Origin of the sequence: Leucobacter celer subsp. astrifaciens (assembly GCF_001273835.1) — a bacterium.
GTDB classification, from domain to species: Bacteria; Actinomycetota; Actinomycetes; order Actinomycetales; family Microbacteriaceae; genus Leucobacter; species Leucobacter celer.
Map to the genome: position 1 here is coordinate 54,197 of NZ_JHEI01000143.1, position 57,671 is coordinate 111,867.

Annotated in this window: 49 protein-coding genes, 1 tRNA gene and 1 pseudogene (2 of these 51 running past the window's edge); 30 read left to right on the top strand and 21 right to left on the bottom strand. The window is 68.1% G+C overall.

The features are described from left to right. The 4 genes in view from AMS65_RS14525 to AMS65_RS14540 are tightly spaced (at most 32 nt apart) and all read left to right on the top strand, a layout consistent with a single transcriptional unit that may run on beyond the window. Positions 1–40, top strand: partial view of an ABC transporter ATP-binding protein gene (locus AMS65_RS14525; RefSeq protein ID WP_053384899.1) — the 3' end only. The gene continues 782 nt to the left of window position 1, outside the view; only the last 40 of its 822 coding nucleotides appear in the window; its start codon lies beyond the left edge, outside the window; its stop codon occupies positions 38–40. After that, a complete protein-coding gene (locus tag AMS65_RS14530; RefSeq protein ID WP_053384900.1) occupies positions 40–825 on the top strand; it encodes an ABC transporter ATP-binding protein in 786 nt (261 codons plus the stop codon). The genes AMS65_RS14525 and AMS65_RS14530 overlap by 1 nt, the downstream gene beginning before the upstream one ends. Continuing rightward, complete coding sequence (locus AMS65_RS14535) at positions 822–1,889, top strand: endo-type 6-aminohexanoate oligomer hydrolase (RefSeq protein WP_053384901.1); 1,068 nt, start codon at positions 822–824, stop codon at positions 1,887–1,889. Before AMS65_RS14530 ends, AMS65_RS14535 begins: the two co-directional genes overlap by 4 nt. Before the next feature lie 32 nt (positions 1,890–1,921). Continuing rightward, entirely contained in the window at positions 1,922–3,019 is a 1,098-nt protein-coding gene (locus tag AMS65_RS14540; protein ID WP_053384902.1) for a C45 family autoproteolytic acyltransferase/hydolase, read from the top strand. Positions 3,020–3,140: 121 nt separating this feature from the next. Here the strand turns inward: AMS65_RS14540 and AMS65_RS14545 are convergent, their stop codons facing one another. Further along, positions 3,141–4,265, bottom strand: a complete 1,125-nt coding sequence (locus tag AMS65_RS14545) for an LLM class flavin-dependent oxidoreductase (protein WP_083451731.1) — start codon at positions 4,263–4,265, stop codon at positions 3,141–3,143. A 158-nt stretch (positions 4,266–4,423) separates the two neighbouring features. Here AMS65_RS14545 and AMS65_RS14550 point away from each other — a divergent pair, with 158 nt between their 5' ends. The 8 genes from AMS65_RS14550 to AMS65_RS14590 all read left to right on the top strand — a co-directional run bounded on the left by AMS65_RS14550 (position 4,424) and on the right by AMS65_RS14590 (position 15,702). Continuing rightward, entirely contained in the window at positions 4,424–4,789 is a 366-nt protein-coding gene (locus tag AMS65_RS14550) for a GntR family transcriptional regulator (RefSeq protein WP_053384903.1), read from the top strand. Positions 4,790–4,853: 64 nt separating this feature from the next. Beyond that, positions 4,854–4,930: transfer RNA gene (locus AMS65_RS14555), tRNA-Pro, on the top strand. Positions 4,931–5,107: 177 nt separating this feature from the next. Further along, on the top strand, positions 5,108–5,341 hold the full coding sequence (locus AMS65_RS14560) for a helix-turn-helix transcriptional regulator (protein ID WP_053384904.1): 234 nt from the start codon (positions 5,108–5,110) through the stop codon (positions 5,339–5,341). A gap of 4 nt (positions 5,342–5,345) precedes the next feature. Then, positions 5,346–6,524, top strand: coding sequence for a tyrosine-type recombinase/integrase (locus AMS65_RS14565; protein WP_053384905.1), 1,179 nt, complete (start codon positions 5,346–5,348; stop codon positions 6,522–6,524). A 753-nt stretch (positions 6,525–7,277) separates the two neighbouring features. After that, complete coding sequence (locus AMS65_RS14570) at positions 7,278–8,513, top strand: sigma-70 family RNA polymerase sigma factor (protein WP_162231772.1); 1,236 nt, start codon at positions 7,278–7,280, stop codon at positions 8,511–8,513. 329 nt (positions 8,514–8,842) lie between these two features. Next, positions 8,843–13,810, top strand: a complete 4,968-nt coding sequence (locus AMS65_RS19130; protein WP_157502315.1) for an SdrD B-like domain-containing protein — start codon at positions 8,843–8,845, stop codon at positions 13,808–13,810. 885 nt (positions 13,811–14,695) lie between these two features. After that, entirely contained in the window at positions 14,696–15,454 is a 759-nt protein-coding gene (locus AMS65_RS19825; protein ID WP_162231773.1) for an AraC family transcriptional regulator, read from the top strand. Positions 15,455–15,456: 2 nt separating this feature from the next. After that, positions 15,457–15,702 carry a hypothetical protein gene (locus AMS65_RS14590; protein WP_157502317.1) on the top strand — a complete coding sequence of 82 codons (246 nt, stop codon included), beginning with the start codon at positions 15,457–15,459 and terminating at the stop codon, positions 15,700–15,702. A 41-nt stretch (positions 15,703–15,743) separates the two neighbouring features. Here AMS65_RS14590 and AMS65_RS14595 read toward each other — a convergent pair whose 3' ends face one another. After that, positions 15,744–16,901, bottom strand: coding sequence for a DNA cytosine methyltransferase (locus tag AMS65_RS14595; RefSeq protein WP_053384911.1), 1,158 nt, complete (start codon positions 16,899–16,901; stop codon positions 15,744–15,746). 423 nt (positions 16,902–17,324) lie between these two features. Here AMS65_RS14595 and AMS65_RS19505 point away from each other — a divergent pair, with 423 nt between their 5' ends. The 4 genes from AMS65_RS19505 (at position 17,325) to AMS65_RS19520 (ending at position 21,659) form a co-directional block, all read left to right on the top strand. Further along, positions 17,325–18,341: a hypothetical protein gene (locus AMS65_RS19505; RefSeq protein ID WP_157502319.1), complete on the top strand. Its 1,017-nt coding sequence runs from the start codon at positions 17,325–17,327 to the stop codon at positions 18,339–18,341. After that, complete coding sequence (locus AMS65_RS19510; protein WP_306455231.1) at positions 18,310–18,876, top strand: ABC-three component system middle component 2; 567 nt, start codon at positions 18,310–18,312, stop codon at positions 18,874–18,876. The genes AMS65_RS19505 and AMS65_RS19510 overlap by 32 nt, the downstream gene beginning before the upstream one ends. Continuing rightward, positions 18,873–20,837, top strand: a complete 1,965-nt coding sequence (locus tag AMS65_RS19515) for a coiled-coil domain-containing protein (protein WP_157502323.1) — start codon at positions 18,873–18,875, stop codon at positions 20,835–20,837. The genes AMS65_RS19510 and AMS65_RS19515 overlap by 4 nt, the downstream gene beginning before the upstream one ends. Positions 20,838–21,467: 630 nt before the next feature. Continuing rightward, the gene (locus AMS65_RS19520) at positions 21,468–21,659 is read left to right on the top strand and encodes a hypothetical protein (protein ID WP_157502325.1); all 192 of its coding nucleotides are present in this window, start codon (positions 21,468–21,470) and stop codon (positions 21,657–21,659) included. A gap of 70 nt (positions 21,660–21,729) precedes the next feature. Here the strand turns inward: AMS65_RS19520 and AMS65_RS14605 are convergent, their stop codons facing one another. The 5 genes from AMS65_RS14605 to AMS65_RS14625 all read right to left on the bottom strand — a co-directional run bounded on the left by AMS65_RS14605 (position 21,730) and on the right by AMS65_RS14625 (position 26,852). Beyond that, positions 21,730–22,749 carry a restriction endonuclease gene (locus AMS65_RS14605; protein ID WP_053384913.1) on the bottom strand — a complete coding sequence of 340 codons (1,020 nt, stop codon included), beginning with the start codon at positions 22,747–22,749 and terminating at the stop codon, positions 21,730–21,732. A gap of 227 nt (positions 22,750–22,976) precedes the next feature. Then, positions 22,977–23,603 carry a TspO/MBR family protein gene (locus AMS65_RS14610; protein ID WP_241489466.1) on the bottom strand — a complete coding sequence of 209 codons (627 nt, stop codon included), beginning with the start codon at positions 23,601–23,603 and terminating at the stop codon, positions 22,977–22,979. Between the two features lie 54 nt (positions 23,604–23,657). Continuing rightward, positions 23,658–24,044, bottom strand: coding sequence for a DoxX family protein (locus AMS65_RS14615; protein ID WP_053384915.1), 387 nt, complete (start codon positions 24,042–24,044; stop codon positions 23,658–23,660). A 190-nt stretch (positions 24,045–24,234) separates the two neighbouring features. Further along, complete coding sequence (locus AMS65_RS14620) at positions 24,235–24,576, bottom strand: metal-sensitive transcriptional regulator (protein WP_053384916.1); 342 nt, start codon at positions 24,574–24,576, stop codon at positions 24,235–24,237. Continuing rightward, entirely contained in the window at positions 24,573–26,852 is a 2,280-nt protein-coding gene (locus tag AMS65_RS14625) for a heavy metal translocating P-type ATPase (RefSeq protein WP_206541999.1), read from the bottom strand. Before AMS65_RS14625 ends, AMS65_RS14620 begins: the two co-directional genes overlap by 4 nt. Positions 26,853–27,246: 394 nt before the next feature. On the opposite strand from AMS65_RS14625, the gene AMS65_RS14630 reads away from it, so the two are divergent. Together AMS65_RS14630 and AMS65_RS14635 are read left to right on the top strand one after the other, a co-directional pair. Then, positions 27,247–28,662 (top strand): hemolysin family protein, encoded by a 1,416-nt coding sequence (locus tag AMS65_RS14630; protein WP_053384917.1) that lies wholly within the window; start codon positions 27,247–27,249, stop codon positions 28,660–28,662. Then, positions 28,659–29,684 carry a CNNM domain-containing protein gene (locus tag AMS65_RS14635; protein ID WP_053384918.1) on the top strand — a complete coding sequence of 342 codons (1,026 nt, stop codon included), beginning with the start codon at positions 28,659–28,661 and terminating at the stop codon, positions 29,682–29,684. The genes AMS65_RS14630 and AMS65_RS14635 overlap by 4 nt, the downstream gene beginning before the upstream one ends. Before the next feature lie 53 nt (positions 29,685–29,737). Here AMS65_RS14635 and AMS65_RS14640 read toward each other — a convergent pair whose 3' ends face one another. Genes AMS65_RS14640 through AMS65_RS14650 form a run of 3 tightly spaced genes read right to left on the bottom strand, consistent with a single transcriptional unit; the run spans position 29,738 to position 31,970 of the window. Beyond that, positions 29,738–30,478 (bottom strand): alpha/beta fold hydrolase, encoded by a 741-nt coding sequence (locus AMS65_RS14640; protein ID WP_053384977.1) that lies wholly within the window; start codon positions 30,476–30,478, stop codon positions 29,738–29,740. 5 nt (positions 30,479–30,483) lie between these two features. Further along, entirely contained in the window at positions 30,484–31,089 is a 606-nt protein-coding gene (locus AMS65_RS14645; RefSeq protein WP_053384919.1) for a TetR/AcrR family transcriptional regulator, read from the bottom strand. Next, on the bottom strand, positions 31,089–31,970 hold the full coding sequence (locus AMS65_RS14650) for an alpha/beta fold hydrolase (RefSeq protein WP_053384920.1): 882 nt from the start codon (positions 31,968–31,970) through the stop codon (positions 31,089–31,091). The genes AMS65_RS14645 and AMS65_RS14650 overlap by 1 nt, the downstream gene beginning before the upstream one ends. Positions 31,971–32,113: 143 nt before the next feature. On the opposite strand from AMS65_RS14650, the gene AMS65_RS14655 reads away from it, so the two are divergent. The 5 genes from AMS65_RS14655 (at position 32,114) to AMS65_RS14675 (ending at position 37,629) form a co-directional block, all read left to right on the top strand. Next, positions 32,114–34,420: a bifunctional alpha,alpha-trehalose-phosphate synthase (UDP-forming)/trehalose-phosphatase gene (locus AMS65_RS14655; protein WP_075201024.1), complete on the top strand. Its 2,307-nt coding sequence runs from the start codon at positions 32,114–32,116 to the stop codon at positions 34,418–34,420. 281 nt (positions 34,421–34,701) lie between these two features. Then, complete coding sequence (locus AMS65_RS14660; RefSeq protein ID WP_053384922.1) at positions 34,702–35,175, top strand: SRPBCC family protein; 474 nt, start codon at positions 34,702–34,704, stop codon at positions 35,173–35,175. Between the two features lie 99 nt (positions 35,176–35,274). Then, positions 35,275–35,496, top strand: coding sequence for a hypothetical protein (locus AMS65_RS14665; RefSeq protein WP_053384923.1), 222 nt, complete (start codon positions 35,275–35,277; stop codon positions 35,494–35,496). Positions 35,497–35,498: 2 nt separating this feature from the next. Continuing rightward, positions 35,499–36,659 (top strand): carboxylate-amine ligase, encoded by a 1,161-nt coding sequence (locus AMS65_RS14670; RefSeq protein ID WP_053384924.1) that lies wholly within the window; start codon positions 35,499–35,501, stop codon positions 36,657–36,659. After that, complete coding sequence (locus AMS65_RS14675) at positions 36,622–37,629, top strand: DNA topoisomerase IB (protein ID WP_053384925.1); 1,008 nt, start codon at positions 36,622–36,624, stop codon at positions 37,627–37,629. Before AMS65_RS14670 ends, AMS65_RS14675 begins: the two co-directional genes overlap by 38 nt. A 59-nt stretch (positions 37,630–37,688) precedes the next feature. On the opposite strand, the gene AMS65_RS14680 is transcribed toward AMS65_RS14675, so the two are convergent. Then, positions 37,689–38,141, bottom strand: coding sequence for a DUF6098 family protein (locus AMS65_RS14680; RefSeq protein ID WP_053384978.1), 453 nt, complete (start codon positions 38,139–38,141; stop codon positions 37,689–37,691). Between the two features lie 20 nt (positions 38,142–38,161). After that, a pseudogene (locus AMS65_RS14685) lies at positions 38,162–38,722 on the bottom strand (DUF6766 family protein); the annotation flags it as partial. A 433-nt stretch (positions 38,723–39,155) separates the two neighbouring features. On the opposite strand from AMS65_RS14685, the gene AMS65_RS14690 reads away from it, so the two are divergent. Next, positions 39,156–39,422 (top strand): DUF7218 family protein, encoded by a 267-nt coding sequence (locus AMS65_RS14690; protein ID WP_053384926.1) that lies wholly within the window; start codon positions 39,156–39,158, stop codon positions 39,420–39,422. 16 nt (positions 39,423–39,438) lie between these two features. Here AMS65_RS14690 and AMS65_RS14695 read toward each other — a convergent pair whose 3' ends face one another. The 5 genes from AMS65_RS14695 to AMS65_RS14715 form a co-directional block, all read right to left on the bottom strand. Further along, positions 39,439–40,041, bottom strand: a complete 603-nt coding sequence (locus tag AMS65_RS14695; RefSeq protein ID WP_053384927.1) for a G protein-coupled receptor family protein — start codon at positions 40,039–40,041, stop codon at positions 39,439–39,441. A 118-nt stretch (positions 40,042–40,159) separates the two neighbouring features. After that, a complete protein-coding gene (locus AMS65_RS14700) occupies positions 40,160–41,725 on the bottom strand; it encodes an ATP-binding cassette domain-containing protein (protein ID WP_241489467.1) in 1,566 nt (521 codons plus the stop codon). 133 nt (positions 41,726–41,858) lie between these two features. Then, positions 41,859–42,680: an ABC transporter permease gene (locus AMS65_RS14705; RefSeq protein WP_053384928.1), complete on the bottom strand. Its 822-nt coding sequence runs from the start codon at positions 42,678–42,680 to the stop codon at positions 41,859–41,861. Continuing rightward, the gene (locus AMS65_RS14710) at positions 42,677–43,804 is read right to left on the bottom strand and encodes an ABC transporter permease (protein WP_083451736.1); all 1,128 of its coding nucleotides are present in this window, start codon (positions 43,802–43,804) and stop codon (positions 42,677–42,679) included. Before AMS65_RS14710 ends, AMS65_RS14705 begins: the two co-directional genes overlap by 4 nt. Before the next feature lie 10 nt (positions 43,805–43,814). Next, positions 43,815–45,479, bottom strand: coding sequence for an ABC transporter substrate-binding protein (locus tag AMS65_RS14715; RefSeq protein ID WP_053384929.1), 1,665 nt, complete (start codon positions 45,477–45,479; stop codon positions 43,815–43,817). 122 nt (positions 45,480–45,601) lie between these two features. Here AMS65_RS14715 and AMS65_RS14720 point away from each other — a divergent pair, with 122 nt between their 5' ends. Then, positions 45,602–46,165 (top strand): TetR/AcrR family transcriptional regulator, encoded by a 564-nt coding sequence (locus AMS65_RS14720; RefSeq protein WP_053384930.1) that lies wholly within the window; start codon positions 45,602–45,604, stop codon positions 46,163–46,165. A 24-nt stretch (positions 46,166–46,189) separates the two neighbouring features. Here AMS65_RS14720 and AMS65_RS14725 read toward each other — a convergent pair whose 3' ends face one another. The 4 genes from AMS65_RS14725 to AMS65_RS14740 all read right to left on the bottom strand — a co-directional run bounded on the left by AMS65_RS14725 (position 46,190) and on the right by AMS65_RS14740 (position 52,078). Continuing rightward, positions 46,190–47,632 (bottom strand): MFS transporter, encoded by a 1,443-nt coding sequence (locus tag AMS65_RS14725; protein WP_053384931.1) that lies wholly within the window; start codon positions 47,630–47,632, stop codon positions 46,190–46,192. Positions 47,633–47,911: 279 nt separating this feature from the next. Next, positions 47,912–49,264 (bottom strand): M20/M25/M40 family metallo-hydrolase, encoded by a 1,353-nt coding sequence (locus AMS65_RS14730; protein WP_053384932.1) that lies wholly within the window; start codon positions 49,262–49,264, stop codon positions 47,912–47,914. Positions 49,265–49,348: 84 nt separating this feature from the next. Beyond that, complete coding sequence (locus tag AMS65_RS14735) at positions 49,349–51,382, bottom strand: NADPH-dependent 2,4-dienoyl-CoA reductase (protein ID WP_053384933.1); 2,034 nt, start codon at positions 51,380–51,382, stop codon at positions 49,349–49,351. Positions 51,383–51,874: 492 nt separating this feature from the next. Continuing rightward, positions 51,875–52,078, bottom strand: a complete 204-nt coding sequence (locus tag AMS65_RS14740; protein ID WP_053384934.1) for a cold-shock protein — start codon at positions 52,076–52,078, stop codon at positions 51,875–51,877. A gap of 313 nt (positions 52,079–52,391) precedes the next feature. Between AMS65_RS14740 and AMS65_RS14745 the strand changes: the two genes are divergently transcribed. The 5 genes in view from AMS65_RS14745 to AMS65_RS14765 are tightly spaced (at most 46 nt apart) and all read left to right on the top strand, a layout consistent with a single transcriptional unit that may run on beyond the window. Next, positions 52,392–53,342 (top strand): NUDIX hydrolase, encoded by a 951-nt coding sequence (locus AMS65_RS14745; protein WP_075201026.1) that lies wholly within the window; start codon positions 52,392–52,394, stop codon positions 53,340–53,342. Continuing rightward, positions 53,339–54,670, top strand: coding sequence for a quinolinate synthase NadA (gene nadA, locus AMS65_RS14750; RefSeq protein WP_083451737.1), 1,332 nt, complete (start codon positions 53,339–53,341; stop codon positions 54,668–54,670). The genes AMS65_RS14745 and nadA overlap by 4 nt, the downstream gene beginning before the upstream one ends. Beyond that, positions 54,667–56,316: an L-aspartate oxidase gene (locus AMS65_RS14755; RefSeq protein ID WP_053384935.1), complete on the top strand. Its 1,650-nt coding sequence runs from the start codon at positions 54,667–54,669 to the stop codon at positions 56,314–56,316. The genes nadA and AMS65_RS14755 overlap by 4 nt, the downstream gene beginning before the upstream one ends. Then, positions 56,310–57,158, top strand: coding sequence for a carboxylating nicotinate-nucleotide diphosphorylase (gene nadC, locus AMS65_RS14760; RefSeq protein ID WP_053384936.1), 849 nt, complete (start codon positions 56,310–56,312; stop codon positions 57,156–57,158). The genes AMS65_RS14755 and nadC overlap by 7 nt, the downstream gene beginning before the upstream one ends. A 46-nt stretch (positions 57,159–57,204) precedes the next feature. Further along, a protein-coding gene (locus AMS65_RS14765; RefSeq protein WP_053384937.1) for a cysteine desulfurase family protein crosses the window boundary here: on the top strand, positions 57,205–57,671 show its start. The gene runs 754 nt beyond the window's last position; 467 of the gene's 1,221 nt are visible here — the first part of the coding sequence; it begins with the start codon at positions 57,205–57,207; its stop codon lies off the right edge, out of view.

Consider the following 57,671-nt stretch of genomic DNA (forward strand, 5'->3'; position numbering starts at 1 on the left):
ACCGGGCCGCCAGGATCCCACGACGAAGGAGGCGGAATGATGTCTGCGTCCCATCCGGACACGGATACGGCCCCGGTGCTGGAGTTGCGCGAGGTCAGCGTCACGTTCACGAGCGGGGCGGGATCGAAACGCCGAACCGTCCGCGCGATGAACTCGGTGACGCTCGAGGTCGCCCCGGGTGAGACGCTCGGGCTGGTGGGCGAGTCGGGATCGGGCAAGACCACGACGGCCTCGGTCGCTCTGGGCCTCATGCGGCCCGACTCGGGCGAGGTGCTGCTGCTCGGCGAACCCTTCACGCGATCGCGCAGGGCCAACGCCGGCAAGCTGCAGGCCGTCCTCCAGCACCCGCACTGGTCTCTCAACCCGCGGCGCAAGGTCGGCGAGTCGGTGCGCGAGCCGCTGACGGTCGCGCGGCGCGACCTCAGCCGGTCCGAGCAGCGGCAGCGCGTGATGGAGCTGCTCGAGCAGGTCGGGCTGAACCCGGCGTTCGCCGAGCGCTATCCCCACGAGCTCTCCGGGGGCCAGCGGCAGCGGGTGTCGGTGGCGCGGGCGCTCGTGACCGAGCCACGATTCATCGTCTTCGACGAGGCGGTGAGCGCGCTCGACGTCGCCGTGCAGATGCAGATCCTCGCGCTCATCCGCGAGTTGCAGGCCGAGCACCGCTTCGGCGCGCTCTTCATCTCGCACGACCTCGGCGCCGTGGAGCGCGTCGCGGACCGTGTCGCCGTGCTCTTCCGCGGCGACCTCGTCGAGACCGCTTCGACGGAGGAGTTCTTCCGCAACCCCCAGCACCCCTACTCGCAGACACTCTTGGAGTCCCTATGAACACGACACCGGTACACGCACTCACGGATATCGACGGCGGGATCGTCGTGGATCCCGCGCCCCGCCTGGCGGGCCCGCCCGTCTTCGGCGGCCCGGGCAACGCCGCCTTCGACCTCGTGCCGGTCAGGAGCACCGGGCGGGAGACGCTGCGGTTCGACTTCCCGGGCGTCAGCGTCGGTTCGGCGCACTACGAGGAGGGGCCGACCGGTGCGACGGTCATCCACGTCCCGGCGGGTGCCCGTACCGCGGTCGACGCGCGCGGCGGAGCCGTGGGTCTGTCCGGCGGGTACGACTTCAACCACGCCATCTGCCTGGCCGGCGGGTCGGTCTACGGGCTCGAGGCGGGTGCGGGCGTGAGCGATGCGCTCCTGGAGCGGCACGAGCATCAGACCGGCTTCGCGGAGCTCCAGCTCGTCTCGTCGGCGATCATCTACGATTTCTCGGCGCGCTCCACCGCGGTCTATCCGGATAAGGCGCTCGGTCGCGCGGCGCTCGAGTTCGCCGTTCCGGGGGAGTTCCCGCAAGGACGGGCGGGCGCCGGCATGAGCGCCTCAGCGGGCAAGGTGGACTGGGACCGCACGGAGATCACCGGCCAGGGGGCGGCGTTCCGCCGTCTCGGCGACGTGCGGATCCTCGCCGTCGTCGTCCCGAATCCGGTCGGCGTGATCATGGACCGCGCGGGCGGGATCGTGCGCGGCAACTACGACGCGGCCACGGGCACCCGCCGCCACCCGGTGCTCGACTACCAGGAGGCGTTCGCCGAGCAGCTGCCGCCCGTCACCCAGGCGGGCAACACCACGATCAGCGCGATCGTCACGAACGTGCGGATGAGCCCGGTCGAGCTGAATCAGTTCGCCAAGCAGGTGCACAGCTCGATGCACCGCGGCATCCAGCCGTTCCACACCGACATGGACGGGGACACGCTCTTCGCCGTGACGACCGACGAGATCGAGCTCCCGTCGACCCCGGGGTCCTCGCGCGGGCGGCTGTCGGTGAACGCGACCGCTCTGGGCGCCATCGCCTCCGAAGTGATGTGGGACGCGCTGCTCGAGGCCGCGAAATAGGGGCATCGGCCCCGCAACAGGAGAGGAAGACATTGGACATCATCACCGCGACAGTGGCGGGTGCGGATCCCGTGAGCCGGGGAACCGAGATCGGGAACCGCTTCGGCGAGGAGATCCGCGAGGCGGTCGCCGGCTATCTCGAGTTCTTCGGGATCCGCGGCCTCTCGGAGGAGCGGGTGCGCGGGATCGCCGAGAGCTGCTTCGCAGCGCTCGAGGGCTGGGCGCCGAACCTGGCGGCGGAGCTCGCCGCCACGGCGGAGGCGGCCGGGGTGGCGCTGTGGCGACTCGCCGCGCTCAACGCCCGCACGGAGGTGCTCGCGGTCATCCCTCCCGACACCGAGGGGGAGTGCTCGACCGCCGTGTTCGCACCGCGCGGGTCGGCGGCGCCCGAGACGATCCAGACCTGGGACTGGCACGCCCACCTGTGCCGGGCCGGGCTGATCTTCTCGTACGTTCCGGACGAGCCCTCCGGCGGCGAACGCAGGGTCGGCCGGGTGACGATGTTCACCGAATTCGGCGTGCTCGGAAAGATCGGCGTGAACGACGCGGGCATCGGCGTGCACTTCAACATCCTCCACCACACGAGCGATCGGGGCTTCGGCGGCGTGCCGGTCCACGCGATCGCCCGTCGTGTCCTCGACGAGGCGACGAACGTCGACGAGGCAGAGGCCATCATCGCGTCCGCCCCGGCGAGCGCGTCGACCGTGCTCACGGTCGTCGCCCGCGAGGACGGACCGCACCGCGCCGCCTGCTTCGAAATCTCTCCCGAACGGGTGAGCGTCGTGCGGCCCGACGCCGATGGCTGGCTGATCCACACGAACAATTTCGTCGCCGAGGATCAGCTGCCCGGCGAGGCGACGCGGGACGAGTCAACCACGTACGTGAGGCTCGGGCACCTCGCCGAGCAGCGGGCCGACATGTCTCGCCTGCCGATCGGGCAGCGTGCTGCGGCGATGTGCGGGGAGCCGGGCGAGCTCGCCCCCATCTGCTTCCGTCCGGATCCGGCCGAGCCGCTGCACGAGCAGTGGACGACGCTCCTCACGGTGGGGCTGGACACGTCCGCCGGCGCTCTCGAGTACTTCCCGGGGTCGCCGAGCGCGCTCGCGGAGCACGGGGCGCGCCGGGCCTGAGCGCTTCGCCTCCTGCCCCGCGCCCTCCCCGCTCGAAACGCGAGTCCCGAATGGCTGCTTCCCCGCTCGGGAAGCAGCCATTCGGGACTCGCGTTTTCGGCGCGTGCGACCGGGACGCTCGTCAGCCCGCCAGCAGCTCGCGCACGCGCGGGATGACCTCGCGGCCGTAGAACTCGATGCTCGCGAGGAGCTGCTCGTGCGGCATGGTGCCGTTGGCGTACTTGAGGTCGAAGCGATCGGCCCCGAGAGTGCGCACGGTGCCGGCGATCTTCTGAGCCACGGTCTCCGCCGAACCGACGTAGAGCGACCCGGTGTCGGCCTCGTGCTCGAACTCGGCGCGCGTGGTGCGCGGCCAGCCGCGCTCCGCGCCGATGCGGTTGCGGTTCGCCTCGAAGTGCGGCCAGAGCTGGTCCCGCGCCTCGGCATCGCTCGCGGCGACGTGGCCGGGGGAGTGCACGCCGAGCGGCATCGGATCCCGCTCCAGCTCGTCCTGGGCCTGCCGGTAGAGGTTCGCGAAGGGCAGGAACCGCGAGGGATCGCCGCCGATGATCGCCAGCATCATCGGGATCCCGACCTGCACCGTGCGCAGCACCGACTGCGGGCTGCCGCCCACGCCGATCCAGGCCTGCACGCCGTTCTCATGCTGCGTCTTGGGAAACACCTCCTGCTCCACGAGCGGGCTGCGGAGCTTGCCGGACCAGGTGACGGGGCCCTCGCCGCGCAGCTTCGTGAAGAGATCCAGCTTCTCCGAGAAGAGGGTGTCGTAGTCGGAGAGCTCGTAGCCGAACAGCGGGAAGGACTCCGTGAAGGAGCCGCGGCCGAGCACGACCTCGGCGCGGCCCGAGCTGACGGCGTCGAGCGTGGCGAAGCGCTCGTAGACCCGCACGGGATCGTCGCTCGAGAGCACCGTGACGCCGGTGCCGAGGAGGATCCGCTCGGTGCGTCCGGCGATGGCCGCGAGCGCGATCTCGGGGCTGCTCAGGGCGAAGTCGTCGCGGTGGTGCTCGCCGAGCGTGATCGCGTCGACGCCGAGGCGATCGGCGAGCACGGCCTGCTCGACGACGTCGCGGATCACCTGCGCCTGGTGCACGGGCTCGCCCTCGGGCGTTCGCGTCACGTCGCCGAAGGTGTCGAGTCCGAGGATGAGCTGCTCGGGTGTCGCGCCCGCGACGGCCCGGAGGGGTGCGGTGGTGGTGGCGGGCTTCGGTGCTGATGTCTGTACGGGATCGCTCTGGGGATCGGTCATGTGCGCCTCAACAGCGGCGGGCGAGGGGCTATTCCGCGACTGCGAGGCGTTCGCGTTCGGCCGCAGCTCGTCGCGTGGGAGCGCGCGCCGTCGCGCCGAAGGGTTGACTGCGTGAAATCGTCTCAGTACGTTGTTCGCATCGGCATGAGGGAGCGGCAATGGACATCGAGATGAGGATCGATCCGCAGGATCCGCATCCTCCCTTCGATCAGCTGCGTCGGCAGCTGATCGAGCAGATCATGAATCGCGATCTCCCGGCGGGCACGAAGCTGCCCCCGGTGCGCGGCCTCGCGGCCGATCTGGCGTTGGCCCCCAACACCGTTGCCCGGGCCTACCGCGAGCTGGAGGCCGAGGGATACCTCATCACGCGGGGGCGGGGCGGCACGATCGTCGCCCCGATCGCGGCCGTCGACGACGAGACCAGGCAGCGTGCGGCGGATCTGGTCGCGGACTACGTGACGGGAATGCGCGGCCTCGGGCTCGGTCCCGATGCGATCCTGGGCGAGGTGCGCCGCGCGCTCTGAGCAGAACGCCGATTTTTAGCTTGGCGGGAAACACGATAGAGTGATCCCTGCGTGAAAACGCAATCGGGATGTGGCGCAGCTTGGTAGCGCACGTCGTTCGGGACGACGGGGTCGCAGGTTCAAATCCTGTCATCCCGACCACGAAAGTCGCGGAAACTCAACGGTTTCCGCGACTTTTTAGGTTGTAGAACTTGAACCGGCCACGTAAAACCCATGTAGAACTGTTCCTCGTAGCCCTCTCGACAGACCAGCCTTCTGGCAGGATGCGGTCGCTGCTGATTGCTCGTCATCGGTGTCGAAACAGTGCACCTGATCCCTATGACAGCCACGCCGCCCCCGCACCCCGGTCTCGAACCGCTCCTCGACATGGCGGAGCTTGCCGAGTATCTCGGCGTGCCGCTCTCCACGATCTACGACTGGCGCACTCGCGGGCTCGGGCCCCGCGCCTATCGGTTCGGGAAACGCCTGAGGTTCGCGCTCTCCGACGTGCGCTCCTGGATGGAGGAACAACGCGAAGCCACGCCGGGTGCTTCGAGTTCGGATCGGAGGTAGCGCGATGAGCCGCCCTCGTCTTCCCATCGGTACCTTCGGGGACATCTGGTTCGTGAGCGGCAAGCGTGGGAACGTGCAGGCTCGTGCGAACTTCCGTGACTGGGACGGAGCCACACGCCTTATCCAGGCCACAGCAGCCACGCAGAAGGCTGCCGAGACTGCGCTCAAGGCGAAGCTTGCCACGCGCAGCGAATTCCAGCCCGCATCGACCCTACTCACTCCGGACAGTCCATTCCCCGCGCTCGTGACGTACTGGCTCGAAGACCTCGCCCTCGATGACCACCTGTCGAGGGGAACGAAGGATCTCTACGAACGCAACATGCGCACACTAGTGATGCCGGCGTTCAAGGACTTCACGCTCCGCGAGATCGGGGTCGCGCGGTGTGATCGCCTCATCAAGGAGCTTGCCCGCAAGAGCCACAACCGTGCGAAGCAGGCCCGCAATGTACTCCGGCTCGCCTTCGGGCTGGCCGTCCGACACGAAGTCTTGCCGCGCAACCCCATGGACAGCATTGCGCGATTGCGTCGGCCGCACGCGACCCCAGATGCAATGACGCCGACCGAGGTGAACGTCTGCCGTGCGGCTATCGCGCACTGGGAGACGGGCCTCTCATCTTCCGGTCCGAAACCGGACGGACAACTGGGGCAGATCGTCGAGGTACTTCTAGGGACATCGGCGCGCATCGGCGAGGCGCTCGCGTTCCGCCGCATGGACATCGACATGACCGCTACAGAGCCATTGATGTCGATCACCGGCACGATCATCACGCCCAAAGGTGAACTCGTTCAACGGCAGGATCATCCGAAGACCTCGAAGTCTCGGCGCACGACCGCGGTGCCGTCGTTCACCGCCGAAGCCGTACGCAGTCGACTGAGCAAACTCACCGATCCATCGCCTGAAGCGCTGCTCTTCTGCAGCAGGGAGGGAACCCCGCTCACGCCTGCGAATGTGCGTCGACAGCTTCGGCATGCGCTCTCAGTCGCCGGACTCAGCGGGATCACCCCGCACACGTTCCGGCGCACCGTCGCCACTGCGATCAACGAAGAGGCGAGCACCGAACTCGCCGCCGAACTGCTGGGACACACCGATCCGCGCATCACCATTCAGCACTACATCCGTCGAAACGAAATGGTCGACCCCGCCACGGCGCGGATTCTCGAGCGTGCGTTTGCGAAACCGTAGGAATCGGTGGCGCCTGTGAACGCTCCGAGCGGAGGCGAACAGTTTGAGGTCGCCCGTGAAACTACTGCTCTGGCCATACTCGTCAATCGAAGCTACAGTGTCGGTAACTTGATAGTTGAGGTCGTGGAACGATGTCTTTTTCCTCAGCAACCCTCGGCGGTTTCGAATCTCCTTCACTGCATTCTTGGGTCCCCGGTTCGCCGGGTTTGTCGGCGCGATAGAGCTCACTCACGGTGCCGCCGATTCGGCGGCACCGTGTCCACCCGCTGAAACATGAAGAGAGCGCTTGCCCGCTTCGAGGAGGAGAGCTGCCCGAGAAAGCTGCCGCATGATCGTCCCGTCGGTAGATTGGTGATTGGGTTCATCTTCAGATAGGTGCACAACACTTCCCGCAGAATGCGTCAAGCTGCTTCTCTCGGACATCGTCGCACCTGCTCACATGCTTCTCCCGTAGTTGCTGGAGTCGGATCTCTCACTCATCGTGAGACGAGCGGGAAGCGCCTCACCTCATTCGGCATTCCAAAGATGCGCGTTTGCCAGACATCTGGTGTTCGTGGTGTCGTGTTTGTCCTGAATGTTGCGGTTTTCCGGGCCTTCGAGGGTGCTGGGCGCGGGTATCTTCACCCCTTTCTTCGCCCTGGGGATTCTCAGGTTCGGGTTATCATCAGAGCAGAATCGGCGGAATCTTGGGGATCTGCTGGTCAGGTACAGGCGTGGTGGGGATGTCTGAGGATCCGGGGAGGTGCAGGGACGATGAGCGATGCCGCACTGCGTCTCCCAGACCCGACCCCTTCGCCACGCGCCGACGTGCGGGCCTTGGATGATCGGGCGTTGTGCGATCTGGTGCGTGCCGGCGCCCACACTGAAATGGGTCGTGCGGCGTTCGGGGAGTTGTACACCAGGCATCAGGATGCCGCGTTCTCGCAGGCCCTCCTGATGACTCGTGACCGTGGCAAGGCCGAAGACCTCGTGTCGGAGACCTTCACGCGGGTGCTGCGGGCGCTGGCGAACGGGAAGGGCCCGACGGATTCGGTGCTGGGGTATGTGCTGATCTCGCTCCGCAGCGAAGCGATCCGCACCTGCCACACGGATGCTGGCACGGTCACCGTCGCACCGGACGTTCTCACGGAACTCTTCGACGAACCCGAAGAACCCGTGGCCGAGTCCCTTGGGGAGCGGGATCAGATCGGGCGTGCGTTTGGAACCCTTGCGGAGGATGCGCGCCGGGTGTTGTGGCTGCTAGACGTCGAAGGGGTCACGGCTGAGGCTGCGTCGGAGTATCTAGGGGTGCAGGCGGGGGCGGTACGGGTGATCGCGCACCGGGGCCGGAAGAAGCTCGCCGCCGCCTACCTGCAGCAATACGTCGAAACCCGTGACCCCGACTGTGCAGGCATTGCCCGTCTCCTGGGTGAGCATGTGCGCGGTGAGCTCGGGAAGCGCGACACCTCCAGAGTGGAAGAGCATCTCCCCGGGTGCACGGAGTGCACGGGGCAGGTGTCGCGGTTGCGGGATCTCGGGCAGCAGTTGCGTGTCTGGGCCGGCCCCTTCATTGTCGGCAGCGGTGTCGCCGGGGCAGTCGCGTTCGCTGGTGGTGATGCGACTGCCGCGACGGCGGCCACACACTCGCAGCCATCTACGGAAGCGGGACAGGCGGCGGGAGCCGCGAGTGGGGGCAAGATCGCCGGTTGGGTGGGGCTTGCCGCGGGTGTCGCGCTTCTGATTGCGGGCGCGTTCACTCTGTTCCCGAAAGACGCCACCGGCACCCCCACAGCCCCGACCGCCGGCACCGAAACCACCAGCACCCCCGGCACCGAACCTGACGCACTCAGTGACACCCCGCCGATTACTGCGGAGCCAGGCGAGACCACTCCCACCACCGACACTGCCCCAAACCCCGACCCTGCGGGTGAGGGGGTGCCGGAGCTTCCCGAGAGCGAGCCCACGGTGTCGCCTGATGACGCCACCCCGAACTGGATACTCCGGGACTAGCAGGGGATCATTCGATGACGAGCCTCCCGCGCACGACGATGTGCATTCCGTGCTGGCAAAGATTTCTGGCAGATCTTCCTGAACCCTGTAACACTCCATCCCCGGATGTGGTCTTTACGTGTGAAGGGATATTCGTCTGCACGCGCCCTGACGTGCGCAGATCCGTAAGGTGGCAGGCCCCTGGCGGGGGACCTGCTGCAGGTACACCCTGTCGTTGTATGGAGAGAACGAGGAGACACAGTGCACATCAGTAACCAGTCGTGGGGCAGGCGCCCCGCGAGACGACCCCTCTTTTCGGGGGGGGGGGGGGTAAACTCGTTGCCTCCGCGTTGACGCTCGCGTTGGCGTTTACCCTGACTCCGGCCACGGTGTCATGGGCGGAAGATCCCACGACCGACACGCCCTCGACCGAGACCCCGGCAACGGACACGCCGGTATCGGAGGCTCCGGCGGATGCGCCCGAGACGGGTGGCGAAGACGCCCCCGCACCTATGGATGCCCCGGTGCCGCAGGGTGACGAGGATGCTCCGGCTCCGGCGGATATCGACGATCCTGACCCTGCGCTGCCGACTCTTGCACTCGATGTGCGCATCAAGTCTGACGGTACTCCAGGCTGGGACGCAGACAGTGGCGCGGGCAACGATTCCGGGCCCAACAACGGTGTCGTGCGCGTGAACGACACCGTGACCTACGAGGTCGAGTACGCGGTGCCGTCTGGCACGGCGGAGAACACGACGTTCCAGATCACGTTTCCCAAGGGCATGGAGATCACTGACCTCCCCGGCTTCTGCCAGGCGACTGGTTCCTCGATCGCCCCGGCGACCGCAGGCGAGCCCACGATCCCGCTGACAGCGGACTCGATTGACGAACTCTCGGAGCAGACCCTGATCTGCAACCGAGGCACGATCGTGTCCGGCACCGATATCGTTGATGTCACCGTGAAGGTTCTGAATCTCGCCCACCAGGGCCAGGATCTTCCCATCACTGCGGCACAGATCGTCGCTGACGGATACAACGGCGTCGCGATCGACACCGCGAACCTCCCCAACGTGAAGGCGTCCGCGCGACTGATGTGGGACATCTCGAAGAATGGCGTCGCGTTGGATGAGAACAGCGGCTATGTGAGCGGTCCGGCAGATATTGCCTGCCCCTGGGACAGCTCAGTAGTGTGCAAGATCACCTATTACTCGGTGCTGTTCTCGGCGCCCGCTGGCGGTAAAGGCGCGATGCCCGCGGTCGGTGACGTGACATTCGTGGATGACCTTTCGCCCGAAGCGATGTATCCGAGCCTCACTTCCGTGCAGCATGCTGCGATGAACGCCGACCCCGACAAGTACGGCAGCCGCATCGTGTTTGCAAACACCGACACGAATTACAACCGACCTGGACACAAGATCGGTAGCACCCTGGTGAACCCCCTCACTTCAGTGAACTCCGTACGCGATTCCGGAAGCATTAGCATCGATCAGCCGGGACCCGGAGAACCAGCTGAATTCACAATCGCAAACGCGGACTGGTCCTTGCGCACTTACCCCTCGCAAGTCTCCTACCCCACCGGAAACGCGCTTCCAGGAAATGCTGCATACGCGGTCTCTAGCGCGTTTAGGGTGTACACACCGGTTGCGGCCATTCGAGATTTCGGTGTTGAGTCGAACAACTCCTGGACTCTCAGCACTTACAATTCCTTTACCGATCTCGACATCCGCGGATTCGACTCTGCTACCGATGTACAGACTTCTGCCGACCAGCCGGGAGCCAACGCGGCGAACCTGCCCGGAGGAGTGGCCAGCCCGGTGAACTGGAATGACTACCGCACCACTACACCGATCATCAAACTGCCTGGCGGGTTTGACAAGTTCTTCATGGGGCTCCCCGGCCTCGAAGGCAACGTGAGCCCGACGCTATTCGCGCCGGGAAACACTGCTCTGGGTGAGGGGCCTCCGGGTGGCGCAACTCGAATGAGTGGCGGAATTACTGTAGCTCCGACACAGCTCGTCACCTCACAGCTTGCGGTCACTGCTTCGACGCCATCGTTGCCCGCAGATGTGAGCTGGGTTGGCTGCGATGCCTGGGATAGTAGCAAGCTGAATCTTGCGACAGGAGAGTTCGGTCCGGGACTCTTCAATGGCGCTATGCAGCGTGTCCCTTCTAGCGGTGAAGGCGTATGGATCTCTGGTTACAACAACGTGCCAGAGCCGAAGTACTATGCGGATGATATATCCGAAGTGCCTGATCTGACGGTACAGTACTCTGCCCAGGTCGGTGCTGCCGGCGCTGCTTCCACCTGCGGCGAGGACATGGGCCCCTGGTATGACGATCCTTCTCAGGTTCCCGGAAACGACCCGACTCTCGCTACTCAAGGTGTGTACACCGCAGTCTCACGAGTACGCGCACACATGGTCATTCCTCCTGCGGTAGAAGCTAACGCTGCGACGGGACTTGGAGTACGTGCATCCGTTTCAATCGCCCTGCGTGTGGCTGACAACGGGATGGCGACCGGCACCATCCTCCCCAACTGGGCAAGTGAGAAGCGCGTCAACTTTGATGACCTCAGTCTTAGCGAGGTCATCGCTGCCTCCGGCAACTGGTGGCAGAGCAGTTATACACCAGAAACGCACAGTGGCAGTCCAGGCGACCGCCTGATTCTCGCGCATGCTCAGGCGCGCATCGATAAGCAGGTGCGCAAGGGTGATAGCGGCTCTTTCTCGGACACGCCGCCGCAGACCACGGGCGGTGACCTGGTGCAGTACCGTCTGCAGCCGTCCCTCACTTCGGGCGCGGCGACTCCGGGCATCCTCAAAGATGTCTGGGTCGAGGACTGCCTCCCGGACTCCCAGATCTACGCGTCTGCGTCGGTCACGCCGGTGCTCGTGCAGAGCACAACCCCAGGTGACGCGAAGCGTCCCGCCTGTGCCGCGGGAGAGACGTACATTCGCTGGGTCGTTCCGCAGCACGAGGTCAACACGGTGATGGATCCGATCATCATGTCCGTGAACGTCGACCCGACCGCTGAGGACGGCGTGTACGAGAACACGGTCGTGGTGTGGGCCGAGGACGATGCTTCCACTTTGGAGCAGCGTTCGGATGAGGCGCAGATCCAGATCTCGAACATCCGCGGTGTCAGGATCACGAAGCAGCCGCTGACCCCGGTGGTGCAGGTCAACCGTGCCGGCCAGGCGACCAACGAGCTGAATGAGTGGTCCGTGCGGTTCTCGAACCGCCTGCCGGGCAATGCTCCGGTGCCGAACGATCCGGACATCATCGATGTACTCCCGAAGCAGGGTGTACTGGGGTCTGATTTCCATGGTTCGTTCACCTTCCACTCGGCCGAAGTGACCGACGGCAACGTGCAGGGCCAGCAGGTTCATATTCTTTACACGAAGAATGCGAACCCGTCTGAAGATCCGAGGAACGCCCGGAATGGCGCGACGGGGAACATCACCTGGTGTGATGCCCCGGCTGGCGGTGCGGTCGCTTCGGGCAGCGGTACCGTTGCGGACTGCCCCGCGAGCGCCTCTGAGGTGACGGCGGTGCGTGTGCAGCGTCCGGGTCCGTTCTCCACGGGATCCGCGATCCAGTTCACGATCCGCATGGTCGGCATCGATAACCGTGGCGGGGACGTGTACGTGAACCGGGCGACCGGCTTCGCGGAGGGTCTCGAGAACGCGGTGCGGTCTGCCGAGTCCCCGGAGGTCGCGATCGAGTCCTCGATCGGCGACTACACGTGGTGGGACTTCAACCGCGACGGCATCCAGAACCAGTGGCAGGGCGCTCCCGAGCAGCCCGCGACCGGTATCCCCGTGCGCGTGACGGGTGTGGATGATCTGGGCAACCCGGTCCAGATCGACACCACCACCGGTGCTGACGGCAAGTACGTCTTCGAGCAGTTGCGTTCCTCGAACGAGGGCGGGTACACGGTGACGTTCACCAGACCTGACGGAACCGAGTTCACGGTGAAAGCCGCGGGCGATGACCGTGCGGTGGATTCGAACGCCGACCCCGCGACCGGGGCCGCGGATGCGGTGGTGCTGGGTCGTGACACGCACGATCTCACGATCGACGCGGGTCTTCTGCCTTTGGGCGGGGTGCAGATCAACAAGGCGCTCACGGGGGCCGGGGCGGGCGAGTTCGCCGCTTCTGACATCCTGAAGTTCCAGGTCGTCTGCACCTTCGACCCCGAGCTTGACGGGGTCACCCCAGTCGAGGTGCTGAACCAGGAGGTTATCCTGCCGGTGAACGGTGCGAACGCGGTCACCAGCGACGTGATGGCGGGCCTGCCCGCGTTCTCGTCGTGCACGATCACCGAAACCGACCACGGCAGCGCTGACGCGCCCGCCGCACCGGTGACCGTGACCGTGCCGTGGAATGCGGTCGAGGAGAAGTCTGGGACCGTGACCGGTTCCCTGACGAACTTCATCTCCGCAGGCTCCGTGCAGGTGTCGAAGACCCTCGCGGGTGATGACATCGCGGTGGAGGCTGCGAAGGATCGTATGTTCGAGATCCTCGCCACCTGCCAGATCGAGGAAGCAAACGGCCAAGGTGAGACGGTCCTCACGGACGTGTACTCGGGGGTTGTGAAGATCAAGGGTGGCCAGACGAAGTACCTCGTCGGCGATGACGGCGAGCCGCGCCTGCTGCCGCTTGACGCGCGCTGCTTCGGTGAAGAGGTCAACACCGGTGGCGCGCAAGCGTCCGAGGTTGATTTCGATTCGTGGGAGAACTCGGTGCCCGTCACCGATGGCACCCCGGAAGAGCTGCAGGTCCTCACGATCTCGGCGGTCAACACCTTCGAGAACGCTGAACTCACCGTGTCGAAGAAGGTCGAAGGCCCCGGCACCGGCGGCGCGTATGACTTCACCCTCTCCTGCACCATCCCAGGCGAAGGAGAGAACGGTGAGGTCGTGGACGGCGAGTACGTGCTGCCTGAGGCGGACGCGAAGTTCCGTCTCAAGGATGGCGAGTCGCGCACCATCACGGTGCCTGCCGGGGTGTCGTGCCAGGTGAAGGAAACCAATGTCCCGGACGGGGCGAAGGTCACCATCACCGACAGTGACGACACGACCGATGGCGGGGCGAGTGACGGGATCGTCACGAACCTCACCGGCACGGACAACACGGTCAAGGTGCTCAACACCTTCCCGCCATGTGAGGGTTCGTGCCTCCCGGTGACCGGTGGGCAGATGCTCGGCGCCGTAGGCCTCCTCGGTGCAGGTCTGCTGCTCGTGGGCGGGGCACTGTTCCTGCTCCGCAAGCGCCGTAAGGAAGATGACGCCACGGTGACGCCCGCACACGGATAGCCGCCGGCAGCTTCTGTACGGTTCCCTCTCCATCCCCGACACCGTCTCGGGGGTGGAGAGGGAACCCCCGGAGCCAGTAATGGTCAAACGTGGCGGGCGGGTTCTGGCCACCCCCGGAACACTGTCTCGCATGCGGGGCGAGCCGCCAGAACCCCACCCCAGCCGTCACACACCCAAAGGGCTTCAGTCCTTACCCTGACTTTTCACCGATTCCCTGGACGTTCACTCTCCCTCAGAAACGACGTCCGGGGCCCGACCACCCGCACCACAAAAGCGTGCGGGTGACACACCCCGTCACCCCCAATCCAGGGATCCCCCTCCCTATCCCTTCGTGTATGTGGGATCTTCCGCGCCACCCATCTCCCTCCCCACCCCTAGGGTTGGCGCGCTCTCCATGAAGCTCCGCTGCACAGGGATCAAAAGGGGATGACGGACGCTGCCGAGACTTTTCACTTGATGCCCGAAAAGGGTCATGACAACCACACACGGCATCACCTCGGCGGCAACCCAACGGTGCGGTTCTGGACCCCGCTGACTCCCTCGCGGGAGACGCGGGAATCCAGAACCGCACCACTCTCTTCCCCTCCCCGGCGCCTGCCCGCATCAGTTACCGGGCGGGCCCGATGCGACGATACGAAGACCGGAGAAATGCGCCCAAACCCCAACCAGCCGCCCAGGAACGAGACCGATCTTGTTCCTGCGCTGAACGGGGACCTCCCGAGCCCATTCCTCCCGACCCCGGGCATCTCGCAGCCCGGGCTGCGGGGCGTTCCGCTCACCATCGTGACTGCGATGACGGATGCGCCCGCGCTGATGCGGGACTCGCGGATCGTGTACAAGTTCGTTCGTGCCGGGACCGCACGATTCGCTTCCCCCGCAGGGCAAATGACGCTCGCAGCTGGAGACGTACTCGCAATTGACGCCGGGGTGAGCTATCAGATCGCACCGGACCCCGGCTACGAAGTGACCCGGATCGGGTTCGACCGCCGCTACATCATCGACCAGCTCTACTGGCTCTACACCGGCCTCCTCCCGGACCGTGCCGCAGCGAAGCGGATGCTCGACGCGATCTACCGTGCCCCAATCCACGAAACCCGCCTCGACCAACCCGTCTTCGACCGAGTCTGCGACCTCCTCGACCGCTTGGGCGAAGCCCTCGGGCAGCCGGTGAGTCTCGAGCATCATGCGCAGGCGATGAGCCTGTCCTGGACCCTCATCACCGAACTCGGCACCCTCCACGCCACCCCGCCCGCAGACCCCAGCATCCCCACCCCCGCGCGTGCCCTCGATCTCGGGGCGCGCCGCTTCGGGCCGAGACCCGAGGCCCGCGAGATCGCGGAACTCCTCACCGCCGAGCCCGGCACCAGGTGGACGACCGTGGAGCTCGCCGCCCGCGTCCACCTCTCCCCATCACAACTGCGACGCGTCTTCACCCGCACATACGGGATCCCGCCAGCCACCTATCTCGCTCGTGCCCGCGCGCACCGCATGGCCGCCCTCCTCACCGAACACCCCGACCTTCCCATCAAAGAGGCCGCGCAGCTCGCGGGATGGCACTCCCGCACCCACGCCACCGCCGCGTTCACCCGCCACCTCGGGGCCACCCCCACCCAGTACCGGACCCGCAGCGCAGACAAGGAATGACCATGGCACAACGAACCTCCCCAGCTCCCCGGCCTGATCTCACCGCTTGGATGCTGCGCCTTTCCGACGCCGCCGCCCTCACCGGGCTCATCGTTACCGGCGTGCTCTTCTGGACTCTCGTCATCGCAGCTACCGGCATCCTCCCGCTCTCGCCCCTGCCGCTTGCGAAGGGCATCGCGATCGTGTTCGCCAGCACAATCGTGTTCGCCTGGATCTCCGGCCACATCCGCGACACCCACGCCCACTGACCCTGCAGCGCCCGCAGATGCGTCGGACGGGCATCGCGCCTTCAGCACTCCGACGCGCTGTGAAACACGGCCCGGAGAGCGCTCACTGCGGTGACGGCTTGGAGGGGCAGGACCCCGTTGCCGAGCGCGGTGAGCTGCTGATTCGCCGTCAACCCGATACCGGGGTCTGTCACCCATCCCTGTGGGAGGCCCATCAGCCATTCCACGAACCCGGGCGAGGGACGTAACCCCTGCCCTTCCTGATCCAGTGCTGGGGCTGGGGCTGTCATGCCGGTGACGTGTTCCCATCGTGCGATCGCTGTGGCGTATCGTCCCCAAGCTCGAAGATGCGCCCGACCAGGGACCACAGCATCCCCGATTCGTCCTGTCGTGGATTCGAGATATCGGGTCCGTTCAGTACGAGATCGATGACCTGGTGGGAGAGCGCGATCGTTCCCCTCCTGGCCCGCACCTGCTCGAGTGTCTCCCCGCCGCGGGACGAGTCCGACGCGAGCGGCGTCCGGAACAGCGGCACGGGCGAGGACGAACACGCGGAACCTGGGGTGCGGGGCTCCGACATCGGAAGCGGGTAGGCCGAGCCATGCCGCGTGATACCCGAGGTCGGCCAGGTCTCCGAGAACGGCGCCAAGCGCCCGGAGAGGTCGAACTGGCTCGTCTCCCACACCCCACAAGCCGGGTCCCAGATCGCGAAGGGCTGCATCGGCACGGGTTGCATGGACCGGGGTTGCAGGGGCTGGGGTTGCATGGTCGTCTCCTTCAGGGGTTGCAGAGAGCGGGGTTGCATCAGCCGGGTCGGGGGCCGCGCGGATCGCGGGGGCGGAGAGCAGGCCGCGCACGTTCTCGATCACGACCCATCCGGGACGGAGCCGATCGACTGCTTCGGCCATGTGCGACCAGAGCCCGGAACGGGTGCCCGGCGCGAGGCCGGCCATCTTCCCGACCGTCGACACGTCCTGGCAGGGAAACCCGCCGCAGAGCACGTCCACGGGCTCGACCGCGTCCCAGTCCACGGTGGCGATGTCGCCGAGATTCGGGGCATCGGGCCAGTGGTGCGCGAAGACGCGCTGCACGGGGCTGATCTCCGAGAACCACACCGTGCGCGCCTGGAAGACGTGCTCGACGGCGAGATCGAGACCCCCGTACCCAGAGAACAACGATCCGGCACGCAGACCGGCCAGCGGTACTGGGGGTTCACGCATTGGGGCTCCCGGTGATCGGCGTACCCGGCCTCGCGCGTTCCCACGCCGCCGGATGGTCACCTCACAGGTGCACCCCACCCACACCCTGAACGTCGGCCCTCCACGCAGATCCCGCACCACCTCGGCCCACGCCGACAGGCAGTCAGGCCCTCGCCCTCCGGCCTCGCCTCCCGAGCTTCCACGCGTCTTGCAAGTGTGGAAGTACCTCCCTGACGCACCTCACGCGAAAGGAGCATTGAGCGACGCAGCGGGGCGACGAGTGGTTTGAAGCACATATCGACCGAAGGGGTGAGAATAAATAGTGGCGGGAGGGAACTCGTCGTCGTTGCACTCATGGCTGCTTAAACGGAAGCTCGTAGCTCATCTAGTAACCTGAGTGAAGGAGCATGGCTCTGTGGCGTTGGTCGAGTTTGAGAAGCAAGGGTGCAAATGGAAGAGTTGCCTGCTCCAGACGTCCTTTTTCGCCGCTTCCTTGAGGATAGTAAGAGTTATAGTGGTGCGCGAGCGCGCTTTCAGCTTCTGGTTACGGATTTGGTCTCCGTCCAGATATCGGCCGCTTCTGAAGTGTCGCTTCCCTCCGGCAGTGACTGGGGAATCGACACTTACGTTGGCCCATTAAACGAACGCATTGCCGTTTGGCAGTCCAAGTTTTTCATTGAATGGGGTAAGTCCCAGCGCAACCAGATCCGTGATTCATTCAACGAGGTTATGAAAAAGGCGGATGAGGAAGGCTTCGATGTTGCAGCTTGGACGCTTTGTGTGCCTTCAGTGCTGCCTCCGGCTGAACAGAAGTGGTTTGACGGCTGGTCTGCGAGGATGCGTCGAAAGCATGAGGGGCTCGTAATTGAATTGAAGAACGGCGTAAGACTGCGTCGCGAATTGATGCAACCGGATGCGGCATGGGTGCGGAATCTTTATTTCCCAAAGGTGTCAGAAGGTGCGGCTCCAGTCCTGGTACGGATTCCCAAAGATCTAACTCCTCTTGAGGGCGCGCTGTTCGTGAAGCAGCTCCAAGCCGCGGGACATGACGAAACCGATGCAGCGAAAGGGTTCTTTTTTGCTGCAGAAGCCATGGCAAGAGACGTGGAATCCCGCGGCGTGTTATCGGAGATCAGCGCGCTCAACGAAGTGGAACTTGAGATTCATGGAGCTTGGGAATCCACTTTCAATAGCAAGAAAGACGACGCTGACGATGATGGGAGAATACGAGGACTCGTTGACTCCGTGACGTCTGCTGCTAGTTCTTTCGCGGCAACCCCGGGTTTGCCGTTAAGACCTGCACATAGAAGAGGCCTTGCTCACCGACTTGTCGAGCATACGAAAGCGGGCTGGGTGTTGCATTGGCGGGGTATTGCTTCAGAACATAGTGGACCCGCCGCAAGTCAAGTTGTGAAGGAGGTGCTTGAGCGTGACGGAGGCGAAAACGACACTTCTTCCTAGTGTTGATTTGGATAGGCACGCATCATTCCGATCTGCACAGTTGCTACTCGCGTTCTCAGTTGCACGTCGGCTTTCAGTACAGATGTCCACAACTGATCGGGTCGCGATATATGACTTCTTTGCGGCAAACCCGTTTGCGGTCTTATCTGGAAACGATGCGGCTGATCTCCAAGACGTTACCCGCCTCGAACTCGCGGGGTATGCAAAGGGTCAACTTTCCTATGCTTCACTCGGTCATAGGTTTGTAAGTCGACGTGAACGGATACGCGCAGATCTCGCCATACTCGTCTCACACAGTCTCGTTGAAGTTGGCGAGGAAGCCTATTCCATCACCACTCAGGGTGAAGCCCTTGCGGAAGAACTCCAGTCGGCATACGCGGATGCCTATCGACTGGCTGCAGAAGTAGTTCTGCTGCGCCTGAACCGGATGACGGATAAGGCACTTCGAGAAGCCACTGCCAAGTGGGCAGGAACTCACTGGCTCCTTGTGGATCTATTTGATGACGTTGTCGACCCGGAGGTTGCAGAAATTTGAATGCTGAGTTACAAAAAGGCCTCCGAATCCGTCACTTGCGCCTATTCGGCACGATTGCAAATCCGAGAACTTATGACGTGAGCTTCCTTGAAGGAGATCTCACAAAGCCCATCGGTGTCATCGCGGGAGCTTCTCAGACGGGGAAGACAAGTGTTATTGAGTACGTTCAATACTTGCTCGGAAGCGATGACTACCCTGATCACGAAGAGATGCGGGACAACGTCACGAGTGCCGCACTCGAAATATCGTTGAACGGCGAAATTCACACAATTCAACGCACGACCGTCGGCGCTTCTTCAAAGTTTGCATCAGTTTGGAATGCGCCGATCAACGGCGTTCAAGACGCGATTGAGCGACGCCTGCAAATCGATAAGCCTGGAGAGGAAGATTCGCTTTCCTACTTCCTGATGGAAGCGATTGGGCTTTCAGGTGTGAGGTTGCAAACGAGTGCGGCCAACCCGAATGCCGATAGCCATGCTTTCAGCTTTAGGGACCTATCCCGATTGATCTTCTTCGAGAATTCAAGACTCGACAGTAAGAATCTGCTCGTAGAGGGCGGAAACTCTGTAGTTGCATACAAATTGCAGCAAACCCTGGATTTTGTGTTTCAAGTTTCGGACGAAGAATTGGGACTAGCGACACAGCGCTTGCGTAAAGCTGAAGAGGCTTTGCGTGAGGCGGAGTCTACGGTTCAGGCCCTAACTGCTGTAGTGGACAAAGAATACCCGGAGGGCCCAGCTGGAGTGGAGATCCTCTTCGAAGACGCACGAAGGAGGCAGTCTGCTCTCGCTGAGACAGTCAGAGCAAACGACAAATTGCAAGCGGGAACTCAGAGTGGTCTTGTTGAGCTTCGAAATCGTCTAAACGACGCGCAAAGCGCTGAAAGTGCCGCGTGGGAAAAGGTTCGCGCACGTGAAAGCTTGGTCGAGAGGCTCCGAGCTCTCGCTCTTCAGTACGCGGATGATAGGCGGAAGCTTACGTTCCTTACTGAAGCGGAGCGGGTGTTTGACCCGCTGAGGATCGAGACCTGTCCGGCTTGTCTTTCGAAGTTAAAGGAGCCGGTGCGTTTTGATCATGGACACTGTTCGCTTTGTGGCAACGAAGATGCTTCCGAACAAACTTCTGTTTCGATGCTCTCCAAGAGAGAACTACGCGCAGTGACGCAACGTCTTGACGAGCTCACTGACTACCTTGGTCGCCTGGAACGTCAATTAAGTAGTATGCGGAACCACGCCAGGGTAACGCAGGCTTCCGTGGAACAACTGGCAAAAGAATTGAATCATGCGGCAGATCTCCCCGCTCCATTTCTGGCTTTCAGGGACCAGGCCATGCGAGATTTCAGTGAAGCTCAATCGGAGCTCGCGCGTATTGAAGTGGGTGTTCGGCTTTGGGGTCGGGTGAATGAAGCAGAACATCAACGAGATTTGCGGCAAGCTGCCGTTACGCGGCTGCGACGCGAACAGAGAAGGCTAAGCGCTCGACCTAATCGTGACGAGGTGAAACGTGCGCTTTCGCAACGCTTTGCGGAGATACTTACTGACTTCGGGTATCCAAAGCTAAAAGGTGATGCCTGGCTTGACGACAAGCTGATCCCGCACGTGCGTGGCGCCTTGTACACGAAAGCTAGTAGCGGCGGATTGGTTCTGATCAGCCTCGCCTGGGCCATGGCGATATGGGAAATATCGTGGGAGCGTGAAGCGTTGCTTCCGGGTGTGCTTGTCATTGATAGCCCGCAAAAGAACCTTGGGCATAGGGCGAGCCCCGAAGACCGAGACTTCGCAGACGCGCGGCTAGTGGACAATGTGTACGCTCACGCTGCGACATGGCTGTCGGGTCAGGGACAAGGGGCTCAGCTCGTCCTTGTGGATAATTCGCCACCGCAGCACGTTAATACGCTTGTCCGTTATTCGGGTGACCGAGATGTGAAGCCTTTTGGGCTGATTGATGACGCAGTTGAGTAGCCGGTTGGGTTAGCTCGGAAGCTGCGCTAGTTTCTCTCTGCTGGGTGGGCCTCTGGAGAGTGCTATGTATCTGGGAAGTGTCGTGCGAATTGGAGCCCTCGGCCAGGGCCGCGCACTTCGTGGGTCAGGTTCGGCTCCGCATTGTCGATGATGTCAAAAGGACAATTCTGAGCCGCCATGCAAAAGCCATGGAAATTGACCGTGACGACCCCGAACCAACCGGCTATACTCGGAACTGGCACAACGCCGCATCCCTAGCCGACACCAGGGAACCGTAGTCATTCGCATGGTCTCGAAATTAATCGTGATCAGGTCTTTTGATGGACGGGGTCGCAGGTTCAAATCCTGTCATCCCGACGAGAAACCCCGGTCAGAACTAGCTTCTGACCGGGGTTGTTTTCGTTTTCGGGTTGGAGTGCAGGTGACGGATCCCGAGTCTGATTGGGGCTGCGGTTGAGCCGGCTTCATTGCTGCCGGGTTCTCTCGCGAGGGCGTTGAATGGAACCTGCCAGTACGGGGCGAGCTCTCGATAGGCTCTGGACTTGCTGAGAGAAACGAGCGGCTCGTCAGATGGACGGTACTTCGGTATCCGGGTGCGCACGGGGCGTCTCCACGGCCTGCGGCTCGAGCGTGCGACACGAACTCGAGGAGAAGATCGTCGCATACATCAGTCCCGGATTCTCGCTCAACCGAATCAGCGGTGGCAACTTTGGTACAGCGTTGAAAGACATTCGTGAAAGTGGACTCAGGAAGCGCGACCTCTCGGCAACTGATGTGGAATGGGCGGCCTACTGGGCGCGGCTCGACGAGCCCGCGACGTAATCCCTCATCAGTGCCGCACCGCATCGGTGCTCAACTCCGACTGAGAACTCCGGCCAACTGCCGTGCTCGCCTACGCCTCGTCCGCAACAACCAGTACGTTCGTCAGCGGCATCTCGGCTCGCCATCTCTCGGGGAGCTTGCTGTAGTTCTCAAGCACCAACGTGACAACATCTTCGCCCGTAAGCAGTCGGAGTCCTGGGCGTTGGCGTTCGATCATCAGAGCGTCGCGGCTGTATGCACCCAATGTCACGAAGAGAGATAGCTCGCCGGGACCCTGCGTACCGACAAGTTGCTGCACCTCAGGCGCGCTGATCGTGCCAGTGCGGTGCTTGCACTGGACTTTGATCTGCGGAGGCTCCACTCCCAGAGGATCACGATGTGCGATCACATCGACACCCCCATCTTGGGAATACTGTGTGACGCGGGCTTGATAGCCCAGCGTTCGTAGCAGCGCAGCCGTAAACTCCTCGAACTCTTGATGCGAAAGATTCCTCTGCAGTGCCTCAAGCACGAAGTCCCGGGTATGGCGTTCGATGCGGGAAGCCCGAGGCTCATCAGTCGCGTCATCCTCGGGCGACTGTTCAGAGACTTGATCGATTGCTGAAGCGACCGCATCTATCGAAGGATCAATCGAGTCGAGAGCGGCTAGGAATTCGCTACTGTGCTTGCGCACCATGAACACCGTGATCGCGGAGCCGATCTCATAGAGCGAGGCTTGGGAAAAGAGTGTGCGTGGAAGGCCTACCTTTTTCCACTCGACCGACCGCCGATGACGATGAGTATGCGCTTCCTGAGCAAAGAAGTAGTCTCCGGTCACTACTCCGAGATTGATGGTGGAGTCGGGCCTATAGGGCGCGATGATCACGTCGCCCGCCCGTATCTCATCCCGGAATCGGTAGAGCACTCCTGCCTGATTGGCGATCGATCGCCACTTCGCGTCCGGATACAAGCTTGCGAGTAGCTGCTTGAGACCCTCGCGGCCATTCGGAACATCGCGGAGATCACCGATCTCATCCCAACCGAGGCTCACGAAACCCTCGTCGATGAGTTCTGAGGTGAGCGTGTCGTTGTGGATGCCCCAGATGTTCATAGTCGCCTTTCATATGAGACCAGGGTCCAGAGTTTACGGAATCGCGAAGGAAGCCCTTCGAATCAGATTAGTGGGATGGTCAGAAAACGGCGAGACAAGCGACGGAACGGAGGGGGGAGAAAATGCGCTCGTGGATGATGCAGATTCACGCCTTCCTCTTCGGCGGCGCGGTAGGCTTCTTCCCGCCCACGCGATCCGGATGAGACTTGTGCGGCAGCGGCGCGGACTCAATTGAGCGCGATGATCCCGATGTTCAGCGTCGTCGCGAAGAGCAGCCATGCGAGGTAGGGCAGCATCAGCCACGCCGCGATCCTCGACCACTGACGCGCAGCGATCGCGAGCGCAACGACCGCGCCGATGAGCGCGACGATGACTGCCAGGGCGATCCACCAGGCCGGCTCGCCGAGAACCGGATAGGCGGCGAAGAACGCCGGCGTCCACAGCCCGTTCAGCACGAGCTGCACGATGAACCACGTGAGCGCCCGGCGAGCGGCATTGGGTTTCCCGGGCCGGTAGCCCGCGCGCCAGATCAGCCAGCCCGCGCGCCAGATCAGCCAGCCCGCGAGCGCGATCAGCCCGTACAAGACCGACCAGACGGGTCCGAACACGGCATTGGGGGGATCCCACGGCACCTTCTCGACACCTGCGTACCAGCCGTCCGCATTCGATGAGGATGCGAGTGAGCCGAGGAAGGCGACCAGCGCCACGATCGCGAGGAAGGCGATCAGCGCGATCGTCTGACGGGCGATGGTCGGGCGGATGTCCATGGGTCTCGTCCCTTCGTCGTGGCCTGCCACCGTATCAATCCGCACGCACCGCCGCCAGGTCCTTGCGAATCCGTCCCAGCGCAGCACAGTGCGCATCGGCGCGCACTCCGAAGCCGCGGTGCAGACCGCCCGCGTGAGTATTCAGCGTCGGGTCGACCACCAGGCGAGCGCGACCAGGGCCGGCTGGAAGAAGAGGCGCGCCAGCCGCTTCTCGTCGGTGTCGAGGCCGAATCCGTTGCGGCGGTGCACGTACTGGGAGATGTTGCCGGGGAAGATCGCGATGAAGAACGCGGCCGCGAGCCCGCCGATTCGGCGGGCTCGTCTGCCCTGAGCGACGATGAGGGCGGTGCCCAGGGTGATCTCGGCGATGCCCGATGCCACCACGGTGGTATCCGGCTCGAGGGGGACGAAATCGGGCACCTGCGCCTGGAACTCTTTCCGGGCGAACGTCAGGTGGGATACGCCCGCCACGACGAGGGTGGTGCCGAGCAGGGTTTTCATGAAGCGTCGGCCGCGATGGGTGCTCATGGCCCCATTATGTAGGCTCATTCCGCGTGCGGCCCTTCACTCGAAGAGCCGCACGCGAAAGAGCGCCGAACCGGGAGCCGCCTCCTACCGCGCTTCGAACGATGACCCCGCTGCCGCCTGCTCGACGCAGCGGCCGGGTTCACTCCGGGCCTCGTCGGCGGTGGTGCCGCTAGGCCCGCTGAGCCTCCGGCTAGCGCACGAGGCGGCCGATGGCCTGCGAGGCCTCCCGGATCTTCTCCTCCGCGACGTCGCCGCCGACGCGGGCGGCGTCGGTGACGCAGTGCCGCAGGTGGTCTTCGAGGAGCCCGACCGCGACTCCCTGCAGAGCGCTGGTCAGCGCGGAGATCTGCGTGAGGATGTCGATGCAGTACTGCTCGTCCTCGACCATGCGGTGGATGCCGCGAGCCTGCCCCTCGATGCGCTTGAGGCGGGCGAGGTAGCGCGCCTTGTCGGTGATGTAGCCGTGAGCTCCGTGGTCGCAGGCGGATGTCTCCGGCGCTTCCGAGGGCGCTGCGGTCGAGGTGTCGGTCACGGTGCTTCTTCCTTCTTCTGAGGGCGGGCGAGGATCGTCCGCGTGCTGGTCTCGGGGCGCAGATCGAGTCTGCGCAGAAGCTGCGCGTTGAGCGCGACGATGACGGTGGACAGCGACATCAGGATCGCTCCCACGGACATCGGCAGCACGAATCCGATTGGCGCGAGCACGCCGGCCGCGAGCGGGACCGAGACGAGGTTGTAGCCGGCGGCCCACCAGAGGTTCTGCTGCATCTTCCGGTACGCGGAGCGGGACAACTCGATCACCGACAGCACCGAACGCGGATCGTCGCCGGCGAGGATGACCCCGGCGGAGGCGATCGCCACGTCGGTGCCGGCGCCGATCGCGAGGCCGACATCGGCCTGCGCCAGGGCGGGGGCGTCGTTCACGCCGTCGCCCACCATGGCGACGCTTCTGCCCTCGGACTGCAGTTCCTGCACCTTCGCGGCCTTGTCCTCGGGACGCACCCCGGCGAAGAAGCGGTCGATCCCGAGCTCATCCGCGACGGATCGGGCGACGGCTTCCGCGTCGCCGGTGATCATCGCGACCTGCACGCCGAGGGCGTGCAGCGCGTCGACCGCCTCGCGCGATTCCGGGCGGACCTCGTCGGCGAGCTTCAGCGCGCCGATCACCCGACCGTCCCGAACGACGTGGAGGATGATCGCCCCCTCCGCTCGCCACCGATCGGCGGCGGGGAGCTCTTCGGCGTGCTCCTCCGAGAGGAGATGCGGCCCGCCCACGCGGATCGACGAGCCGTCGACGGTGGCGGTCACCCCCACGGCGGGCGACGACGAGAAGTCGCGACTCCCGGGCACGCGCAGCCCCTTCTGCTCCGCCGCGCGCACGATCGCTCTCGCGAGGGGGTGCTCGCTGTCGGATTCGGCCGCCGCGGCCAGCGCGAGCAGGCGGTCGGGCTCGATTCCGGTCGCCGTCGATACCTCGGCGACCGTGGGCTCGCCTTTGGTGAGGGTGCCGGTCTTGTCGAACAGCACCGTGTCGACGGTGCGCATGCTCTCCAGCGCGAGCCGGTCCTTCACGAGCACACCGCCGCGGGCGGCGCGCTCCGTCGCGATCGATACGACGAGAGGGATCGCGAGCCCCAGCGCGTGGGGGCAGGCGATCACGAGCACGGTGATCGTCCGCACCACGGCGTCATCGGGCTGCCCGACGAGCGTCCACACGATCGCGGTGAGCGCGGCGGCGCCGAGCGCGAACCAGAACAGCCACCCGGCGGCGGTATCGGCGAGCCGCTGCGCGCGCGAGGACGAGTTCTGCGCCTCGGTGACGAGGCGCTGGATCCCGGCGAGAGCGGTGTCGTCCCCGATCGCGGTGACCTCGACGCGCAGGCCGGAGTCGGTTGCGACCGTGCCCGCGGTGACCGAGTCCCCGATCCCGCGCGCGACGGTGCGGGACTCGCCAGTGACCATGGACTCGTCCAGGGAGGCGCGCCCGTCGATGATCCGCCCGTCGGCGGGAATGCTGCCGCCGGGGCGCACGACGGCGATGTCGCCCACGGCGAGATCCGACGGCGCGACCACGACCACGCGATCGCCCTCGACCCGCTCGGCCTCGTCGGGGAGCAGCGCGGCCAGCGAGTCCAGGGCCGAGGTCGTCTGCGCGAGGGATCGCATCTCGATCCAGTGCCCGAGCAGCATGATCACGATCAGCAGGGCCAGCTCCCACCAGAAGTCGAGCTCGTGATGCGTCAGCCCGAGGCTCGCGGCCCACGAGGCGATGAACGCCACGGTGATCGCGAGCGCGATCAGCAGCATCATGCCGGGGCGTCGGGATCGGATCTCACTCAGCGCGCCGACGAGGAACGGCCGTCCTCCCCAGAGGTACATGACCGTGCCGAGGACCGGCGAGACCCAGGGCAGGCCGGGAACGTCGGGGAGGGTGTAGCCGAGGAGCATCGCGAACATGCCCGACAGCGCGACGGTGGGGACCGCGAGGACGAGCATGATCCAGAACAGCCGCCGGAACTGGCCGACATGGTCGCCGTGCCCGGCGTGACCCATGTGCCCGTCGTGCGAGTCGTGCCCCGAGTGGTCGATGTGAGTGCCGTGACCGGTGTGCTGATCGTTGCCGCCGTTGCCGCCGTTGCCGCCGTGGCCGCTGTGGCTGCTCTGCCCGGCGTGAGCGTGATGCTCCTCTGCGGACGCGGGCGGCAGCTGCTGCTCCTGCTCCTGCTCCTGCGGGTGAGGCGCGGGGCCGTCGGTTGCGTGCTCGGCCGGAAGGGGGTCCGGGTGGTGGTGCTGGTGGTGGGACTGGCTCATCGTCCTCTCCTCCGTCTCCGAATCGAGTATCCGCGAGAGCGACGGTTTCCTCAACGATATACCCAGTGGGGGTATTCCCGCAGAAGTCTCCGGATCGCGGTTTCGACTCGTCTGGGGCAGTGGCGCCACCGCGGATCGCGCAGAATCGCTGGCGCGATTTCTTTCAACCGCTCCGTGATCGCTCGACCGGCGGCACCCGGCCTGCCTCCCTGCAGACGGGATTGCTAGGATGAGTCCACCTTTCGGCGTACGAGACACAGGGAGTGATACCGAACTTGGGGTCAACCGCGGTTCAGGGGTCGTCGTCCGACGACCCCGGTGACAGTTGCAGGGAAGCAGACAGTCCGCATTCGGGTCGTGAGCGGCCTCGATCCGTCCAGGGGGTGACCCCCGCATGGGCACCGCAGTGCTGATGCTGCTGATCGGCATCGTCCTGATCCTCGTCATCATCGCGGTGAACGGGTACTTCGTGGCGCAGGAGTTCGCCTACATGTCGGTCGACCGCTCCCGACTCGCCGCGCGCGCGGACGCCGGGGACGTCGCTGCGAAGCGGGCGCTCGCGGTGACCAGACGCACCTCGTTCATGCTCTCCGGCGCTCAGCTCGGCATCACCGTCACCGGCCTGCTGGTCGGGTACGTCGCCGAGCCGCTGGTCGGCGAGTCGCTGGGCGTGCTCCTGGGCGGCCTCGACATCCCGCTCGCCCTCACCGTGTCGGTCACCACGGTGGGCGTGCTCGTCGCGGCGACGATCGTGCAGATGATCTTCGGGGAGCTGTACCCGAAGAATCTCGCGATCTCCGCCCCCGAACCGCTCGCGCTCGGCCTGGCGCGCTCGACGCAGGTGTACCTCGCCGTATTCGGCTGGCTCATCGCCGTGTTCGACATCGCGGCCAACCTCTTCTTGAAGCTGCTGCGCGTGGAGCCGGTGCACGACATCGACTCGAGCGCTTCTCCCGAGGATCTGAAGCGGGCCGTCGCCGACTCCCGCGAGAGCGGAGACCTGCCCGAGAACCTGTCGATCCTCATCGATCGGGTGCTCGATTTCCCCGCAGCCGACGTGGAGCACGCGATGACGCCGGGCTCCCGCGTGGCGACCGTGTCCTCACAGGCGACTCTGGCGGAGCTGCGCTCGCTGATGGCTCACTCCCACAGTCGGTACCCGGTGGTCGACGACTCGGGTGAACCCGTCGGGGTCGTCGAGCTGGTGGATCTGCTGCGCACCGGCGAGCCGGATCGCGCGCCGGTGACGACGATCATGCGTCGACCGCTGATGGTGCCCACGCTGATGGCGCTGCCCGACGCGCTCGAGGACATGAACCGCGCGAACGCGCAGCTTGCGTGCGTGATCGATGAGTACGGGGGCTTCGCGGGCATCCTCACGACCGAGGACGTGGCCGAGGAACTGGTCGGAGAGATCACGGACGAGCACGACGCCGCGCGCCCCTCGGAGATGGTCGAGGAATCGCCCGGCGTCTGGCGAGCCGACGGCGGGATGCACCTGGATGAGGTGCGCCGCGTCGTGGGGCACGAACTGCCCGAGGGCGACTTCGAGACGCTCGCCGGTCTCGTGATCGCGGTGGCGGGCGACTTCCCCGAGGTCGGGGAGACCGTCCGAGTGCCGCTCTCCGACGACCCCGCCGATCTCCTACACGATCACCCTGTGCGGCGGGAGCTCGCCGTGGAGGTGCTCTCGGTCGTCAGGCACGTGCCCGGTGCCGTGCGCGCGACCCTCGTCGAGCTCGCCGCGAACGGCGACACCGACGGTGTCGGCGACAGCGACGATGCTGACGGGCAGGAGGGCGAACGATGACCGATTCGCCTGTGTTCGTGGCCGTCTCGACCGCGCTGCTCATCGTGCTGAGCGCCTTCTTCGTGGTGATCGAGTTCTCGCTGCTCGCGGCCCGCAGACACCGCCTCGAGGACCAGGCGCGCACCAGACGCACCGCCCGTGCGGCGCTGCGCGGTATGAACGAGCTCACCATCATGCTCGCGGTGGCCCAGTTCGGTATCACGATCTGCACTTTCGCCCTGGGCGCGATCACGAAGCCGGCTGTGGATCAGTGGCTCGGCCCGGTCCTCGCCGCGTGGGGCGCCCCGGCCTGGCTCGCCGATACCGGCGCCTTCGTGCTGTCGCTGCTGTTCGTCACCTTTCTGCACCTCGTGATCGGCGAGATGGCGCCGAAGTCCTGGGCTATCGCTCACCCCGAGCTCGCGGCGAACATCATCGGCGTGCCCGCCCGCGGCCTGGCCTGGCTGCTCCGGCCGATGCTGGTGTGGATCAACCGGATCGCCAACCGCCTCGTCGCCGCGAGCGGCTACGCCCCTGCCGAGAACCGGGCGCTCGGCGGGCAGGACATCGATACGATCCGGCAGCTCGTGGAGCACTCGGCCGCGGTCGGCACGCTGGATGACTCGTTCCGCACTCAGCTGGCGCACGTCTTCGAACTGGAACGCCTCCGCGTCGGCGACCTGCTGCCGGTGGGCCCGTGGCGCCCGACCTCCGTCGCCGGCGCAGCGACGGTCGGGGACGTGCGTGCGGCCGCTGCCGAGTCCGGCCACCTGCGCATCCTGGTCGACCGCGTCGGTGAGACGCCCGGCGTGATCCACGTGCGCGACGTGCTGCTGGAGCCCGCGGAGCGGGGGATCGGCGAGTTCACACGGCCGGCCCTCGTGCTGGACCCCGCCAAGCCGGTGTACGAGGCTCTCACGAGCATGCGCGAGGCGGGGGAGCAGTTCGCCGTGGTGATGCGCGACGGCGAGTTCGACGGGGCGATCACCATGGCCGATGTTCTGCGTCGGGTGTTGCCGGGCGGGGAGGAGCTCAAGCTGTAGGAGCGCGGTCCCGCGGGTACACCGCCCCGGGATCCCGCTCCGGCGATCCCGCGTTACGCCTGCAGCAGCCAGCGGCGCAGTCGCCGGGCCAGCCACTCCGGCCGTTGCAGGGGGAGGCCGTGTCCGGCTCCGTCGACGATCTCGCGCTCGCCGCGGGGGAGCGCGTCGTGCAGCACCTCGACCGAGGCGCGCATGAATCGCTTTTCGCGCGATCCGGCGAGGATCAGGGCGCTGCCGGGGAACTCGCTCCACCCGGTGGGGACGGTGAAGCGGATGTTCTCGCCGACGGCGGCGAGGAGGGTCGACCGCGAGATGCCTGCGGAGGTGCGCAGGTAGTCGTCGATGAGCTCCGGCGGGACGAAGAGCTCCCTGGCCTGGAGCCTCGCGAACCACTCCCGCTTCGCCAGGCCCGCGGTCGCTCCGAGCAGCGCGAGCGTCAGTCGGGGTGCGGGCGTGGGGACGGCCTGGGCGCTGATGACGGCGACCCGATCCACGAGCTCCGGGTGGCGCGCCGCGAGCAGCACCGCCAGCTGCGCGCCGAGCGAGAAGCCGATTACCGCAGCGGGCGCTGATCCGGTCTCTGCGAGCAGCGACGCCAGCTCCGACACCGTGCGGTCGTGGGATCGGTACTCCTCGTCGGCGCTGCGGTCGTGGCCGGGCAGATCCGGCACGAGCAGCCGCCACCCGCTGCCGAGATGGTCGATTGTCGAGTGCCACATCCAGCCGGCTGCCCCGCCGCCGTGCAGCAGGAGCACGGGGCGGCCGTGCTCATCGCCGAGAGTGCTCAGGTGCATGTTCGTCATTCTCCGTCCGGCGCGCGGTGGTGGGGAGGTTCGAAGGTCTCGGCCATGCGGCCGAGCGCGTCGATGGAGCCCCGAAGCTGCGACGCGTCCAGCGGGCCGAGGATCCTGCCGGCCGAGAGCAGGCCGATCGTGGCGCTCGACAGCGCCAGGGCGAGATGCTCGGGATCGATGTCCGCCTCGAGCCCTCCGCGCCGCTGGAGCTCGCGCAGCCACGCGACGACCCCGGCGTGGCGCGAGCGGTAGCGGCCGTCGGCGACTGTGTCCACGTGACTGCCGAGCACCCCGCGATCGTCGAGGAACGCCGCGGTCATGAGCCGGTCCTCCAGCAGCACGCGCACGGAAGCTCTATACGCCTCGCCGAGGGGAGGGTGCTCGCCGAGTTCCTCGGCGAGCCGGGCGCGCATGCGCTCGGTGCCGCGCAGCAGGAGCGCGTCGAGGATGTCCCGCTTGCTCTCGAACTCGAGGTAGACGGCGCCCTTGCCGATTCCGGCCCGCGCGGCGACCGCCGCGACGCTCGTCGCGTCGAAGCCGCGCTCGAGCGCCAGCTCCTCGGCCGCGTCCAGGATGCGCCCGCGCCGGTTCGGCAGCAGCGGCCGGGGCATCAGTCGAGCCCCCTGAGGAAGCCGAGCAGCGCAGGAACGACGAGGTCGGGTCGATCCCGCTGCACCCAGTGCCCGGCCCCGGGCACCGGGAGCAGCTCGCCGCGGGGGAGCAGCTCCGCAGCGGCGCGCGCACGCGCGATGGGCACCCCGCCGTCGCGCTCGCCGTGGACGAAGAGCACGGGTGTGCGGATCGCATGCAGCCGGCTGGTGTAGTCGGTGCGCAGGCGGCTCCGGAGCACCTGATCGCGCTGCCACTGCCCGAAGGCCCGCAGGCCCCCGCCCGCCGCGGCCTCGGCGACCACTGCGCTGACGAGCTCGGGAGTGCGCGCGGTGGGATCGCGCACGATGGAGCGCAGCCCGCGCTCCATCGCCGTGGCGCTGCGGGAGTAGGAGCGCGTCATGGCATCGAGCAGCCCGGTGCGCAGCAGCAACCAGGTGGCGAGCTGATTCGCGGCGCTGAGGGGGCCGTCCGTGAGGCGCGGCATGATGCCGAAGGTGCCCAGCAGCATGGCTCCGCGGATGCGTCCGGGCCTGTCGAGGAGGTGGCCCAGCGCGAGACCACCGCCGAGGGAGAGGCCCCCGACGGCGTAGTCGCCCAGCCCGAGCTCGTCCACCAGTGCTCCGACGTGCTGGACGAGTCGGTCCTGCGTCAGCGGCCAGGCCGCGGGCGGGCTCTGCCCGAAGCCCGGATGGTCGGGGGCGACGACGCGGTAACCCGCGCGGGCGAGTGCCGGCCCCGTTCCGCCCCACGAGAGTTCGGCGCTGTCGGCCCCGCCGCCGTGCAGCAGCAGGACGGTCGTACCCGTCGGCCGATCCGGGATCCACTCCAGGTAGGAGACCGTCGTTCCGGCCGCATCGACCGTCGCGCGTCGTGCATTCATCAGGGCACCTTCCGTTGTGACCATACTACTTCATCTGGTCACAACGCGTGATTTGCCTCGTAACGCATCGACACCATCGTCACGGGGACCCCGGAGCGTCACACAGGCTCGCTAGACTGCGAGAAAGAGCCGCTGGAGGTGCCATGACCGATTTGAGGAACATGACCGGAGGGCGCGAGCTCGTGATGGTCTCCAACCGACTGCCGGTCGACCGGGTGATCGCCGAGGACGGGAGCACATCGTGGCGCACCTCGCCGGGCGGCCTGGTGACCGCGGTCGAGCCGATCGTGGAGCAGCTCGGCTGCCTGTGGGTGGGATGGGCCGGAAGCACTGACGAGCGCATCGACCCGTTCGAGATCGGATCCATGCGCCTGGCGCCCGTGGAGCTGAGCGGCGAGGACGTCGAGATGTACTACGAGGGCTTCTCGAACGGCACGCTGTGGCCGCTCTACCACGACGTCATCGCCCAGCCCGTGTACCACCGCGAGTGGTGGGACCGCTACCGGCAGGTGAACCGCCGCTTCGCCGAGCGGGTGGCGCAAGAGGCGGCGGAGGACGCGATCGTGTGGGTGCACGACTACCAGCTGCAGCTGGTGCCGGCGCTGCTGCGCGAGCTGCGCCCCGACCTCACCATCTCGTTCTTCCTGCACATCCCGTTCCCCCCGAGCCGCCTCTTCGCCCAGCTGCCGTGGCGCAAGCGCATCGTGGAGGGACTGCTGGGCGCCGACGTGATCGGCTTCCAGCAGGTCACCGACGCGGTCGCGTTCCGCACCACCGCCGAGCGGTTCACCCGCGCGCCCGCGCTCGGCAACACCGTCGTCGTGCCGGCGACGGTGGACAGCCCCTCTCGAACCGTGCTGGCGCAGGAGTTCCCCATCTCGATCGACGCGGACGCCTTTGCGGACGTGGCCGCCCGGCCGGAAGTGCTTCGCCGTGCGCAGGAGATCCGCGAAGAGCTCGGCAGCCCCAAGACGCTGATGCTCGGGATCGACCGGCTCGACTACACCAAGGGGATCCGGCACCGGCTCAAGGCCTACAACGAGCTGCTGGCCGACGGTGAGATCGACGCCGGGGACATCGTGTTCGTGCAGGTCGCCACGCCCAGCCGGGAGCGGGTGGAGGCGTACCGCCAGCTGCGCGACGAGGTCGAGGTGACCGTGGGGCGCATCAACGGCGAGCACGGAGCGATCGGCCGCGCACCCCTCGTGTATCTGCACCGCGGCTTCACGCGCGACGAGATGGTGGCGCTCTACCTGGCGGCGGACGTGCTGCTGGTCACCCCGTTGCGGGACGGCATGAATCTCGTGGCCAAGGAGTACGCCGCCTGCCGGGCCGACGAGCAGGGCGTGCTCGTGCTGAGCGAGTTCGCGGGTGCCGCCGACGAGCTGCGCGATGCGCTGCTCGTGAACCCGCACGACATCGAGGGGCTCAAGGCCGCGATCGTCCGAGCGGCCCACATGCCCAAGGAGGAGCAGCGGCGGCGCATGCGCTCGCTGCGGCAGGCCGTGCACCACAACGATGTGTCGCACTGGGCCGCCGGCTATCTCGGCGCCGTGCAGGCCGCGGCGGAGTCGCGCCAGGTCGGTCCGAGCGGCGAGCGCACGGAACCGATCCAGGTGGGCGCCGCGTTCGTGCCGCGCAGCATCGACGACCGCGTGCGCAGGCTCGCCGCGTCGCCGGCGCTGATCGTGGCGACCGACTTCGACGGCACGCTCGCACCCATCGTGCCGCGGCCGCAGGACGCGAGGATCCTGCCCCGCGCTCAGCAGGCGCTCGACGTACTGGCCGGCTCGCCGGGGACGAGCGTCACCCTGCTTACCGGGCGCTCGCTGGCGGGGCTCGCGGAGACCGGTCTCGACATCGACGCCTGGATCGTGTCGGGCTCCCACGGCTCCGAGCTGGTGGGCGTCGAGGCCGGAGAGAACGATCAGGGGAGGTACGGCAGCGAGGAGAGCCTCGAGGGCGGCGCACTCACCGAGGACGAGAGCCAACGGCTGGAATGGTTGGCGCGCCGCTTCGAGCGCGTGCTGGGCGAAGAGGCGGGAGTGCGTCTCGAGCACAAGCCCTTCGGCCTCGCGGTGCATACGCGGGAGGTGCCCGACCGCGACCAGGCCGTCGAACTGCTCGCCGCGGCGGTCGAGCTGGGCACGACCGCGGGCATGCACGTGCGCGAGGGCAAGGAGGTGCGGGAGTTCTCGGTGCGGGCTGCCGACAAGGGATCGGTGCTGCACCGGATCCGTGCGGCGCTGCCGCCCGGCCCGGTGCTGTTCCTGGGCGACGACGTGACCGACGAGGACGTCTTCGCCGTGCTGGGCCCGGACGATCTGGGGATCAAGGTGGGGCCGGGCGAGACCGCGGCGAGTGAGCGCGTTCCCGATCCGGAGACCGCGGCGGCGGTGCTGGCGCTGCTGGCCGAGCTGCGCACGGGGATCGTGATCGGCTCCGAGTAGCTTCGCTCCGGGCTCCGGGCTCCGGGAGCCAAGCCTCGTCAGGCTACGCGCCTCAAAGCCTGGAATCCAGACCTCGTCATTCTGCGCGCAGTCGCAGAATCCATCGTGGTGGATCCTGCGACTGCGCGCAGGATGACGGGGGTGGTGTTCTGCGCGCAGGACGACGGGGTGCCGGGGCGCCTACCCCGTGCGCGGCTGGGAAATCAACCCCGCTGACACCCGATGCGTCGGCCCATACGCTCGGAACCGACCTTGCAGTCGGACGAGTAGGAGGCGACACCATGCACACCGTGACGAGCGACATCGACATCGGACTCCCCGTGCGCACCGTCTACAACCAGTGGACCCAGTTCGAGGACTTCCCCGCGTTCATGTGGGGCGTGGAAGAAGTGCGGCAGATCGACGAGACCAGACTCGCCTGGCGCGTTCGCGTGGCCGGAGTCGAGCGCGAGTTCATCGCCGAGATCACCGAGCAGAGCCCGGACGAGCGGATCGCGTGGAAGAGCGTCGAGGGCCCGCAGCAGGCCGGAGTGGTCACATTCCACCGGCTCGACGACGACCAGACCCGGGTGCGGCTGCAACTCGAATGGGAGCCCGAGGGTTTCGTCGAGCAGGCCGGCGCTCTGCTCCAACTGGACGACGCGCAGGTGGGCGCCGATCTGCGCGAGTTCGCCAGATTGCTGGAGACGAACGGCTTCGAGACCGGGGCCTGGCGCGGCGCCATCGATCGACCGGGCGATCCGCTCCCCGGCTGAGACTCCCGCACCCCGCAGCCGTGACCGGCGCCGGGTGCGAAACCCGGTCGTGCGCGCCGGGACAGCGACGATGAAGCATCCGAGGAGAGGCGAGGGATCATGGCCGAGTTGTGGGAGCAGAACGAGGAGATCGACGAGAACGAGGAACTCGTCGCGACCGATCATCGGGATGAATCATCCGAGATCGTGACCCCGGAGGAGGAGCAGGCCGTCGAGACGACGGCGAGCGATCCTCGCGAGGCGCTCCAGGAGCTGGGGGAGGACGTCGCGTCTTCGCCCGCGAGACGAGGGCACGAGGGCGATCAGGAGCCGGGGGAGTAGAGATGGCGAATACGCAGGCGGGCGACACGCGCACCTTCGGCGTCGAGGAGGAGTACCTGCTGCTGGACGCCGACACAGGCCTCCCGAGCGACCGCGCCGCGGAGCTGATCCGCGCCGTGCCGCAGCTGAGCGATCGCGCCGAGCGGGAGTTCTTCTCGAGCCAGCTCGAGACCGCGACACCGGTCTGCCGGGACGCCGCGGAGGCGGAGGAATCGCTCACGGACTTCCGCTCGGTGGTGTCCCGCGCGGCCGCGGCCCGCGGGATCGTGCTCGCGGGAACCGGGCTGCCACCCGTGGGCGGGGAGGAGGCCGGGACGGTCACTCCCCGGGCCCGCTATCGTGCGATCGATGCGGAGCTGCGCAACGCGTCCTCGTACCAGTACGTCACGGGCACCCACGTGCACGTGGAGATCCCCTCTCCGGACGCTGGGGTCGAGGTGCTGGCACGGCTCGCACGCTGGGCGCCGATGCTGCTCGCACTGACCGCCAACTCGCCGCTGTGGTGCGGCGAGGAGACCGGTTTCGCGTGCTGGCGGCAGATCATGAACCGCTCGTGGCCGGTCACCGGCTATCCGCCCCCGTTCGCGGACGGGGAGGACTACGCGAGATCGGTGGATCAGCTCGTCAGCAGCGGCGTGCTGCTCGACCCGGGCATCGTGACGTGGGAGGCGCGGCTCTCGCAGAACTATCCGACGCTCGAGCTGCGGATCGCCGACGCCCAGCTCGAGGCCGCCGACGCCGTCGCCTTCGCCGTACTCGTGCGCGCGCTGGTCGATCGGTGCCTGCGCGAGGCGGAGGCGGGCGAGCCCAGACCCCGGATCGCTCCGGGGTTGGTCGACGGCGCGATCTGGATCGCCGCGCGCAACGGGCTTTCGACCGACCTGGTCGATCCGCTTGCCGGAACCTCGGTGCCGGCACTCGAGCTCGTCGAGCGCGCTGTGGCGACGGTGAAGCCCGAGTTGCGGCGCTTCGGCGACCTCGAGCGAGTGGAGCGGTACGTCGAGCGACGCCGACGCGGCGCCCCGGCCCGACTGCAGCTCGACCGCTTCCAGGAGGCAGGGATCCCGGGGCTGCTCGATCTCTACCGCGCGTGCAGCGAAGGGCGAGGTTCGGAAGCGAGGATCGATGCCGAGCCGGCGACGCAGGCTGCCGATCACGCGTGAGGTCGAGGACGGCGTCGCCGTCTACCGGCTGGGCGGGCGCCGGATCGGCTCCCGCCGCGAGATCGAACGGCTGGACGCTCTCGCGATCCCGCCGGCCTGGACCGAGGTGGAGATCGCGCGCTCGCCATCGGCCAAGGTGCTCGCCCGCGGCCTCGACGCCGCGGGCCGCACCCAGGCGATCTACCACCCCGCCTTCCGGCAGCGGATGGACCGGCGCAAGTTCGACCGGGTCGTGCGCTTCGGCGAGGCCCTGCCGCGCCTGCGCGCCAGGGTGGACCGGGATCTCCGGCGACGGCGACTGGACCGGGACCGGGTGACGGCCTGCGTGATCAGGCTCATCGACCGGGAGCTGTTCCGCGTGGGCAACACCGAGTATGCGGCACGGCATCGCAGTTACGGCATCACGACGTTGCGCGCGAAGCACGTGCGGGTCTCGGCGGATTCCGTGGAGTTCGACTTCACGGGGAAGAGCGGCCGGCGTCAGCGCAGGCGGGTGCGTGATCCGCGCGTCGCGCGACTGCTGGGACGTCTGAACGAGCTGCCCGGTCGGGAGGTCTTCCGCTTCTTCGACGAGGACGATGTCGTGCACCCGCTGCGCGCGAGGCACGTCAACGCCTACGTGAAGCGGCACCTGGGCGCCGAGTTCTCGGCGAAGGACTTCCGCACCTGGGGCGGCACCCTCATCGTGGTGCAGGCGCTGCTCGAGGCGGACGCCGAGGATCTCTCGGATCAGCGTCTCGCCGCAGCCGCGGCAAGAGCGGCGGTGCGAGAGGCCGCCGAGATCCTCGGGAACACACCCGCGGTGACGAGATCCTCGTACATCGACCCGCGGGCGCTCGCCGCCTTCGAGAACCCGAAGGCCGTGGAGCGTCTGCAGCGAGCCCGGGCGCGCATGCGCCCGCGCCGCTACCTGAGCGTGGAGGAGCAGAGCGCCCTCGCCCTGCTGCGGCAGCACGCGAAACGGCGCTGAGCGCCGGCGCCGAGGCGCTGGACCGAGGGGCCGCGCCCATCGTGCCGGGTGACCGCGGATCAGTCCTCAGGGTCGCTCTCGACGTCGAAGCGCGCGCGATAGCGCTCCTCCGCCTCGACGAGCAGCGACTCGGAGAGGCGCGCCACCGGCACCACGTTGCGCAGCAGCGGTTCGCAGTCGGGGCCTCTGGCGATCACGCCGCCGGTGAGCACCCAGGCGATGCGATCCGGATTCTGCTGCTGCGATTGCCGATATCGGCGCAACTGCCGCGCGATCCAATCGGCAACCGGGCGATGCCACCAGTCCTCGGGTTGCAGCGGATCCACCGAGAGCCCGGGCAGATCGAGACCGCTCTCGGCGTCGACGCTGCGGCGTCGCGAATCGGCGACCGGCCCCTCCGAGTAGCGCACGTGGAGCTCCGGGAAGCGCCGCAGCACCCCCTCGAGCTCATAGATCGACGTGAGCGGTTGCAGCTCGAAACCGTCGCCGCTGATATCCGATAGTGATGACACTTCGCTTCCCTCCTTCACGATCATTCCGACTCGACGGCGCTTCGTGCATGGGGTGCGCCGACGGGCTTCGACTCCGCGGAGCCGCGCTGCCGCAGGTAGATGGAGAAAGCCACCATGCTGCCGACCGCGAGCAGTTCCGACTGCCAGTTCTGCAGTGTGCGATTCCAGAAGTCGGCCGAGGCCAGGTACTCGATGAACGACACGGCGGGCCGGCCGTGCAAGGCCTGCTCCTCGTTGAACACCGTGGTGCCCGCCACCGCCTGCGCGAGCCAGGAGAGCACGAACACCGATCCCATCACGAGCAGCAGCGAGTTGCTGTACACCCAGCGCCGTGCACCGCCAGCGCGGGCCCACGCCGGTGAGTCGGGGCGCGCGTGGGCGCCGAGCAGCTGTTCCTCCTCGCTGCCCGTGCCCTCATCGCCCGGCTTCTTCGACTCGGGCGAGCCGCGCTGCACGAACCACACCGTCGCGAGAATGAACAGGAAGAACTGCAGGTACTCGGACTGCCAGTTCTCCGCCACATCGACGACGAAATCCGAGGAGGTGACGAAGCCGAGCCACGTGGTCGTGTGCGCCCCGTGTGCGAGCTGTTCCGCGTTGTGGGCGGCGAGGCCCGCGACCGACTGGCCCGCGAGCGTGACGCGAAGGCCGCCGCGAAGACGAGCGAGAGCGCGTGGTCCCTGGCCCTCATGGGGTCACCTCCCCGCCAGCGAGATGAGCAGCATGGCGACGAGGCCGACGATCACGACCGCGGTCCACCAGATGAAGACGACTTTCATGCGGCGATCGTACGGCCGACGAGGCGGTTGGTATCAGGGCCTTGCGGGTGCGCGGCGACTGTGGCATGTTGCGATCACCGCTCCGGATCCTGCCCGGCGTCGGCCGCCGAGCGGCAGAGTACTCGCTTGCGGCGGAGCTGTCGAGGGTCTCCTCGTCGCCGCTGGAAGGGCCTAGCGTCGGAAGCGTACACACCCGCCATGCGCATTGCGCGGAGCACGTGAGGAGGGCGCGACGATGCCCAGACAGCAGCGACCGCAGCTGAAGGATCCCGAACTCTACGAGCGCCTGCGAGACGATGGCGCCTCGGAGGAGAAGGCGGCCCGGATCTCGAACGCCGCGGCCAAGGAGGGGCGCTCCGAGGTGGGACGTCGCGGCGGCAAGGCTGAGGACTACGAGGACCGGACGGTCGAGGAGCTGCGCGATCGCGCGAAGGAGCTCGGGATCACCGGCTATTCGAAGCTCAGGAAGAGCGATCTCATCGACAAGCTGCGCAATCACTGAGCACGCGGCGTTCCGGCTACCAGATCTCGTCGGCCGAGGTGGCGAGCACCGTGATGAAGATCGCGAGCGGCACGAGCCAGATCAGGCCGAGCAGCACGGCCTCGACGCGCAGGCGCGCGGGGCGCGAGAGTCTCGTCGCGCGCACGGCGAGCATGGCGAGCAGCGTCACGAGGGCGAAGCCGATTCCGATGCTGCACCACAGCGGGTTCCACGGGTACACCGCGAAGAGTGCGGCCGAGACGAGCACCGTGGCCACGATCGCCGCCACCAGCCAACGGGTGGTGCTCGTGTTCGTGAGCGCCGGCTGGCGGTGCGCCAGCGCGGGATCGACCTGCCCGCGGTGCGGGTTGGGAACCGAGGCCTCGGCCTCATCGCTCATGGTCGAGCCGTCGAGGATCGGGCGGTCCAGATGGTCGATGTCGTGCGGCGGGCCCGTCACGGTGCCCTGGCCGGTGCCGGCGTCGAAGCGCGTCGCCGGATGGGGTGCGTCGGGCCGCTCCTCGGCGAGGCGCTCCTCGCCATCGGGATCGACCGCGGGCTCCAGTTCGTCGCCCCGATCCTGCTCGGCCCGCTCGGAGCCGCTCGTCGGCTCCCGCTCGGCATGATCCTCGTGTCGCATCGGAACCTCCCTCGCACGCACGTCCTCCGGGGCGGTCCAGCGCCCCGCTGACACCTCGACCGTATCCCCGCGACGGCACGCGTCAGCAGAGGGTGGACACCGCACCGGGCGGCGCGTATCATCGCGGTCCGAGCGCTCCCGAACTCGCGACGAGCTCGCGGGTGAAGGGATCCCGCGGAGCCCCGAGCACGTCCTCCGTGCCGCCCTCCTCGACGACGCGGCCGTCGCGCATGATCAGCACCCGGTCGCAGACGGTGCGCACCGCGGCGAGGTCGTGCGACACGAAGACGACCGAGAGGCCGCGCTGCTGCTGCAGCTCGCGCAACAGCTCGAGAATGCCGGCCTGAGTCGATACGTCGAGCGCTGAGACCGGCTCGTCGCACACGAGTACGTCGGGTTCGGCGGCGAGTGCGCGGGCGATCGCGACGCGCTGCCGCTGCCCGCCTGAGAGGGTGGCCGGGTGGCGGCGCAGCAGCTCCGCCCCGAGGCCCACCTGCTCGAGCAGCGATGCCGGGGTCGCGCCGGTGGCCCCGCCGGCGCGGGCCGCGCGGGCCGCTCGCCTGATCGAGGCGCCGATGATGCGCTCCACGCGCCACCGCGGGTCGAAGGTCGCGAGCGGATCCTGCGGGATCAGGCGGATGCGGCAGTTCGGGTCTGCGAGTTCGATGCTGCCGGCGTCGGGCCGTTCGGCGCCCACGAGCAGCCGCGCGAGTGTGCTCTTCCCCGCCCCGGATTCTCCGACCACGCCGATCGCCTCGCCGCGCCGCAGCGTCAGATCGACGCCCTGCACCCCGGTCGTGCCGCCGTCCGGCGAGGCGAACCTGCGCGCCGCGCCGCGCAGTGCGAGGATCTCGGGTCCGACTGCTGCATCGCGCGGGCCGGCGGGTTTGGCGCCGCGCGGGATCGCGTCCACGAGCGCCCGTGTCGCGGCGTGCCGCGGCCGCCCCAGCACCTCCTCTGCGGTGCCGGTCTCCACGATGCGCCCCCGGTCGAGCACCGCGATGCGGTCCGCGATCCGCGCGACGCTCGCCAGGTCGTGGCTGATGAGCACGAGCGCGGTGCCCCGACCCCTCACCTCGCCGAAGAGCCGCAGCACGCGAGCAGCGGTCGTGGGGTCGAGCGCCGTGGTCGGCTCATCGGCGACCAGCAGCGCCGGTTCGTCCACGAGCGCCGAGGCGATGAGCACGCGCTGCCGCATCCCGCCGGAGAGTTCGGCGGAGCGCTGCCGCAGTCGACGGGCCGCGTCGGGGAGCCCCGCCGCGTCCAGCGCCTCGATGACGGCCGCCCGTCGCTTTCGGCCGCGCACGCCGCGGATCGCCGGCGTCTCACCGACCTCGGCCTCGATGGTGCGCAGCGGGTCGAGCGACTGCAGCGCGTCCTGCAGCACGAGCGACACGGTCGAGCCCCGCAGCGAGCGCCACCGCCGCTGCGACGCTCTCCGCAGATCCTGTCCGGCCAGCTCGAATGCGTCGCTGCGCGCGGACCAGCGCGGATCCGCCTGCGTGAGACCCAGCAGCGTGCGGGCGAGCACCGATTTCCCCGCACCGGACTCGCCGACGATCGCGAGGCACTCGCCGCGCTCCACTCGCAGCGACACCCCCTCCAGCACCGCCCGCGCGCTCTTTCCCCTCCGCCCCGGTCCCGCGCTCACGAGGGAAACCGTCAACCCCTCGACCTCCAGCACCGCGGCGGGTGCTCCTTCAGATGCGAGGGGCGGGATGGCCGGGGGGAAAAGCCGTTCGTGGTTGGGACTGGCAGCGAGCGAAGCGAGCCGGATCGAACGGCATTCCACCCGGCCATCCCGCCCTGGTACCCCGTCACTCATGCGACACCCCTCCGATCCGTCGCCCGATCACGGTCAGCGCGGCCGCGGTCACCACGATCGCGAGGCCGGGGCACACCGTCATCCACCACGCCGTCGTCAGATACACCCGTCCGGCGTTCAGCATCGCGCCCCATTCGGGTGAGGGCGGCAGGGCGCCGAGTCCGAGGAAGCCCAGAGCCGACACCCAGACGATGGCCTGGCCGATCCCGAGCGTCGCGGCTGAGACCAGCGGCCACAGCGAGTTCGGTGCGATGTGCCGCGAGAAGACGCGCAGCGGGCCGATCCCGTCCAGGCGCGCCCACTCCACGTAGCCGCTCGACGCGATGCCGCGCACGCGAGCGCGCAGCATGCGCGCGTACCCGGGGATGGTGGCGAGGCCGATCGCGATGATCGAGGCCGCCGGCCCCGAGCCCATGACCGAGATGAAGAGCAGCGCCATCACGAGCGTGGGCAGCGCGAACAGCACCTCGAAGACGCGGCCCAGCGAGGCGTCGAGCACTCGCGGACCCAGGCCGGCGGCGAAGCCGAGAACCGCCCCGATGCCGATACCGATGCCCGTCGCCGCGAGACCGATGCCGACCGACGCGGCCGCCCCGTGCACCACGCGCGTGTAAAGGTCGCGCCCCGACTCGTCGGTACCGAAGGGGTGCGCGAGCGACGGGGGAGCGAACGCCTCGGCCGGGTGCACGGCCAGCGGGTCGGCCGGGGCCAGCAGCTGCGGCGCGCACACGGCGAGCAGGGCGAGGATCAGCACGGCTGCGCTCGCGGTGCCCGCCCACCCGAGCGACTGCCAGACGCGCGAGGCCGCCCTCACGAGCCCACCACCTCGGTCGACGCGGTCTGCGCCGATGGCGTATCCGGTGCGCCGATCCCGCGCCGCAGTCGCGGATCGACGACGTGCTCGAGCAGATCGGAGAGCAGCATGATGACCACGTACAGCAGCGCGATCACGACGACCGAGCCGATCACCACCGGCACATCGCGCACCGTGGCCGCCTCGAGCAGCATGCGGCCGAGCCCCTGTCTGGCGAACAGGGCCTCCACCACCACCGCCCCGCTGAGCAGCGAGCCGTACGCCCAGCCCGAGAGTGCGATCCCCGGCAGCGCCGCGTGCCGCAGGGTGTGCCGCAGCAGCACCCGCGTCTCCGAGGCGCCGCGGGAGCGCGCCGTGGTCGAGAACGGCGCCGCGTCGGCCTCGGCCAGCGAGCCGTGCAGCACGTGCGCGAGGTAGCCGGCGATGGGCACGGCGAGCGTGATGACGGGCAGTACCAGGCCCGCCGGTTTCGCCCCCGTGCTCGTGGCGGGCAGGATCCCGAGTCCGCTGGCGAACACCAGGATCAGCACGGCGCCGACGAAGAACTGCGGGGTGACCGAGGCGACGGTCTCGACGCCGGAGAGGGCGGCGCGCACGACGCGACCGATCCGGCCGCGGCTCACCGCCCCGATGAGGGCGCCGACCACCGCGAGCACCCACGCGAGCAGCAGGGCGAGCGTCGCGATGAGCAGCGTCGGCGGCAGATTCGCGGCGAGCAGATCGGCGACCGGTTGCTTGCGGGCGTAGGAATCGCCGAACTGCAGCGTCGCGATGCGCCAGAGCTGCGCCAGGTACTGCACGACGAGCGGCTGCTCCAGCCCGTAGGCCTCCTTCGCCCGGGCGATGGCCTCGGGCCCGGCCTGGGAGCCGGGCCCGCCCATGATCGCTTCGAGCGGGTCGCCGGAGATCCGCAGCGCGAAGAACACCACCGTGGCGGTGAGCCACACCACGAGCAGCGCCGCGCCGATCCTCCCCGCGACGGCGCGCGCGATGAGCGCGCCCTTCCCGCCGGTTGAGCGAGCGCTCGTTCCGGCCTCCGTTCCGCCGGTTGAGCGAGCGAAGCGAGTCGAAACCCCATCCCTCCCGGGGGCTCCGACTCCTCGCTCCGATCCTCGCTCGACCATCGGGGAGAGACTACTCCGTCAGCTGCGCGTTGATGAAGGTCGGCGTGGCCACCGTGCCGAGCGTCGTGACGCCCGTGGCGCCCTGCACCAGGAAGTGGTTCTGCTGGTCGTAGAGCGGCAGCACGGTGAAGCTCTCGAGGATGCGCTGCTGCGCGTCGGCGTAGAGAGCGGTGCGCTTCGCCTCGTCGAGCGTCGCGGCGGCCTCGTCGAGGATGCGGTCGAGCTCGGGATCGGACAGCTGCGCGTTGTTGGCGAAGTAACCCGACGGCGCCGGGACGATGCTGTCGGAGTGGTAGACCGTCCGCAGCACGGCCGGACCCACCTTGGTGTAGGGCGCGCTCACGGCCTCGTACTCGTGCGCGGCGAGGGCGCCGTACCAGCTGCTCAGGTCGACGGGCGTCAGCACCACGTCGAAGCCGACCGCAGCGGCGTTGGCTTGGATCTGCTCGAAGAGCGACTGCTCCGCGGCCGTCGACTGGTTGGTGCTGACGGGGAAGCGCACGGTGAGGGTCTCGCCGTCCTTCTCTCGCACGCCGTCGGCGTTCTTCTCGGTCCAGCCGGCCTCGTCGAGCAGCTCATTCGCGGCGTCGGGATCCGTGGCGAACAGCGACTCGTCGCTCACCGCGGTGGGCTCGACGCTCGACAGCGGCGAGGAGGAGCGGGTCGCGGTGCCCTGGAAGAGCGCCTCGATGCCGGGGTCGGGGTCGGCGACGCGGATGAATGCCTCGCGCACGCGCTCGTCGTCGAAGGGCGCCTGGCCGGAGTTGAGCTCGATGCGATTGGATGCGCCGGGGCGGGGCGCATCGATGTGCTCGATGTCCGCGCCCTCGGCCGCGACGATGTCGCTGGGCAGCGGGTTGTCGATCACGTGCACCTCGCCCGAGACGAGGGCTGCGTGGCGGGTCGCGGCGTCGGGGATGAAGCGCCACTCGATGCGTTCGAGGTGCGCGGGTCCCTCGTGGTCGGCCTCGGGACCCGGGGTGCGGTAGTCGTCGTTGCGCACGAGATCGATCTTCTGCTGCGGCGTCCAGCTCTCGATGACGAAGGGGCCGGTGCCGATGGGCGCCTGGCAGTTCTCCTCCATGCCGCGCTCGATGCCGGCGGGCGACTGGATGGCGGTCCACTGCTGGCTCAGCGACTCGAGCAGTGCCGAGTCGGGCTTGGAGAGGGTGAAGCGCACGTGCGTGTCGTCGACGGGCTCGATCTCGGCGATCTTCTGCACCGCGAGATAGCCGGTGGAGGACTGGGTGTCGGGATCCTGCAGGTGCTCGATGTTCGCCTTGACGGCTTCGGCGTCGAGCGGGGTGCCGTCGGTGAAGGTCACCCCGTCCTGCAGCGTGAAGTCCCAGGTGAGCCCGTCTTCGCTCGTGCTCCACTCGCTCGCGAGCCAGGGTGTGATCGCGCCGCTCGCGTCGCGTCCCACCAGCGGCTCGAGGTACTGCGTCGAGATGAGCGCCTGGGGATAGTTGCCGCCGACGTGCGGGTCGAGGCAGGTGGGCTCGGCGTCGCCCGTGGCGTAGACGAGCGTGCCGCCCTCCTGCGCGACGCCGGATCCCGTTTCGCCCCCGCTCGTGTCGGGCGCGGAGCACGAGCTGAGCACGAGTGCGCCGCCGGCTGCGAGCGCCAGAAGACCGAGGCCGCGGGCGGCCCTGCCGGGGGAGGAATGCTGGATCATGGGTGCGCTGAGCTCCTGCCATTTATTAGATCGGGTCAAACAACGAGAGTTTACCGTATGGCGGGTGCCGCGCACGGCATCGGGATCCAGGGCCTCCTCGCGCGCGGCGGTAGGCTGGGGGAATGTCCACGCCCTCCCGCGGTCGACCGCACGCCTCCTCGCGCGAGGTGCTCGCCGACGCGGCCTGCGAGCTGTTTCTGGAGCAGGGCTACGAGTCGACCTCGGTGACCGAGATCACGCGCCGAGCCGGAGTGAGCCGGTCGAGTTTCTTCAACTACTTCGCGAGTAAGTCCGAGATTCTCTGGTACGTGCTCGATCGCCGGGTCGAGACGCTGCTGGGGGCACTCGCCGACTCTGGAGTCGAGCTGGTCGACGCGCTCGAGAGCTTCGCCGAGGGCGAGACGCCCGACACCCTTGCGCTCGCGATCGTCGACGCGCGCACCATGGGCGTGGAGGACGAGCTCGCCGCCGGGCGGGCAGCCCGGCAGGCCCGCATCGCCGAGGCGATCGCCGAACGGTTGGTGCGCGGCGGATCGGATCGGATCCGGGCCGAGATCCTCGCGGCGGGGTACGCCGCGGCGCTCGTCTCCGCCGTGTGGCGCTGGGCCGATCTCGGGGCCGGTCGCCATCGCCTCGACGAGCTGCTCGCCGAGGCGATGGGGATCGCTCGCGAGTTGCTGGGCTGAGCCGCAGGGCGGCGCGATCCAGGATCAGATGGCCGTGGGGATCGACTCCCGGTCCTGGAAGGCGTGCTTGGGCACCACGAAGAGCAGGGTCGCCGCCGCGATGAGCGCGGATCCGCCGCACACCAACCAGACCGTGACGTAGCCCTCGAAGCTGCCCGCCGTGCCGCCGTCGGCCGCGCCCGTGGCGCCCTGCATCAGTGCGATGCCGAATACCGCGGACGCCACGGCGCCACCGAGCGTCTTGGTGGAGTTCGTGAGTCCGGTCGCGACGCCGGTGCGGTCGGCCGGAGCCGCGGCCGCCGCCGCGGCGGGGAGCGCCGCGACGAGCGCGCCGGATCCGAGGCCCACGACGACCATGTTGAGCACGACCTGCAGGTAGCTGTGGTGGAAGGGCAGGAACATCAGGTACCCGATGCCGATGAGCGTCGCCGCCCCGGCGAGCGTGAGTCGCGGGGTGATCAGCCGAGCGCAGCGCGGGAAGGCGAGCGCGCCGACCACCATCGCGATGAGGTAAATGCCGATGGCGAGGGACGTGACGAAGCCGCGGGTGCCGAGGCCGTAGCCGTACACTTCGGGGTCGGTGCGCATGAAGGTCGAGAGCGGGGCCTGGGCGCCGAGCACGCTCATGCCGAAGAGCCCCGCGGTGAGGAAGACCGGAGCGAGGGCCGGGGAGCGGAAGAGCCGCACGTCGATGAGCGGATCCCGGTGCCGCAACTCCCAGAGCGCGAAGGGCACCACGAGCAGCAGGCCGAGGATCACGACGCCCCAGGCGAGCGGATCGCCGACGCCGTTCAGCCGCAGCAGGCTGAGGCCTCCGGTGAAGGCGATGATGGCGAAGGAGATGAGCATGAGTCCGACGAAGTCGAGCCGGCCGCCCAGCTGCACGGGCGATTCGGTCACTCCGAAGGCGATGACGAAGTAGCAGATCGCCACGAGCACACCGGGCACGAGCAGCACGGGCATGAGCGGCAGCGTGTCGATGAGCTGGCCGCCCAGCAGCGCCCCGCTGATCGCACCGATCTCGAGTGCGGCGACCAGCAGCCCGGCCGCCTTCGCCGTCACCGCGGCGCGGTTCTCCTGACCCGCCGTGCGCGACCAGATCAGTGCGATCTCGAGCGGCAGCCACACGACGTAGACGCCCTGCAGGGTCCAGGCCGCGAGGAACAGCGGGAAGGTGTGGGCGAAGGGCAGTGCGAGCGTGGCGACAGCGGTGACGGCGGTGGACCAGAGCAGGATGCGCCGGTGCCCCACCATGTCGCCGAGCTTGGCGAGCGCGGGCACGACGAGCGCCGAGAGCATCAGCTGCGAGCCCTCCAGCCAGTTCACGTCGGCGTCGTTGACCCCGAGGTGGCGCGCGATGTCGGTCAGCATCGGGGTGTAGTAGCCCTGGATGAAGCCGCTCGTGAACTCGACGAATGCCAGGAATGCGACCACGCCCGTCAGGGCTCCGAATGATCGGCGCGCCATTCGCAACCCCATTCGCCTCACGCGCCCGCGTCGGTGCCGGCGCTTCTGAGGTGAGCTTACAGGCATTCCGAGGCGCGGATCCTGCCCTCTTGGCGCCCGAAGTTCGGCTCTCACCGTTGTCTCGGACGATATCCCGCGTGTCGATCCGAAACAGCGGTGAGAGCCGAGAGATCGGCGCGGGCGTGGGCGGAGGCGCGGGCGCGGGCGGAGGCGCGGGCGCGGGATCAGAGCGGCGGATCAGAGTCTCTGGCGCAGAGTCCTTGGATCAGCGCCCTTGGCTCAGAGCCCCTGGATGAGGGCGCGGTGGAACAGCTCGCCGCGCGCCAGCTCCGAGACCGCCACGCGCTCGTCGACGCCGTGGATGGTGGCGCGCAGCTCGGCGGACATCGCGAGCGGCGCGAAGCGGTAGCAGGCCGGTGCGAAGGCGTGGAAGTGGCGCGCGTCGGTGGCCGCCATCATCACGTAGGGCACCGTCTGGGCGTCCGGATGCGAGCGCCCCACGGCCTCGGCGATGAGCGCGAACTGCGTGTTGTCGGTGGAAGACTCGGGTGAGGGATCGTCGCCGTCGATCACCTCGACCGTCACCCGCCGGTCGGCCACGCGTCGCCGGACACGGCGCGCGGCGCTCGTGACGGTCTCGCCGAGTGCGATCCGCAGGTTCACGGTCGCCTCGGCCTGCGAGGGGAGCACGTTCGCGGCGGTGCCCCCGGAGAGCATGGTGGGTGCCACGGTGGTGCGCACGAGCGCGGCCGGTTCGGCGCCGAGTCGGCTGAAGAGGCGCGCGGTCAGCCAGGGCGACGCCGCGAGCAGGCGGTACAGCAGGCGCGCCGGCCCCGTGCCGCGCTCGGCGAAGAGCTCCAGCATGCGCGTGACGCCGGCCGGCGTGCGGGCGGGGAAGGTACTCGGCGTGAGGCGCCCGACCGCCCGCGAGATCCTGCCCACGGCCGTGAGCGACGGCGGAGCCGAGGCGTGCCCGCCGTCACCGCGCGCGCTCAGGCGCAGCGTGGCGATCCCCTTCTCGCCCACGCCCACCATCGCGGCCCGTCCGCGCACGAGGGGGAGCGGGGCGTCGACCACGGCGCCGCCCTCGTCGAGCACGAGCCACGGGGTGATCCCGCGATCCCGGAAGCGCTCGGCGATGCTCCGCGCGGCGTCACCGAAGCTCTCCTCGTTGCCGCCGAAGGAGAGGTAGACGTCGCGGGCGGGCGCGAACCCCTCCGCGAGCAGCCCCTCGACCGCCTCGAGGATCACGAGCAGCGGCCCCTTGTCGTCGAGCGCGCCCCGGCCGAACACGTAATCCTGGGTGTCGGCGGCCTTCGCGATCCGACCCTCGAACGGCGGATAGGTCCAGGCGTCGCTCTCGTCGACCGGCACCACGTCGAAGTGGGCCATGAGCACGGCCGGATCCAGGTCCGGATCCTCGCCGCGCCAGCGGAAGCACAGCCCGAGGTCGGTGACGCGTTCGCGCTCCAGCCGCTCGTGCACCAGCGGGTACAGCTCCTCGAGCAGCTCGACGAAGCGTTCGAAGGGCTCGTGCCCGCGCTCCGCGATCTCCGCGGAGACCGTGGGCAGCTGGATCATGCGGGAGAGCCGCTCGGCGGCTCCGGTGCCCGGTGCTGCGGTGTCGCTCATGCCCCCACCGTATCCTGTTCGCTCGGAATCGCGATGGCGCGCGACGACCGCTGAGATGAGGCCGGGGCCGAGGCGAAACCGGGGCTACAACGCCGCTGCGAGCCTCGTGCCCTGATCGATGGCGCGCTTCGCGTCGAGCTCGGCGGCCACGTCGGCACCGCCGATGAGGTGCGACGCGATCCCGCGCTCCGCCAGCTCCTCGTGCAGTTCGCGAGCGGGATCCTGCCCCGTGCACAGCACGATCGTGTCGACCTCGAGCGTGTGCTCCTCGCCGCCGAGACTCAGGTGCAGCCCGTCGTCGTCGATGCGCCGGTACTCGGCCCCCGGCACCATGCGCACGCCGCGGCGGGTGAGCTCGGTGCGGTGGATCCAGCCCGTGGTCTTGCCGAGCCCGGCGCCGACCTTGCTCGCCTTGCGCTGCAGCAGGGTGACCGTGCGCCGGGGGCGCTCCTCGACGGGCTCCGCGAGCCCGCCGGGGTGCGCGTACGAGGGATCGACGCCCCAGTGGGCCAGGAAGCCCGCGATGTCGCCGGGATCCTCCTCGGCGCCGTCCTCCAGGCCGCTCGTGAGGAACTCGGCGACGTCGAAGCCGATGCCGCCCGCCCCGAGGATCGCCACCCGGTCGCCCACGGTCGCGCCATCGCGCAGCACGTCGAGGTAGCTCACCACCGTCGGGTGCTCGAGCCCCGGGATCTCGGGGCGGCGCGGGTGGACACCGGTCGCGAGCACGATCTCATCGAAGCCGCCCGCGCCGAGCTCGTCGGCCGTGATGCGGTGCCCCAGCCGCACTTCGACGCCCGTCTCGGCGAGGCGGCCGCCGAAGTAGCGCAGCGTCTCGCCGAACTCGCTCTTGCCGGGCACCCGCATGGCCACGTTGAGCTGACCGCCCAGCCGATCAGTGGCCTCGAAGAGCGTCACCGCGTGCCCGCGCGACGCCGCCGTGGTGGCGCACGCGAGCCCCGCGGGCCCCGATCCGACGACCGCGATCCGCTTCTTCGCCGTGGTCGGCGCGATGATCAGCTCGGTCTCGTGGCCGGCCCGCGGGTTGACGAGGCACGAGGTGAGCTTGCCGACGAAGGTGTGGTCGAGGCAGGCCTGGTTGCAGCCGATGCAGGTGTTGATGCGGGCGGCCTCGCCCCGCGACGACTTGCCGACGAACTCCGGATCGGCGAGGAACGGCCGGGCGAGCGACACCAGGTCGGCGCAGCCCTCGGCGAGCAGCTGCTCGGCCCGCTCGGGGGTATTGATGCGGTTCGTGGTGATGAGCGGGATCGAGACCTCGCCCATCACCCGCTTCGTGACCCCGGCGAAGGCCCCGCGGGGCACCGAGCTCGCGATGGTCGGGATCCGGGCCTCGTGCCAGCCGATCCCGGTGTTGAGCAGGGTGGCGCCGGCCGCTTCGACGAGCCGCGCCAACGCGATGACCTCGTCGAGCGTGGCCCCGTCCGGCACGAGATCGAGCATGGAGAGGCGGTAGACGATGATGAAGCGCTCGCCCACGGCCGCGCGCACCCGGCGCACGATCTCCACGGGGAAGCGGGCGCGGCTCTCGAAGGATCCGCCCCAGCGGTCGCCGCGGTGATTCGTGTGCCGGGCGGTGAACTCGTTGATGAGGTAGCCCTCGGAGCCCATGATCTCGACACCGTCGTAGCCCGCGGCCTGCGCGAGGACGGCCGTGCGCACGTAGTCGTCGATCGTGCGCTCGATCTCGGCGTCCGAGAGCTCGCGCGGGGTGATCGGGGAGATGGGCGCCTGGACCGGGCTGGGCGCGACGACATCGGGGTGCGCGCCGTAGCGGCCCGCGTGCAGGATCTGCAGTGCGATGCGCCCGCCCGCGTCGTGCACGGCATCGGTGACGGTGCGGTGCGGTGCGGCTTCGGCCTCGGTCGTGAGCATCGCCGCTCCCGGCTTCAGCCGGCCCTCCGCGTTGGGGGCGATGCCGCCCGTGACGATGAGCGCCGCGTCGGCGCGCTCGCGGTAGAACGCCGCGAGACGGTCGAAACCGCCCGGCACCTCCTCGAGTCCGAGATGCATGGAGCCCATGATCACGCGGTTGGGGAGTGTGGTGAACCCCAGGTCGAGGGGTTCGAGGAGATGCGGGTAGGTCTGCGCTGACATGCCTTCACCGTTCGATCGTGGGGGCCGCCGCCGAGTCGGAGCGGGTGACGCTGCCGGAGTCGGTCGGTCGTGGATGCCACGAATGTAGTGCGCCCTCCAAAGCCATGTCGAGTCGAATGTGGCGAATGTACAAAAGCGGGGGTGCGGGGCCGAAGCTCGAAGCCCGACACCCGAAGCTCGACGACAGCCACCCGGCGCCAGCCACCCGACGCCCGACGCTCGACGCCAGCCACCCGACATCCGCGCGCCAGTAGTTGTCACCAAACCGGACGCGAAGCAGCAACTACTGGCGCGCGTAGCTGAGGGGCCGCCGGGCGGGGCGGCGTTCCCGTCCGCACGTTCCGTACTGTCGGTCCGCGTTCCGTCCGGTAGGTCCGTGTTCCGTCCGCTGCACCCGCGTTTCTGTCGACACCCCGCGTAGAAGTCGGGGCGCCGTGCACAAAAAACGGGGGTGCGGGGCCGAAGCCCCGCACCCCCGTTCCTTCGTGCTGCTTAGAGCGCGACGATGTTGCTGGCCTGCAGGCCCTTGGGGCCCTGCTCGACGTCGAACTCGACGCGCTGGTTCTCGAAGAGATCGCGGCGGCCATTGCCCTGGATCGCGCTGAAGTGCGCGAAGACGTCGGAAGCTCCGTCGTCGGGGGTGATGAAGCCGAAGCCCTTTTCGGAGTTGAACCATTTCACGGTGCCGGTGGTCATGCTGTGTTTCCTTCGTGTTGCTGGCCGCAACTGCGGCCGGGGTACCACGGCGACGGCGCCGACGTGGAGACTGGTAGCGTGCCGCGCTCCCTGGGGAGCCGCGGCGAATAAAACGTGCTGGATTGTTCCTACGTTCGGCATTACTGGTCTTGCCGACGAGCCTAGCTCACTCCGAGGCGATCCACCGCGGATCGTGACCGTCTTGTGTCCTTCGGTGACACGACGCCGGCTTGACAGAGGAGGATTCGGGCGTATTCTTACTTATGGTCAAAGTGACTATAAGTCGCAGGCGCGAGCGGAGAGGCGGTGAATCGTGCCGTACGAGAGCAGCAGTGTGAGCGAGCGGCGCTATCTGCCGCCCGCGGTCGCGGTCTCCGTCGTCGCCTTCGCGCTGAGCCCGCCCGCAGACGCCGCGCTCGGTGAACCCGCTGCGCCGGCCGCCGAGACGACGCTCTGGATTCCGCTGGTGCGCCGCACCCGCGCGCCGTTCCAGGGGCTCTGGGCCCTCCCGGGCGGCCCCACCCAGTGGGACGAGACCCTGAGCGACACGGCCCTGCGCACCCTGCGCGACGCCGTGCTGCGCGACCCCGGATACCTGGAGCAGCTGTACTCGTTCGGCGGGGTTGAGCGCTCCGCCGAAGCGCAGCGGCTCGTGACGATCGCCTATTGGGCGCTCTACGGAGAGCACGATCTCGCCGCTGCTCCCGTGCCCGGCGTCGCCGAGCACTCGGCCGCGGGGGCGCACGGGGTCGGCACCGGGAACGGAGCCGGCGGCGATCGGGAGCCAGTGCAGGCGGGTCGCTGGGATGATCCGGCCCGTTCCGTGCAGGCGTTCTCCGAGGCCGAGCACGATCCGTTCGCCACCGGTTCCGGACACGACGCGAACGTCGCGTGGTTCTCGGCGGACCGCCTGCCCGAGCTCGCGTTCGACCACGCGGAGATCGTGGGATACGCCCTCGCGCGGCTGCGCTCCAAAACCGAGTACGCGGCGGTGGCGCACCGCTTCCTCGGCTCGGTGTTCACGCTCGCGCGGCTGCGCGCGGTGTACGAGGCTGTGCTCGGCGAGGCCGTGGATCCCGCGAACTTCCGCAGGCAGGCCCTCGCGCAGGGCAATCTCATCGACACGGGAGAGGTCGAGACGGGCACCCCGCATCGGCCCGCGCGGCTCTACCGCTTCCGAGGCGACCTCTCGATCGCGGGGGATCCCGACTGCCCCGACGTCCCCTATCGCAACCATCACACCTCAACGAGGAGCGCATCATGACGAGCGTGCACGAACTCATCCGGGCCGCCGCGGAGCGCGAGGCCTCCGCACGGGCACCGCGCGGCCGCCCGGCGGGCATCGCGCATCGCCGACCCATCGCCCTGCGCGCGACCGGCGCTTCGAGCTGCGACACGGGCCTCGTGCGCGATCCGTGGGCCATCGACCGCGCCCCGGGCTACGGCCCTGGTGCGTCGGTGGCCGACGCGATCCCGGGCGACGCACCGCGGCAGGGACCTCTGCCGACGCGGTACACCGAAGCCTCGGAGGAACAGCTGCACGAGTGGATCCTCGCGGCGAAGGCCGAACTGGGGCAGCGCGTGCAGATCCTCGGCCACTTCTACCAGCGCGACGAGATCGTGCAGTACGCCGACTTCGTCGGAGACTCCTTCATGCTGGCGCAGGCCGCGAAGCAGCACCCGGAGGCCGAGTCCTTCGTGTTCTGCGGCGTGCACTTCATGGCGGAGACCGCCGACATCCTGTCGGGGCCCGAGCAGTCGGTGATCCTGCCCAACCTCGCTGCCGGTTGCTCGATGGCCGACATGGCCACGATCGACCAGGTCGAGAACTGCTGGCGCGAGCTGACCGCGGCGCTCGGCCCGGCCGAGGGCGATCTCCAGCCCGTGATCCCGGTCACCTACATGAATTCCTCCGCCGCCATCAAGGCCTTCTGCGGCCGCAACGGCGGCATCGTCTGCACCTCGTCGAACGCCCGCACCGTGCTCGAGTGGGCGTTCGCGCGCGGGCAGCGCGTCGTGTTCTTCCCCGACCAGCACCTCGGCCGCAATACGGCGAAGGCGATGGGGATCACCGAGGAGCAGATGCCGCTGTGGCGCCCGCACCTGCCGCTCGGTGGGAACACCGAGGAACAGCTGCGCGAGTCGAAAGTGATCCTGTGGAACGGCTTCTGCTCCGTTCACAAGCGGTTCACTGTCGCGCAGATCGAGCAGGCCCGCGCGGAGTACCCCGGCGTCAAGGTCATCGTGCATCCCGAGTGCCCGGCCGCGGTCGTGGAGGCCGCGGACGGTGCGGGATCCACCGAGTACATCCGCAAGGAGATCGAGGCCGCGGAACCCGGCAGCGTGATCGCGGTGGGCACTGAGATCAACCTCGTGAACCGGTTGCAGCAGCAGCGCCCCGACCTCACGATCTTCTGCCTCGACCCGGTCGTGTGCCCCTGCTCGACGATGTACCGCATCCACCCGGCCTACCTCGCGTGGACGCTCGAATCGCTCGTGGCGGGGGAGACGCCCAACCGGATCAGCGTGAGCGATGCGGTGGCCGACGACTCCCGGGTGGCCCTCGAGCGGATGCTCGCGGCACGACCGTGATCCTTGTCATCGGTTCCGGCGTCGCGGGTCTCGCCTGCGCACTCGCCGCGGCGCGCGCCGGAGCGGCCGTGACCCTGGTGACTCCCGGGGTGCTCGGCTGGGAGGGATCCGGCACCGCGGACGCCCGCGCCGGCGGCAGCACCGCACTGGCGCAGGGCGGGATCGCCGCGGCCATCGGCGCGGGAGACACCCCCGCGCAGCACCTCGCCGACACTCTGGCGGCCGGGGCCGGGCTCGTCGACGGGGAGGCGGCGGAGGTGCTCACCGCATCGGGAGCCCGCGCGGTGCAGCGGTTGCTCGCCGAGGGGTTCGCGGCCGACCGCGGCCTCGACGGCGGCGTCGCGCTCGGTCTCGAGGCCGCGCACGGTCGGCATCGCATCGTGCACGCCGGCGGCGACCGCACCGGAGCGGTGCTGCACGCGTTCCTCTCGGCGCAGGTGCGCGCTCTGGTCGCCGAGGGGCGGATCCTGCTGCGCGAGAGGCGAACCGCGGTGTCGCTGATCACGGACTCCGGCGTCGTCATCGGAGCGGTGCTGCGCGGCGACGAGGATCTCGAAACCTGCCGCGCGGAGGCCACGGTGCTGGCGACCGGCGGCTACGCGGGCCTCTACCCGCGCAGCTCGAATCCGGCGTCGTCGCGCGGTACCGGCGTGGTGCTCGCGGCCCGAGCCGGGGCCCTGGTGGCCGACCTCGAATTCGTGCAGTTCCACCCCACCGTGCTGCACGGCACCGGCGCGCTCATCTCCGAGGCGGTGCGCGGGGCCGGAGCAGTGCTGCTCGACGGCTCCGGATCCCGCTTCATGGCTGAACGCCACCCGCTCGCCGAACTGGCTCCCCGAGATGTCGTGTCGCGCGAGATCAGCGGGCTGCTGCGTGAGCGCGGCGAGGAGTCCGTGCTGCTCGACGCGACCGGGATCGAGCGGGCGGAGGGCTCCGGAGCGCTGGCCAGGCGCTTCCCCGGAATATCAGCCGCGACCGCGGCCCACGGCTACGACTGGACGCGGGAGCCGATTCCGGTCTCGCCGGCCGCGCACTACACGATGGGCGGCGTGGCGAGCGACCTGGATGGCCGCACGAGTGTGCCCGGCCTGCTCGTCGCCGGTGAGGTCGCGTGCACCGGGGTGCACGGCGCCAACCGGCTCGCTTCGAACTCCCTGCTGGAGGGTCTGGTCTTCGGGGAGCGGGCAGCTCTCGCCGCATGCGACTTCGCGGAGGGTTCCTCGGTCCCGGCGGCCGACTGGAAGCCGCGCGGTCGCGGCTTCGCGGCGCTCGAGCGTGGGTCGCGCGTGGCGGCGGCCCCTGCTCCGCTGCCGATCGCGCAGTCGGATCCGCTGTCGGATCCCCCTTCGTCCGACGTCGCCGCGGCGATTCCGTCGGTGGCGGGCCTCCGCGCCACGGACGGCGACGACGCCGCGCTCGTGGGGATGATCCGCGCCGCGGCGTTCGAGCGCACCGAGTCGCGGGGCGCGCACCAGCGATTCGACCACCCGGACACCGACCCGGCGCAGGCGATGCGGCGCGCGTACCGCTTCGTGCTGCCCGCCACCGGGGGAACCGCAGCCGGGGGAGCCGCAGCCGGGAAGCCCACGACCGGCGACCCCGCACATGTCCCGACCTTCGAGCAGAGGAGCCTCTCATCGTGCTGACCAGACGCATCATCGAGCACGTCGTGGGCGCCGCTCTCGAAGAGGACGCGCCGTGGGGCGACCTGACCGCCGAGCTCGCGATCCCGGAGCGCACCCGCATCGACACCCGTTTCGTGGCACGGGAAGCGGGCGTCTTCGCCGGCGGCCCGCTCGTCGTGGAGACCTTCCGCCAGACGGATCCCGGCATCGAGGTCTCCGATCTGGTCGACGAGGGCAAAGCCTTCGCCGCGGGGGATACGCTCGCCCGCATCGCGGGACCCGCCAGAGGGGTGCTCACCGGGGAGCGGGTCGCACTCAACCTCAGCCAGCGGATGAGCGGTGTGGCCACCCTCACCTCGCGCTATGTCGCCGCGGTGGCCCACACGCGGGCGCGCATCGCGGACACGCGCAAGACCACTCCGGGTCTGCGTGCACTCGAGAAGCACGCCGTGCGGGCCGGCGGAGGAGCCAATCACCGCTTCGGGCTCTCGGACGCGATCATGGTGAAGGACAACCACCTCGCTGCGCTCGGCGCGGTCGACGCCGTGACGACCACGGCGGCGCTGCGCGAGCTGCGCGAGCGCGCGGGGCACACCACCTCGATCATCGTGGAGGTGGATCGCCTGGACCAGCTCGAGGCCGTGCTCGCCGCGGAGGTCACCGGCATCCTGCTCGACAACTTCTCGCTCGAGGATCTCGTGACCGGGATGCGCCTGATCGCCGGCCGCGCGGTCGCGGAGGCGAGCGGGGGCGTGACGCTCGACACGGTCGCCGCGATCGCCGAAACCGGAGTCGATGTGATCTCGGTGGGGCAGCTGACCCACGGCGCACGAGCGCTCGATCTGGGGCTGGACGCGGCGTGAGGGCTGCACGGTGCGAGCGGGAGCGCGACGTGAGCGAGGCCTCGGCGTGAATGCGGGGGCGACGGCACCGGATCAGGGATCCCAGCGATATCTCGACGCCGCGGCGACCGCCCCACTGAGGGCGGAGGCCCGTGCGGCGCTGATCGACGCGCTCGATGCCGGAGCGGCGAACCCGTCGAGCGTGCATGCCGCGGGGCATCGCGCGCGTACGATCGTCGACGAGGCGCGGAGCAGAGTCGCGGCAGCGCTCGGCGCCCGAACGGGCGAGGTGTTCTTCACCTCGGGCGGCACCGAGGCGAACAACCTCGCGATCATCGGCCTCGCGCTCGCGAATCCGCGCGGCAGGCACATCGTGACCACGGCGATCGAGCACCCCTCTGTGCTGGAGAGCTGCCGGTACCTCGAGCGCGTGTTCGGCTTCGAACTGACGCTGCTCGACGTCGACGGGACGGGCCGAGTCTCGCCCGAGGCGCTCGCCGCGGTGCTGAGGCCGGACACGACGCTCGTCTCGAT

Excerpts from the sequence above, each read along its gene's own strand:
- AMS65_RS14530 (WP_053384900.1), top strand. The coding sequence starts at position 40 with ATGTCTGCGTCCCATCCGGACACGGATACGGCCCCGGTGCTGGAGTTG.
- AMS65_RS14535 (WP_053384901.1), top strand. The coding sequence starts at position 822 with ATGAACACGACACCGGTACACGCACTCACGGATATCGACGGCGGGATC.
- AMS65_RS14545 (WP_083451731.1), bottom strand. The coding sequence starts at position 4,265 with ATGACCGATCCCCAGAGCGATCCCGTACAGACATCAGCACCGAAGCCC.
- AMS65_RS14550 (WP_053384903.1), top strand. The coding sequence starts at position 4,424 with ATGGACATCGAGATGAGGATCGATCCGCAGGATCCGCATCCTCCCTTC.
- AMS65_RS14560 (WP_053384904.1), top strand. The coding sequence starts at position 5,108 with ATGACAGCCACGCCGCCCCCGCACCCCGGTCTCGAACCGCTCCTCGAC.
- AMS65_RS14565 (WP_053384905.1), top strand. The coding sequence starts at position 5,346 with ATGAGCCGCCCTCGTCTTCCCATCGGTACCTTCGGGGACATCTGGTTC.
- AMS65_RS14570 (WP_162231772.1), top strand. The coding sequence starts at position 7,278 with ATGAGCGATGCCGCACTGCGTCTCCCAGACCCGACCCCTTCGCCACGC.
- AMS65_RS19825 (WP_162231773.1), top strand. The coding sequence starts at position 14,696 with ATGACGCTCGCAGCTGGAGACGTACTCGCAATTGACGCCGGGGTGAGC.
- AMS65_RS14590 (WP_157502317.1), top strand. The coding sequence starts at position 15,457 with ATGGCACAACGAACCTCCCCAGCTCCCCGGCCTGATCTCACCGCTTGG.
- AMS65_RS14595 (WP_053384911.1), bottom strand. The coding sequence starts at position 16,901 with ATGCGTGAACCCCCAGTACCGCTGGCCGGTCTGCGTGCCGGATCGTTG.
- AMS65_RS14605 (WP_053384913.1), bottom strand. The coding sequence starts at position 22,749 with ATGAACATCTGGGGCATCCACAACGACACGCTCACCTCAGAACTCATC.
- AMS65_RS14615 (WP_053384915.1), bottom strand. The coding sequence starts at position 24,044 with ATGAGCACCCATCGCGGCCGACGCTTCATGAAAACCCTGCTCGGCACC.
- AMS65_RS14625 (WP_206541999.1), bottom strand. The coding sequence starts at position 26,852 with ATGAGCCAGTCCCACCACCAGCACCACCACCCGGACCCCCTTCCGGCC.
- AMS65_RS14630 (WP_053384917.1), top strand. The coding sequence starts at position 27,247 with ATGGGCACCGCAGTGCTGATGCTGCTGATCGGCATCGTCCTGATCCTC.
- AMS65_RS14635 (WP_053384918.1), top strand. The coding sequence starts at position 28,659 with ATGACCGATTCGCCTGTGTTCGTGGCCGTCTCGACCGCGCTGCTCATC.
- AMS65_RS14640 (WP_053384977.1), bottom strand. The coding sequence starts at position 30,478 with ATGCACCTGAGCACTCTCGGCGATGAGCACGGCCGCCCCGTGCTCCTG.
- AMS65_RS14645 (WP_053384919.1), bottom strand. The coding sequence starts at position 31,089 with ATGCCCCGGCCGCTGCTGCCGAACCGGCGCGGGCGCATCCTGGACGCG.
- AMS65_RS14650 (WP_053384920.1), bottom strand. The coding sequence starts at position 31,970 with ATGAATGCACGACGCGCGACGGTCGATGCGGCCGGAACGACGGTCTCC.
- AMS65_RS14655 (WP_075201024.1), top strand. The coding sequence starts at position 32,114 with ATGACCGATTTGAGGAACATGACCGGAGGGCGCGAGCTCGTGATGGTC.
- AMS65_RS14660 (WP_053384922.1), top strand. The coding sequence starts at position 34,702 with ATGCACACCGTGACGAGCGACATCGACATCGGACTCCCCGTGCGCACC.
- AMS65_RS14665 (WP_053384923.1), top strand. The coding sequence starts at position 35,275 with ATGGCCGAGTTGTGGGAGCAGAACGAGGAGATCGACGAGAACGAGGAA.
- AMS65_RS14670 (WP_053384924.1), top strand. The coding sequence starts at position 35,499 with ATGGCGAATACGCAGGCGGGCGACACGCGCACCTTCGGCGTCGAGGAG.
- AMS65_RS14675 (WP_053384925.1), top strand. The coding sequence starts at position 36,622 with ATGCCGAGCCGGCGACGCAGGCTGCCGATCACGCGTGAGGTCGAGGAC.
- AMS65_RS14690 (WP_053384926.1), top strand. The coding sequence starts at position 39,156 with ATGCCCAGACAGCAGCGACCGCAGCTGAAGGATCCCGAACTCTACGAG.
- AMS65_RS14695 (WP_053384927.1), bottom strand. The coding sequence starts at position 40,041 with ATGCGACACGAGGATCATGCCGAGCGGGAGCCGACGAGCGGCTCCGAG.
- AMS65_RS14710 (WP_083451736.1), bottom strand. The coding sequence starts at position 43,804 with ATGGTCGAGCGAGGATCGGAGCGAGGAGTCGGAGCCCCCGGGAGGGAT.
- AMS65_RS14715 (WP_053384929.1), bottom strand. The coding sequence starts at position 45,479 with ATGATCCAGCATTCCTCCCCCGGCAGGGCCGCCCGCGGCCTCGGTCTT.
- AMS65_RS14720 (WP_053384930.1), top strand. The coding sequence starts at position 45,602 with ATGTCCACGCCCTCCCGCGGTCGACCGCACGCCTCCTCGCGCGAGGTG.
- AMS65_RS14725 (WP_053384931.1), bottom strand. The coding sequence starts at position 47,632 with ATGGCGCGCCGATCATTCGGAGCCCTGACGGGCGTGGTCGCATTCCTG.
- AMS65_RS14730 (WP_053384932.1), bottom strand. The coding sequence starts at position 49,264 with ATGAGCGACACCGCAGCACCGGGCACCGGAGCCGCCGAGCGGCTCTCC.
- AMS65_RS14735 (WP_053384933.1), bottom strand. The coding sequence starts at position 51,382 with ATGTCAGCGCAGACCTACCCGCATCTCCTCGAACCCCTCGACCTGGGG.
- AMS65_RS14740 (WP_053384934.1), bottom strand. The coding sequence starts at position 52,078 with ATGACCACCGGCACCGTGAAATGGTTCAACTCCGAAAAGGGCTTCGGC.
- nadA (WP_083451737.1), top strand. The coding sequence starts at position 53,339 with ATGACGAGCGTGCACGAACTCATCCGGGCCGCCGCGGAGCGCGAGGCC.